At 34.1% G+C, this 57,671-nt stretch carries 58 protein-coding genes, 2 tRNA genes and 1 pseudogene (2 of these 61 only partly in view); 13 read left to right on the top strand and 48 right to left on the bottom strand.

Translation table 11 applies throughout. From position 1 onward, the window contains the following. The 14 genes from NKR20_RS16430 to acpS all read right to left on the bottom strand — a co-directional run. Positions 1–2 (bottom strand) — tRNA-Glu (locus NKR20_RS16430); it reaches 73 nt to the left of the window's first position. A 1-nt stretch (position 3) separates the two neighbouring features. Then, a tRNA-Asn gene (locus NKR20_RS16435) sits at positions 4–78 on the bottom strand. Positions 79–332: 254 nt separating this feature from the next. Continuing rightward, positions 333–791 carry a SprT family protein gene (locus NKR20_RS16440; RefSeq protein WP_121213154.1) on the bottom strand — a complete coding sequence of 153 codons (459 nt, stop codon included), beginning with the start codon at positions 789–791 and terminating at the stop codon, positions 333–335. Positions 792–912: 121 nt separating this feature from the next. Beyond that, on the bottom strand, positions 913–3,087 hold the full coding sequence (locus NKR20_RS16445; RefSeq protein WP_253427659.1) for a Tex family protein: 2,175 nt from the start codon (positions 3,085–3,087) through the stop codon (positions 913–915). 219 nt (positions 3,088–3,306) lie between these two features. Next, the gene (gene sigB, locus NKR20_RS16450; protein ID WP_253427663.1) at positions 3,307–4,089 is read right to left on the bottom strand and encodes an RNA polymerase sigma factor SigB; all 783 of its coding nucleotides are present in this window, start codon (positions 4,087–4,089) and stop codon (positions 3,307–3,309) included. Continuing rightward, positions 4,067–4,537, bottom strand: coding sequence for an anti-sigma B factor RsbW (gene rsbW / locus NKR20_RS16455; RefSeq protein WP_121213151.1), 471 nt, complete (start codon positions 4,535–4,537; stop codon positions 4,067–4,069). The genes sigB and rsbW overlap by 23 nt, the downstream gene beginning before the upstream one ends. Positions 4,538–4,545: 8 nt before the next feature. Continuing rightward, positions 4,546–4,869 carry an STAS domain-containing protein gene (locus tag NKR20_RS16460; protein ID WP_121213150.1) on the bottom strand — a complete coding sequence of 108 codons (324 nt, stop codon included), beginning with the start codon at positions 4,867–4,869 and terminating at the stop codon, positions 4,546–4,548. A 76-nt stretch (positions 4,870–4,945) separates the two neighbouring features. Beyond that, positions 4,946–5,938, bottom strand: coding sequence for a PP2C family protein-serine/threonine phosphatase (locus NKR20_RS16465; RefSeq protein ID WP_121213149.1), 993 nt, complete (start codon positions 5,936–5,938; stop codon positions 4,946–4,948). Between the two features lie 4 nt (positions 5,939–5,942). Further along, complete coding sequence (locus tag NKR20_RS16470) at positions 5,943–6,350, bottom strand: anti-sigma regulatory factor (RefSeq protein WP_121213148.1); 408 nt, start codon at positions 6,348–6,350, stop codon at positions 5,943–5,945. A gap of 275 nt (positions 6,351–6,625) precedes the next feature. Further along, the gene (locus tag NKR20_RS16475; protein WP_097074359.1) at positions 6,626–6,976 is read right to left on the bottom strand and encodes a type II toxin-antitoxin system PemK/MazF family toxin; all 351 of its coding nucleotides are present in this window, start codon (positions 6,974–6,976) and stop codon (positions 6,626–6,628) included. Positions 6,977–6,981: 5 nt separating this feature from the next. Then, entirely contained in the window at positions 6,982–7,209 is a 228-nt protein-coding gene (locus tag NKR20_RS16480; RefSeq protein WP_245987433.1) for a transcriptional regulator, read from the bottom strand. A gap of 200 nt (positions 7,210–7,409) precedes the next feature. Beyond that, entirely contained in the window at positions 7,410–8,528 is a 1,119-nt protein-coding gene (gene alr, locus NKR20_RS16485) for an alanine racemase (protein ID WP_253427665.1), read from the bottom strand. An 84-nt stretch (positions 8,529–8,612) separates the two neighbouring features. After that, on the bottom strand, positions 8,613–9,626 hold the full coding sequence (locus NKR20_RS16490) for a LolA family protein (protein ID WP_121213145.1): 1,014 nt from the start codon (positions 9,624–9,626) through the stop codon (positions 8,613–8,615). A gap of 110 nt (positions 9,627–9,736) precedes the next feature. Beyond that, a complete protein-coding gene (acpS, locus tag NKR20_RS16495; RefSeq protein ID WP_253428178.1) occupies positions 9,737–10,090 on the bottom strand; it encodes a holo-ACP synthase in 354 nt (117 codons plus the stop codon). A gap of 68 nt (positions 10,091–10,158) precedes the next feature. Here acpS and NKR20_RS16500 point away from each other — a divergent pair, with 68 nt between their 5' ends. Beyond that, on the top strand, positions 10,159–10,764 hold the full coding sequence (locus tag NKR20_RS16500; protein ID WP_253427667.1) for a rhomboid family intramembrane serine protease: 606 nt from the start codon (positions 10,159–10,161) through the stop codon (positions 10,762–10,764). 185 nt (positions 10,765–10,949) lie between these two features. Here NKR20_RS16500 and NKR20_RS16505 read toward each other — a convergent pair whose 3' ends face one another. The 7 genes from NKR20_RS16505 to NKR20_RS16535 form a co-directional block, all read right to left on the bottom strand. Continuing rightward, positions 10,950–12,458 (bottom strand): PH domain-containing protein, encoded by a 1,509-nt coding sequence (locus NKR20_RS16505; protein WP_341944248.1) that lies wholly within the window; start codon positions 12,456–12,458, stop codon positions 10,950–10,952. Beyond that, on the bottom strand, positions 12,448–12,912 hold the full coding sequence (locus NKR20_RS16510) for a PH domain-containing protein (protein ID WP_170148370.1): 465 nt from the start codon (positions 12,910–12,912) through the stop codon (positions 12,448–12,450). The genes NKR20_RS16505 and NKR20_RS16510 overlap by 11 nt, the downstream gene beginning before the upstream one ends. Positions 12,913–13,105: 193 nt before the next feature. Continuing rightward, positions 13,106–14,614 (bottom strand): degradosome RNA helicase CshA, encoded by a 1,509-nt coding sequence (gene cshA / locus NKR20_RS16515; RefSeq protein WP_121213141.1) that lies wholly within the window; start codon positions 14,612–14,614, stop codon positions 13,106–13,108. A gap of 361 nt (positions 14,615–14,975) precedes the next feature. Further along, positions 14,976–15,692: an alpha/beta hydrolase gene (locus NKR20_RS16520; RefSeq protein ID WP_121213140.1), complete on the bottom strand. Its 717-nt coding sequence runs from the start codon at positions 15,690–15,692 to the stop codon at positions 14,976–14,978. A 67-nt stretch (positions 15,693–15,759) separates the two neighbouring features. Further along, complete coding sequence (locus tag NKR20_RS16525) at positions 15,760–17,127, bottom strand: UDP-N-acetylmuramoyl-tripeptide--D-alanyl-D-alanine ligase (RefSeq protein ID WP_253427669.1); 1,368 nt, start codon at positions 17,125–17,127, stop codon at positions 15,760–15,762. Positions 17,128–17,139: 12 nt separating this feature from the next. Further along, positions 17,140–18,213 (bottom strand): D-alanine--D-alanine ligase, encoded by a 1,074-nt coding sequence (locus NKR20_RS16530; protein ID WP_121213138.1) that lies wholly within the window; start codon positions 18,211–18,213, stop codon positions 17,140–17,142. Positions 18,214–18,370: 157 nt separating this feature from the next. Continuing rightward, a complete protein-coding gene (locus tag NKR20_RS16535; RefSeq protein ID WP_253427671.1) occupies positions 18,371–19,120 on the bottom strand; it encodes a hypothetical protein in 750 nt (249 codons plus the stop codon). A gap of 197 nt (positions 19,121–19,317) precedes the next feature. Here NKR20_RS16535 and NKR20_RS16540 point away from each other — a divergent pair, with 197 nt between their 5' ends. Beyond that, a complete protein-coding gene (locus tag NKR20_RS16540) occupies positions 19,318–20,508 on the top strand; it encodes an FtsW/RodA/SpoVE family cell cycle protein (RefSeq protein ID WP_121213136.1) in 1,191 nt (396 codons plus the stop codon). A gap of 174 nt (positions 20,509–20,682) precedes the next feature. Here NKR20_RS16540 and NKR20_RS16545 read toward each other — a convergent pair whose 3' ends face one another. After that, positions 20,683–20,814 (bottom strand): Lmo0850 family protein, encoded by a 132-nt coding sequence (locus NKR20_RS16545; RefSeq protein WP_253427679.1) that lies wholly within the window; start codon positions 20,812–20,814, stop codon positions 20,683–20,685. 323 nt (positions 20,815–21,137) lie between these two features. On the opposite strand from NKR20_RS16545, the gene NKR20_RS16550 reads away from it, so the two are divergent. From NKR20_RS16550 to cls, 3 genes are all read left to right on the top strand, one after another. Then, positions 21,138–22,304: an MFS transporter gene (locus NKR20_RS16550; RefSeq protein ID WP_121213135.1), complete on the top strand. Its 1,167-nt coding sequence runs from the start codon at positions 21,138–21,140 to the stop codon at positions 22,302–22,304. A 179-nt stretch (positions 22,305–22,483) separates the two neighbouring features. Further along, positions 22,484–23,287 (top strand): YwqG family protein, encoded by an 804-nt coding sequence (locus NKR20_RS16555; RefSeq protein WP_253427681.1) that lies wholly within the window; start codon positions 22,484–22,486, stop codon positions 23,285–23,287. Positions 23,288–23,361: 74 nt separating this feature from the next. Then, positions 23,362–24,819: a cardiolipin synthase gene (cls, locus tag NKR20_RS16560; RefSeq protein WP_121213133.1), complete on the top strand. Its 1,458-nt coding sequence runs from the start codon at positions 23,362–23,364 to the stop codon at positions 24,817–24,819. A 101-nt stretch (positions 24,820–24,920) separates the two neighbouring features. Here cls and NKR20_RS16565 read toward each other — a convergent pair whose 3' ends face one another. From NKR20_RS16565 to NKR20_RS16575, 3 genes are all read right to left on the bottom strand, one after another. Continuing rightward, complete coding sequence (locus tag NKR20_RS16565) at positions 24,921–25,742, bottom strand: M15 family metallopeptidase (RefSeq protein WP_253427683.1); 822 nt, start codon at positions 25,740–25,742, stop codon at positions 24,921–24,923. A 103-nt stretch (positions 25,743–25,845) separates the two neighbouring features. Then, positions 25,846–26,613: a membrane protein insertase YidC gene (gene yidC / locus NKR20_RS16570; protein ID WP_121213131.1), complete on the bottom strand. Its 768-nt coding sequence runs from the start codon at positions 26,611–26,613 to the stop codon at positions 25,846–25,848. Between the two features lie 148 nt (positions 26,614–26,761). After that, positions 26,762–27,556, bottom strand: coding sequence for a helix-turn-helix transcriptional regulator (locus NKR20_RS16575; protein WP_097074342.1), 795 nt, complete (start codon positions 27,554–27,556; stop codon positions 26,762–26,764). Between the two features lie 506 nt (positions 27,557–28,062). Here NKR20_RS16575 and NKR20_RS16580 point away from each other — a divergent pair. The 3 genes from NKR20_RS16580 to NKR20_RS16590 all read left to right on the top strand — a co-directional run bounded on the left by NKR20_RS16580 (position 28,063) and on the right by NKR20_RS16590 (position 31,914). Further along, positions 28,063–28,713 carry a LytTR family DNA-binding domain-containing protein gene (locus NKR20_RS16580; protein WP_121213130.1) on the top strand — a complete coding sequence of 217 codons (651 nt, stop codon included), beginning with the start codon at positions 28,063–28,065 and terminating at the stop codon, positions 28,711–28,713. A gap of 329 nt (positions 28,714–29,042) precedes the next feature. After that, a complete protein-coding gene (locus NKR20_RS16585; protein ID WP_121213129.1) occupies positions 29,043–30,563 on the top strand; it encodes an acetyl-CoA hydrolase/transferase family protein in 1,521 nt (506 codons plus the stop codon). Positions 30,564–30,759: 196 nt separating this feature from the next. Then, positions 30,760–31,914, top strand: a complete 1,155-nt coding sequence (locus tag NKR20_RS16590; protein ID WP_253427685.1) for an MFS transporter — start codon at positions 30,760–30,762, stop codon at positions 31,912–31,914. 18 nt (positions 31,915–31,932) lie between these two features. Here NKR20_RS16590 and NKR20_RS16595 read toward each other — a convergent pair whose 3' ends face one another. From NKR20_RS16595 to NKR20_RS16640, 10 genes are all read right to left on the bottom strand, one after another. Further along, positions 31,933–32,229, bottom strand: a complete 297-nt coding sequence (locus tag NKR20_RS16595) for a hypothetical protein (RefSeq protein ID WP_253427687.1) — start codon at positions 32,227–32,229, stop codon at positions 31,933–31,935. A 441-nt stretch (positions 32,230–32,670) separates the two neighbouring features. Continuing rightward, positions 32,671–32,952, bottom strand: coding sequence for a GNAT family N-acetyltransferase (locus tag NKR20_RS16600; protein WP_121213126.1), 282 nt, complete (start codon positions 32,950–32,952; stop codon positions 32,671–32,673). A 72-nt stretch (positions 32,953–33,024) separates the two neighbouring features. Beyond that, complete coding sequence (locus NKR20_RS16605; protein WP_121213125.1) at positions 33,025–33,942, bottom strand: DUF1002 domain-containing protein; 918 nt, start codon at positions 33,940–33,942, stop codon at positions 33,025–33,027. 74 nt (positions 33,943–34,016) lie between these two features. Next, positions 34,017–34,871, bottom strand: coding sequence for a CvfB family protein (locus NKR20_RS16610; RefSeq protein WP_121213124.1), 855 nt, complete (start codon positions 34,869–34,871; stop codon positions 34,017–34,019). A 36-nt stretch (positions 34,872–34,907) separates the two neighbouring features. Beyond that, positions 34,908–35,315 carry a transcriptional regulator MntR gene (gene mntR / locus NKR20_RS16615; RefSeq protein WP_121213123.1) on the bottom strand — a complete coding sequence of 136 codons (408 nt, stop codon included), beginning with the start codon at positions 35,313–35,315 and terminating at the stop codon, positions 34,908–34,910. A 133-nt stretch (positions 35,316–35,448) separates the two neighbouring features. After that, positions 35,449–35,733 carry a late competence development ComFB family protein gene (locus NKR20_RS16620; protein ID WP_121213163.1) on the bottom strand — a complete coding sequence of 95 codons (285 nt, stop codon included), beginning with the start codon at positions 35,731–35,733 and terminating at the stop codon, positions 35,449–35,451. A gap of 198 nt (positions 35,734–35,931) precedes the next feature. Then, positions 35,932–38,355, bottom strand: a complete 2,424-nt coding sequence (locus tag NKR20_RS16625) for a penicillin acylase family protein (RefSeq protein WP_121213122.1) — start codon at positions 38,353–38,355, stop codon at positions 35,932–35,934. A gap of 58 nt (positions 38,356–38,413) precedes the next feature. Then, positions 38,414–39,175 carry an exodeoxyribonuclease III gene (locus NKR20_RS16630; protein ID WP_253427698.1) on the bottom strand — a complete coding sequence of 254 codons (762 nt, stop codon included), beginning with the start codon at positions 39,173–39,175 and terminating at the stop codon, positions 38,414–38,416. Between the two features lie 63 nt (positions 39,176–39,238). Then, a complete protein-coding gene (murB, locus tag NKR20_RS16635) occupies positions 39,239–40,159 on the bottom strand; it encodes a UDP-N-acetylmuramate dehydrogenase (RefSeq protein WP_121213120.1) in 921 nt (306 codons plus the stop codon). A gap of 75 nt (positions 40,160–40,234) precedes the next feature. Further along, positions 40,235–40,543 carry a winged helix-turn-helix transcriptional regulator gene (locus NKR20_RS16640; RefSeq protein ID WP_121213119.1) on the bottom strand — a complete coding sequence of 103 codons (309 nt, stop codon included), beginning with the start codon at positions 40,541–40,543 and terminating at the stop codon, positions 40,235–40,237. Positions 40,544–40,715: 172 nt separating this feature from the next. On the opposite strand from NKR20_RS16640, the pseudogene NKR20_RS16645 reads away from it, so the two are divergent. Next, positions 40,716–41,075: pseudogene (locus tag NKR20_RS16645) on the top strand (YceI family protein). A 356-nt stretch (positions 41,076–41,431) separates the two neighbouring features. Here NKR20_RS16645 and NKR20_RS16650 read toward each other — a convergent pair. Further along, positions 41,432–42,070, bottom strand: a complete 639-nt coding sequence (locus NKR20_RS16650) for an FMN-dependent NADH-azoreductase (RefSeq protein ID WP_121213116.1) — start codon at positions 42,068–42,070, stop codon at positions 41,432–41,434. 149 nt (positions 42,071–42,219) lie between these two features. Next, positions 42,220–42,924: a DsbA family oxidoreductase gene (locus tag NKR20_RS16655; protein WP_253427700.1), complete on the bottom strand. Its 705-nt coding sequence runs from the start codon at positions 42,922–42,924 to the stop codon at positions 42,220–42,222. Positions 42,925–43,054: 130 nt separating this feature from the next. Between NKR20_RS16655 and NKR20_RS16660 the strand changes: the two genes are divergently transcribed. Then, positions 43,055–44,434 carry an FAD-dependent oxidoreductase gene (locus NKR20_RS16660; protein ID WP_121213114.1) on the top strand — a complete coding sequence of 460 codons (1,380 nt, stop codon included), beginning with the start codon at positions 43,055–43,057 and terminating at the stop codon, positions 44,432–44,434. 39 nt (positions 44,435–44,473) lie between these two features. Here NKR20_RS16660 and NKR20_RS16665 read toward each other — a convergent pair whose 3' ends face one another. Both NKR20_RS16665 and NKR20_RS16670 read right to left on the bottom strand, forming a co-directional pair. Then, a complete protein-coding gene (locus NKR20_RS16665; RefSeq protein ID WP_121213113.1) occupies positions 44,474–45,397 on the bottom strand; it encodes a manganese-dependent inorganic pyrophosphatase in 924 nt (307 codons plus the stop codon). 319 nt (positions 45,398–45,716) lie between these two features. Then, on the bottom strand, positions 45,717–46,571 hold the full coding sequence (locus tag NKR20_RS16670) for a MurR/RpiR family transcriptional regulator (protein ID WP_253427703.1): 855 nt from the start codon (positions 46,569–46,571) through the stop codon (positions 45,717–45,719). Positions 46,572–47,443: 872 nt separating this feature from the next. On the opposite strand from NKR20_RS16670, the gene thrC reads away from it, so the two are divergent. The 3 genes from thrC (at position 47,444) to NKR20_RS16685 (ending at position 50,218) form a co-directional block, all read left to right on the top strand. After that, positions 47,444–48,496, top strand: coding sequence for a threonine synthase (gene thrC / locus NKR20_RS16675; protein WP_253427705.1), 1,053 nt, complete (start codon positions 47,444–47,446; stop codon positions 48,494–48,496). Further along, positions 48,493–49,410: a homoserine kinase gene (thrB, locus tag NKR20_RS16680; RefSeq protein ID WP_253427707.1), complete on the top strand. Its 918-nt coding sequence runs from the start codon at positions 48,493–48,495 to the stop codon at positions 49,408–49,410. The genes thrC and thrB overlap by 4 nt, the downstream gene beginning before the upstream one ends. A gap of 160 nt (positions 49,411–49,570) precedes the next feature. Then, positions 49,571–50,218, top strand: a complete 648-nt coding sequence (locus NKR20_RS16685) for an NAD(P)-dependent oxidoreductase (RefSeq protein ID WP_253427709.1) — start codon at positions 49,571–49,573, stop codon at positions 50,216–50,218. Positions 50,219–50,337: 119 nt separating this feature from the next. On the opposite strand, the gene NKR20_RS16690 is transcribed toward NKR20_RS16685, so the two are convergent. The 9 genes from NKR20_RS16690 to NKR20_RS16730 all read right to left on the bottom strand — a co-directional run. Then, the gene (locus NKR20_RS16690) at positions 50,338–51,201 is read right to left on the bottom strand and encodes an IS3 family transposase (RefSeq protein WP_121216063.1); all 864 of its coding nucleotides are present in this window, start codon (positions 51,199–51,201) and stop codon (positions 50,338–50,340) included. 8 nt (positions 51,202–51,209) lie between these two features. After that, complete coding sequence (locus NKR20_RS16695) at positions 51,210–51,530, bottom strand: helix-turn-helix domain-containing protein (protein WP_121216062.1); 321 nt, start codon at positions 51,528–51,530, stop codon at positions 51,210–51,212. A 208-nt stretch (positions 51,531–51,738) separates the two neighbouring features. Further along, positions 51,739–52,560: a zinc transporter ZupT gene (zupT, locus tag NKR20_RS16700; RefSeq protein ID WP_253427711.1), complete on the bottom strand. Its 822-nt coding sequence runs from the start codon at positions 52,558–52,560 to the stop codon at positions 51,739–51,741. Positions 52,561–52,696: 136 nt separating this feature from the next. Beyond that, the gene (locus tag NKR20_RS16705) at positions 52,697–53,308 is read right to left on the bottom strand and encodes a phosphatase PAP2 family protein (protein WP_253427713.1); all 612 of its coding nucleotides are present in this window, start codon (positions 53,306–53,308) and stop codon (positions 52,697–52,699) included. 120 nt (positions 53,309–53,428) lie between these two features. Then, entirely contained in the window at positions 53,429–54,472 is a 1,044-nt protein-coding gene (locus NKR20_RS16710) for a siderophore ABC transporter substrate-binding protein (RefSeq protein WP_253427715.1), read from the bottom strand. Between the two features lie 191 nt (positions 54,473–54,663). Next, complete coding sequence (locus NKR20_RS16715) at positions 54,664–55,431, bottom strand: iron ABC transporter ATP-binding protein (RefSeq protein WP_253427717.1); 768 nt, start codon at positions 55,429–55,431, stop codon at positions 54,664–54,666. Next, positions 55,431–56,384: an iron chelate uptake ABC transporter family permease subunit gene (locus tag NKR20_RS16720; RefSeq protein WP_253427719.1), complete on the bottom strand. Its 954-nt coding sequence runs from the start codon at positions 56,382–56,384 to the stop codon at positions 55,431–55,433. The genes NKR20_RS16715 and NKR20_RS16720 overlap by 1 nt, the downstream gene beginning before the upstream one ends. Continuing rightward, a complete protein-coding gene (locus tag NKR20_RS16725) occupies positions 56,371–57,327 on the bottom strand; it encodes an ABC transporter permease (RefSeq protein WP_253427721.1) in 957 nt (318 codons plus the stop codon). Before NKR20_RS16725 ends, NKR20_RS16720 begins: the two co-directional genes overlap by 14 nt. Positions 57,328–57,522: 195 nt before the next feature. Further along, positions 57,523–57,671 carry the 3' end of a DUF6612 family protein gene (locus NKR20_RS16730; RefSeq protein ID WP_253427723.1) on the bottom strand. The gene runs 715 nt beyond the window's last position, so 149 of the gene's 864 nt are visible here — the last part of the coding sequence; its start codon lies beyond the right edge, outside the window; the stop codon is at positions 57,523–57,525.

Raw genomic sequence — 57,671 nt, forward strand, 5'->3', positions numbered from 1 at the left:
CCATGGCTCCGAAGGTAGGACTCGAACCTACGACCAACCGGTTAACAGCCGGTTGCTCTACCACTGAGCTACTTCGGAATATTGTTATTTCAGCTCATCGACTTTTACTATTTTAAAGTGTTTGTTTTTTAATGTCAACACTTTTTTTAAAGTTTTTTTCAAAGCTGTATCTCAGTACCTTTTATAGAATGTACAAATAAGTTTGTTTCTATTCAATAAAGCACTAAGAACTAGTGACAAAAAATATTCTATAACATCTACATTTAAAATGCAATACTTTTTTCTAATTTATTTTTACAAAAACTATCTTTATTTTGAGTTTAAGTTGATCCTTATTTGCTAATCTTTTTCAATCTTCCATGGCACTTTCCACATCTATATTTCTCAATATTCATCCTTCTTTTTCTTGGATATTGTTGCTTACAATCTAAACACTCATACATATGTATTGCAGTGATTTGTTTCTTTTTAGTTTCTTCAATACTAGAACAAAAGCGAGGAGCCCCAACTTTTTTTAATAAATTACGAAAATCTGCATCTCGATGCTTATATCCCATGCCTCGCAAATGCAAATGGTAATGACATAATTCATGCAATATAATCCCTATCAATTCATCAATCCCAAAAATCTCATAAGACTTCGGATTGAATTCAATATTATGGCTATTCAAAAGATAGCGTCCACCAGTTGTTCTTAGTCGTTTGTTAAAATAGGCTTTATGTAAAAAAGGAACTGCAAACTTTTCTAATGATAATTTTTCTACTAGCCGCTGTAATTCTTGGTCAGACATATTATCCCTCCTAAAAAAGATACAGCCTATTGATACATTAAGAATAAAACAAGTGATAGAGAATGGCTAACTTCCCTTCACTTGTTTTATATAATATGACACTATATAGTTCAATATAATTTTATATTTGTTCTTGTTTTTCAGGAGTAATCATTGTTAATGAGATGCGCCCTTTATCCACTTCCACTTTTTCCACCCATACTGTTACAATGTCACCTAACGATACAACTTCAAGTGGGTGTTTAATTCTGCGTTTTTGTAACTTCGAAATGTGAACAAGACCATCCTGTTTCACTCCAATATCTACAAAAGCACCAAAATCCACTACATTTCGAACAGTACCTTGTAATTCCATTCCTACTTTTAAATCTTCCATTTTTAAAACATCTGTCTTTAATAATGGTTGAGGGAATGCATCACGTGGATCACGAGTTGGTTTCATTAAAGTATCCACAATATCTTTAACTGTAACTTCCCCGATTCCTAATTGTTCACTTAGTGTTTTAATATTTACGTCTTTCAGTGCTTCTTCACATTTATTAGTTCCCACATCTTTTTTTGTTAATCCAGCAGCAGATAAGATATCCTCTGCAATTTTATAACTTTCTGGGTGAATTCCTGTAGCATCTAGTGGATTTTTCGCCTCTGGTATACGTAAGAACCCTATAGCTTGTTCATAAGTTTTTGCACCTAAACGTGGTATTTTTTTCAATTGAGCACGTGAAGTAAATTTTCCACCATCACTACGAGCTTTAACAATATTTTCTGCTACTGTTTTCGATAAGCCCGATACATATTGTAATAACGAGGAGGATGCAGTATTTACATCTACACCTACTTGGTTTACTGCTGTTTCTACAATGAATGTTAAAGATTCTGCTAATTTTTTTTGTGAAACGTCATGCTGGTATTGGCCTACACCAACTGCTTTTGGATCGATTTTTACCAGCTCAGAAAGCGGATCTTGTAACCTTCTAGCTATCGAAACTGCACTACGTTGCTCAACTTGTAAATCTGGAAATTCGTTACGTGCTACCTCAGATGCAGAATAAACAGAAGCACCCGCTTCATTAACAATTACATAAGCAACGTCTCTTTCTACTTCTTTTAAGACATCTGCAATAAATTGCTCTGTTTCTCGTGAGGCAGTACCATTACCAATAGCGATTATACTGATTGGATATTTATCTAATAAAGATTTAATGATCGATTTTGATTTTTCAACATCTGGCTTTGGTGGGTGCGGGTATATAGCTGTTACTTCTAACATTTTTCCTGTTTCGTCTACTACTGCAAGTTTACATCCCGTACGATAGGCCGGGTCCACCCCTAATACCATCTTTCCGCGCATTGGTGGTTGGAGTAGAAGACTACGTAAGTTTTCTGAGAAAATATGAATCGCTTGTTCTTCCGCCTTTTCCGTTAATTCATTACGTATCTCTCGTTCAATAGACGGCTGGATTAAACGTTTATAGCTATCCTCAATCGCTTCTTTCACATGAGTTACAGATGGAGAAGTTGAATTTTGAGGAATCCATTCTTTTTCCATAACTTGTAGCACTTTATCTACAGGTACTTGAATAGAAACTTTTATTATATCTTCTTTTTCACCACGGTTAATAGCAAGTGTACGATGAGGTACAATCTGCTTTACAGGTTCTTCGTATTCATAGTACATTTCGAAAACTTTCTTTTCATCTTTTTCAGCTTCTTTAACAGTCGTTATAATACGACCCTCTCTCCGTGAAAGATTTCGAAGCTTTTCACGTATACTAGCATCATCTGCAAAGGATTCCGCTAAAATATCTTTTGCCCCTGCAATAGCTTCTTCTACATTGTTTACACCTTTTTCTTCATTGACAAACACTAATGCGAACTCTTCAATACTCTCTTTAGAGAACTTTATCAATTCTTCAGCTAATGGTTCTAGTCCTTTTTCTTTTGCTATCGTTGCCTTCGTTCTACGTTTTTGCTTATATGGTCGATATAGATCTTCAACTCGTTGCAATACTGTTGCCGCTTTAATTGCAGCCGCTAATTCTTCTGTTAACTTTCCTTGTTCTTCAATTAATCGAAGAACCTCTTCTTTTCTTTGTTCTAGTTGCTGTATGTAATGATAGCGGTCTTCTATTGATTTTATTTGAACTTCATCTAATGAACCCGTTGCCTCTTTTCGATAACGAGCAATAAATGGAACCGTATTTCCATCATCTAATAGCTTAATTACTGCCTCCGCCTGGGATGGCTTTACCGATGTACTTGATGCAATTAATTGGAGCAATTTTGAATCAATCATTAATCCACTACCTTTCACATATCTTATTATTATTTTACCATCTACATAACATTTTCTACTATCGATGACTATTGTGAGTAGACAAAAGGGGAACTTCTACATGCAAACACTAATCTAACAAGGATTTCTGTCACAAATAAAAAAGCCTACTAAAAAAGCAGACTTCTTTAAATCTTCAGTATTTTGATAATACATTACACACGTTCTGTATAGTGTTAATTATGAAACTCCTGTACTAATTTCGATTGCATCTTGTAATTTTTTGATCGCCTTTCGTTGTATACGAGAAACATGCATTTGAGATATACCTAGTAAATCCCCAGCTTCCTTCTGACTTAATTGGTCCAAATATGTTAATTTTAAAATACTTTTTTCCCTTTCACTTAAAACATCCATTGCTTTAGATACAACTAATCTACGGTTTGCTTTTTCAAAACCATCATCTTCCTTACCGATAATATCGAATAAGGTAATCGTACTTCCGTCAGTATCTGCTTCTATTGAATGGTCCATCGATAATGCATGATAACTTCTCGACATTTCCATCGCTTCTAATACATCTTCTTCATTAACTTCTAAATATGTAGCAATCTCATGAATAGCCGGTGAATGTTGTAATTTATTTGTTAATATTTCAACGGCTTCTTTTATTTTTGGACCAAGCTCTTTAATTCGTCTAGGGACGTGGACATCCCATGTTTTATCTCGTAGAAAACGTTTAATTTCACCAACAATAGTTGGTATTGCAAACGCTTCAAAACTTTTCCCTATAGATAAATCGAATCTTCGTACTGCTCCTAATAAACCAAGCATACCTACTTGTACAATGTCTTCATAATGCGATTTACCATATGAATATTTTTTTGCAATTGACTCTACTAAAGTTTTATAGTGTAAAACAAGATTGGTTAGAACAATATCATCTTGTGTTTCTTGATATTGCTCTATCCACTTGTAAACTTCAGTACTACTTGTCGATTCAAGTTGAGATTTGTTCGACATCTTCTCCCACCTGCTCTCTCGTGACATACTTTGTCATGAAAACAGTAGCTCCGCCTTCGTTATTCACTCTCACTTCATCCATTAACGTCTCCATTAGGAACAACCCTAGTCCACCTTCACGTATGAGCTCGACGTTCTCATAATCACGATATGGTCCTATATTCGATTTAACCTCTTCAAAATTAAAGCTGCTTCCAAAGTCTGAAATCATTACTTCGATTTTATGAGGATACAGTGCGCTCCCAATAACAATTTCACCGTCTTCAATACCTTGATAGGCGTGCTGTACTACATTTGTAACAGCCTCACTAACAGCAATCTTTAAATCTTCAATTTGGTCATACGAAAACCCTATTCTAGTAGCCATTCCAGAAATCGTTAACCTAATAACACTGACATACTGCGGTTTTGCCGGTATTCTAATTTCAATGTAGTCAAATGCTCTCATTAATTTATTCACACCTTCTTAACTGATTCGATCTCCATCAATTCACTTAGGCCTGTAATTTCAAATAATCTCGCAAGTCTACTAGATAATGCTACCAATTTTAAATTAGCCTTTTGTTTCATTACTTTTTTGTAGAAGGCAACAAAAACCCCTAGACCAGTGCTATCCATATAACGAACATTAGAAAGATCAAGTTCAATAGACATTCCTTCAAATAACTGAATAGAATCTAACTCTTCTCGTAACATTGGCGCAGTATAAGTATCAAGCTCACCTTCTACAAAACCTTGTAAAGTATTATCATTTTTTCGAAACTGCACACTTACATTCACTTTGGGTACCTCCCATCAATACCTATAATACATTTCCCTATCAAATAAGATTTAAACCTACTAAAGTTTAAATATATTATTTTTTAATAACAACAATTGTAAAGTCATCTTCTATATTGAAGTTTAGTAGTTCCTGCAATTTTTCATAGATAACTTCACACATTTCTTGTGCAGTTAAATGACTAATTGACAGTGCCAGATCTTTTATATAACCTCTAGAGTCAAATTCCTCCATCTCGCGAAAATCTGTTACCCCATCTGTCATTAATATTAAAAAATCATTATCGTTTAATTTTATATCATGTTGGTTGTACTTTACTTCTTGTAAAATGCCTAATAACAATCCTTTTGTTTCAAGGTCATAAAAAGTTTGCTCTGTTGAATTATAGTAAAGTGCCGGTTCGTGGCCAGCAGAACTCCATGTAAATATATTATTCTCTAAATCAAAACGCCCATAAAATAGAGAAACAAACATACTGTCATCTACACTTTTTTCGATGATATTATTTAACACTTCTAAAACATAGGATGGGTTACTCCGCGCATACTCTAATGTGTCTAACCCGTACTTTACCATGGACATACAAAGTGCTGCAGGGACCCCTTTCCCTACAACATCCGTTACTGCAACACTAAAATAATTTTGATTATGCATAAAATGTACATAATCTCCGTTCAATTTTCGGATAGGTACTGAAACCATTCCGATATCTAAATCTTTTGGGTTAGGAATTGTTGTCTCTAATAATAGATTCTGAATTTTTGCTGCTACATCCATTTCTATTCGAATCTCTTCTTGTTTTATTAAGAGACTCTGGTGTTCTTTAAACATCAAACCAAAATGTACCATCACTTCGATTAAAAAATCATATGCATGTAACATTGATTCTGGTAAATCGTTATAAATTTCTTCTATTGCTTGTTTATGTATATCTATTACATCTTCTGGAGTTAAATTCTTTTGAATTAGTTGTTTAATAAAGTTTTGACCGATATACAAGTTACTTTCATTTTGGCTTTGAATATAGTCAGATAAAATCCTCTTATACTGAGCTTTTAGTTTATTCAAGTTTTCACCCCTGATTAAGCCATTTAACAACTTTAATTTTTGTTCCCAAACCAATTTTAGATTGAATATTAATTGAATCTACTAATCTTTTTACAGCGGGCAAACCTGCTCCCACACTGTCTGGAGTACGATATCGATCCTCTAAAACCTTTCTTACCTCTTGTATCCCCGGACCTCTATCTATTGCAGTTATCCCAATACCAGTTTTTTCGTTTACTTCTATCTTTTCTATTACGATTTTTCCGACATGAGCATATAAAAATATATTTTTTGCTAGTTCGCTAATAGCCGTTGTTATTCTTGCTTGATCGACTTTATTAAATCCAATTTCTCTTGCTTTATCACGACCAAGTCGACGTGCAGCTACGATATCCAATTCTGTTATAATCTCAACTGTCGACTTACTATCCATACTGCACCTCCACTAAATTAGAAATACTGTTTTAACTACTAGCTAGTAAAATTATGTATTTTCAATCTAATATCTCTAATATAGCTTATAAGATAACATTCCATCAATTACAATATTTAACTATCGAGCAAATTTTCTGATAACTGATTAGGTAGACGAAATACTTTAAACTAGATTAGAGCCTCTAAAAATCGCCAAATATGTACTTTTATACAAAGAAAAAAACACTCACCATAATCTAAATTATGGAAAGTGTTTTAATTATTTTTTATGTATTAAAATTTTAATAAGCCTAAACTTATTTCTAAAGCTATATCTACTTTTTCCATCAGTTCATCATCAAGTTGTGTTATGCGATCAGTTAGTCTTGACTTGTCAATTGTGCGCAATTGTTCAAGCAAAATTACAGAGTTCCGTTCGAAACCATATTTTTTCGCATCGATTTCGACATGTGTCGGTAATTTTGCTTTTTGAATTTGCGCAGTAATTGCAGCGATGATTACTGTTGGACTAAATCGATTCCCAATATCGTTTTGAATGATTAATACGGGTCTAGTACCGCCTTGTTCAGATCCCACAACCGGTGAGAGATCTGCAAAAAAAACGTCCCCTCGTTTCACAATCAAAAATGTCATCTCCCGCTTACGAGACGCTCAACCATATGCTGTGCTTCATATTCTACATGTAGGCATTCGCTACATATAGATAGATTGATTTGCGACATTTCCACATAGCCTTTCATTAAAGCTTCCCGTATTTGATTTGGTTGCTTGTGCGTTGATAATCTGCGAGACGAGATATATACAAAATTCTCTTTGCCTCCAGATTTTTGCTCAAGTGAATGATATTCCATTAACATTTCTTGAGGAATGAACTCAACTTCCTTCACATTTTCAACTTTTTTCGCGTACAAAACAAGCACCTCCACAAAAACCGTCCCATTTCTCATATCTCATCTCATTCTATCATTTAAATGACATGTTGAAAAGATAGCTAAATAAAAAATCTAGCAAACTGTGTAATTATAACGGTTTTTGTTGGAGATTTTGTCGAATTTTCTTATTTTGTATGATAGATTCTTGGAACTCTACTAGTAATAATACAAGGAATTTCATAGTTAATCGTATTTACTTTCTGAGCCCATTCATCTATTGTTATTTCTTCGTTCTTTTGACTTCCAATTAAAGTTACTTTTTCACCTATATTATATGCAGTTGGTAATAATATCATACATTGGTCCATACATATTCGCCCAATAATCGGAACTCGAATGCCGTCAATTAATACGTGTTGTCCACTGTGTTGGCGAATTAGCCCATCTGCATATCCAATTGGGAGTGTCCCAATATAAGACGGTTCTGTTGCTGTAAATGTTGCACCATATCCTACAGATTGCCCAGTTTGAATTTGTTTAACTTCAATCAATTCAGTCTCTAATGAGAACGCAGTATGCAAAGGAAACGGTAATTTGTTTTTAACATAGGTAGAAGGTGCAAGACCATACATAGAAATACCAAATCGTACTGCGTCAAATTGAAGACTAGCATCCTTTATCAGCATTGTCGCTGTATTAGCAGCATGTACTAATCGCGGTTTTGGTATTAAAGAGATGTAGTGCTTGAAAAGTTGAGTTTGATGATTAAAATACTCTTCAGCTTCTTCATCAGCAGTAGCAAAATGGGTAAAGACACCATCAACAATTAAGTTGGAAGAAGAGCTAATTACTTCATGAAGCTCTAAAAAATCTTCAACTGAGGTAACACCTATTCTACCCATGCCAGTATCTACTTTAATATGTAGTTTTAATGGCTTTGTAAATGATTGTGTATCCAATTGTTTAACCCAATCTTTTGAGTAAACTGTTAAAGTGATATTTTCATTTGCTGCATATGTTGCAAATGATTCAGGTGCATAACCTAAAATCAATATCTCAGTGTTAGGGAAATGCTTACGAAGATGAAGTGCTTCTTCCGGTGTAGCAACAGCTAGCATTGTCGCACCAGAGTCAAGGGCAACTCGCGCTACCTCTACATCCCCATGCCCGTAAGCATTTGCCTTAACTACTGCTATAATTTGAACATTTGGTTGTAAATGTTCTTTTAATTGACTTACATTTTTTTTAATTGCTCGTAAATCTATAATGGCTTTTGTTGGACGGAAGTGTTGTGTGTTTTGCATTATCTTTTTACCCTCTTTACAATTTTTAAAACTATGATTAATAGTAAATTAATTTATTTTTTTATCGCCGTCCAACAAAATAATTTATTTTAATCCGCCAGATGTAACAGAAGCAGCTACTTCCATCATTTCTTCTTTTGTTAAATTGTTAGACGCGATAAAGAAGGATACTCCATCCCGTTCCCAACTAATTGAATTATCTGTAATAGCACCGATTGTAAATCCTAAATCAGCAGGATCTCCTGGTGCAAATACAGGAAGAGTCGATTCCTCATCATATACAATTGGCTGTTGAACGAGTGTGAAGGATTTGTCCCCTTCAAATGTAAGAATTTTACGTTCGATATCATTTTCTAAAACTGTTTTCTCATCGACTAATTTTGTGCTATCCCAATCTAGAACTGGATAATATGTTTCGAATTCTCTTGGTTCAGCTTCTGCACTTGCTGTACTCTTATCCTCAGAGTCGTCTGTGAACTTCTCTACAGCGTATTCACTTTCTTTATGTTGCATACCTAAATCAATATTTTTGAACGTAATGAGTAATTGTTCTTCTTGTGCCTCATTTAATACAGAGACTGATTTCGGCAATAATGTTTTCTTATCTACTGTAATTTTTTGTGTCGGCATAATGCTCTTATGATTATTTCTTGTTGCTGCAGTAAAGATATAGTTCTTTTCATCTTCTTTCATTTCCACTTTATCATCTGCTAATAAATCCTCTGCAAGTGCGCCAATTAGGTAGGCTTGGCTATTTTGTTTTGGCCATTCACTTTGGAACTTGTACGTTTTTCTTAAAGAAGGTGTGACAACAAATACGCCTTCCTTATTTCGGATGATCATTTGAGTAACGTCTTCACCTTGTTGCGTTACTTTCACGCGGTAGAAATCTGGCTGAGTATGCCAAACGTTTACATCATAAACACGCGGTTCATTACCAGTTTTGATTTCCATTGTGGCATCAAGCTCGTACCCTTTTACATCATTCCATTTGTCATTTAAATTCTTTAAAACTTCCTCCTGTGAATCCTCCCCACAAGCCGCAAGTACTAGAACACTTAACAACATGACAATAAAAGTGATTAATTTGTGTCGCAAAACTCCATCCTTTCTTCTACTTTGAGCTCAGATACGTCAAATATATGAGTGGTTGTCTAACTTTATGCTATCACTTTTGGACAACTTCACAAATAATACTGCAAAAAAATTTATTCAACTAATATAACTTGTGCAGCTGCATAGTCTTTTGAATGTGTGATACTAACATGTCCACTCACTAATTTTTCATTAAAGTATAATACCGGCTTCCCTAAATCATTATTCAGCACTTCTACTTGATGAAATTCACAGTCCTTTCCAATACCTGTCCCATTTGCCTTTGAATACGCTTCTTTTGCAGCAAACCTCCCCGCTAAAAATTCTACTTTACGTTTTTCTGATAATTGGTTAAATATTTTCAACTCCCGTTCAGATAAAATTCGTTGTTGAAACTTTACTGAACGTTCTATTGCTTTTTCAATTCTCCCAATTTCAACTATATCTAAACCTATTCCTTTTATTATCATATGGATGTTCTCCTTTTATTATTATTTAATTAGCATGTATAATTAGATTAAATTGAGGTGGATTTATGTTTATACGTACAGAAAGTTTTAAACAATTTCTAAAACTTTACCCAATAGTATCAACCATTATCGCTATTAATTTCATAGTTTACATTTTAACGATTCTACCTGTTTTTGGGGATTTTATTTTTTATGCAGGGATGAGCGTTAATTATTTAATTAGCGAAGGACAGTGGTGGCGAATCATTACTTCTGTCTTTATACATGGTGGTTTTATTCATGTTTTATTTAACATGTTCTCATTATTTTTATTCGGACCGGAATTAGAAAAAATTGCAGGGAAAGCTCGGTTTATTACAATCTATTTATTAGCAGGAATATTCGGTAACGTGGCGACAGTTGTCACACAAGATCCGCTTTATGCAAGTGTAGGAGCTAGTGGTGCAATTTTTGGTATTTTTGGCGCATTTTCTGCTCTTGTTTATTACACACGTCGAACAATGCCACAGCTAAAACAAATTATTATGCCATTAGTAGTAATCAGTGTAATCATTACCTTTTTATCACCAAACGTTAATATTGCCAGCCACTTAGGTGGATTAGTTACTGGTTTCTTTCTAGGTTTATCCTATTTTTCTCCAAAAAGAATTGTACGTTGGAGAAAAAAGTAATTGTCCCTGTGCTTTCACCGAGATTCGATCGTTCTCTTCACATTTTAACGATGTTGGAAAAGTATAAGTTGCAATAACGAAGAAGGGGCTTCCAAAAAGTAAATTCTTTTGGCTAGCCCCCTTTTTTCTTATAAAATTTCCCTTTAGAAGTAGATTTGCCACTATCCTCGTCTCATTGGCCCGTCTCAAAAAGTCTTTTCAGACACTCCCTTTTCAAACCATAGCAATACCTGTTCAGCATCATGCACATTTAAATGAGCTGCTTTAGCAGTAGCTCCAGTCATGCCTGACATGACGGTAGCCTGGACTGAAGCAATGTTCTTCCTTTTTTGAAAATAACTTTGTTTACTTTGCATAGCTTGAATGCGCTTTTTCTCAACAACGAATGTTACTCTGCTAATACCTCTGTAAACTATCGTTAATTGATTACCTTTTATAGCAAATCCTGTTGTTTTATACTGCCATAAACCTATCAAAATAACGGGAATAATAATTAAAATCGATAATAACCCATACGGGAACCAAATGTAACTACTTAAAGCAATGATAGGTACTAACCAAAGAAAATCGATTCGATAGAAAAATGGTTTTGCTTTCTTTGGTGGTTTTGTAAGGGGTTGCTCCCATTCAAATGCTGGCATCAGGTCGCGTAACGTATTATACACTTCCCTTTTTGAAATGAGTGGAAAAAGAGTCATTTTCTTATCTTTCTCTCCATATCCTGCACTCGCACTCTCAACGACTACAGATGAGTAGCCAAATATTTGTTTTAATGGACTTTCAATAATTTTAATCGCTTGTATCCTATTTAACGGGATTGTGATTCGTTTCTTTTCTAATAACCCTCTTGTGATAGTAATTCGCTCATCTTCTTCGATAACCGTATAATCATAATAATTAATAAATGTAATAATGACAGATATTAACCAAGCAATAAATAAGGCCGCAAAGATTGTTATAGCTACAACAACAACACCAAATTTAATCAATGATGAAACTTCCTCGAATATCCGTTCATATGGGATAAATTCCGAAAACTGAGACAATACTGCCGCTACCCCTGCTAATACAACTCCGATACCATTAGAGGTAGAAGCTAAAATAATGAGATCTTTTACTTTCATCTTTAAGATAATGCGTTGCTGATGATCATTGGAATCTTTTTCTAAAATGTCTACTCCATCTTCATCTTCAAGTACGCCTTCCATTTTCGTTTGCTTAACTTTACGGGTTACTTGTTCAATTTGATTTGCTGCCTCTTTTGTAATTGCGGTTAAAATAACTTCCGGCTTACCGTCTGTGCTCCCAGCTGTTTCCACCATTACTTGCACAAGTCCAAATACTCGATGAAATATCCCTTCTTTATAATTAAAGCTTTGTATTCGATCAAAAGGGATATATCGTTTCTTTTTTACTAACAAGCCATACTTAACTCGTAATTCATCATCCTCAAACCAATAAACAAATGTCCACCATTTAATAATCCCGTTAAATAAATATAAAATTGTTAAAATCGTCATAACTGCTAACGGTATTAATTCAGCCCAAAAACCTTCTTCTTTTGGATTAAAAGATAAATTAAAGCCATTTGCCGCAAAAATAATTAGAAACGGGATAAGTAAATCTTTTAACCCCTTTACAAAATTAATGATTGTCGTCACTGGATGCAATTTAAAACGGTTATCAGACATCATCTTCAGCCACCCTTGCTAAGACTGAAATACGTGCACGTAGTTGATCTGCATCATTCGTTATAAGCATCGGAATGACGTGTGTAGTTGCAGCAGTTGATATTGAAATATTAGATAAATCGTATTTTTTTAATATTGGTCCCTGTGCTGTATCAACATGTTGAACACGGACCATTGGAATTAAAGTAGTAGTTACAACAAACAAACCACTTTGAATTTCAATTTCATGTTCACGCACTTCATAACGCCAATGATTCCAACGAATATTAGGAAATAGCCATATCAATGTAATTGCAGAAAGTACTACAATACCCCCCGCGATAAAATAAATAAATATTGGCCAATCAAACTTATAGGTTAGAAAGCTTGCAACACCTGCTAAGATTAGTAAAAACAACGTGTTAAACAATCCATACAAGCGCCAAACCGTTAGACCCTTTTTAGGAATATGATACATCAACTCATTTCTCAAAGCTCACACCTCTTCTCTTTACATTTTATACGAATCACACAGAAAATTGTTTCAAAGAAAAAAGCTCCGTCTGAAAAAATACATTTTGAGACAGAGCTTTTTTCTTTGCGATTACCTTAGAAGTAATAAGCAGAAAAAGGGGGTGTCACTTTTAGACACCCCTTTTTACTATATAAAATTAATCTTCACGGCGTGTACGAGTTGTGCGTCTGCGGTCTCCTTCACGGCGTCCGCTTTCTCGACGTGCACCTTCGCGACGGCCACCCTCACGGCGACCACCACCAGAACGGCTACCACGTCCAAAGTCACGACGTCCACCTTCACGACGACCTCCACCGCTACGGCTTGAAGAACGTTCTTTACGCATTGGTAATGGACGCTCTTCTGAAATTGTAACAGGCGTATCATCCGGTTCTTTTGTTAATGACTTAATCGCTGCAGCAACTAAATCTATCGCATCATAATCTTCTAATAATTCATTAGCAAGAATACGGTAATCACCTAAATCATTTGCTTGTACAATTTCAACTAACGTTTCCATTGATAGCTGTTGTTGACCAGCTAAAGCTTCTGATTCTGTAGGTGGTCGAAGTGGTGTCATACGCTTCTTAGTTGTTTCTTCAACAATACGTAAGTAACCCATTTCACGTGGTGTTACGAAAGTAACTGCAAGACCTGATTTCCCAGCACGACCTGTACGACCGATACGGTGAACATAACTTTCCGGATCTTGTGGGATGTCAAAGTTATAAACGTGAGTTACTCCTGAAATATCAAGACCACGTGCAGCAACGTCTGTAGCAACTAGGATATCAATTTTATTTTCTTTAAATTGACGTAATACCGACATACGTTTTGCTTGGCTTAAATCACCATGAATTCCTTCTGCTAAATAACCACGAAGACTTAGTGCTTGTGATAATTCATCAACACGACGTTTTGTACGACCAAAAATAATCGCAAGTTCTGGCTGATGTACGTTTAATAAACGAGATAAAATATCGAACTTTTCACGTTCTTGTGATTTCACAAAATATTGATCGATATTTTCAACAGTCATTTCTTTTGATTTAATTTTAACTTCTTCAGGATTTTTCATGAAGTTAGTAGCAATTTTACGGATTGCTGGAGGCATTGTCGCCGAGAAAAGTAATGTTTGTCTTTCTTCTGGTACATATTCTAAAATTGCATTGATATCATCAATGAACCCCATGTTTAACATTTCATCTGCTTCGTCTAAAATAAGCGTTTGAACATTTTCAAGTTTTAATGTTCTTCTGTTAATATGGTCAATAATACGCCCTGGAGTTCCAACAATAATTTGTGGTTTATTTTTTAATGCACGAATTTGGCGGCCAATATCTTGTCCACCGTAAACTGACAAGATTTTTACACGTTTGTCGTATCCAATTTTATAAAGTTCTTCAGACACCTGGATTGCTAATTCACGTGTAGGAGCGATAATTAACCCTTGAATATTTGGATTACTTGGGTCAATTTTTTCAATAAGTGGAATACCAAATGCTGCAGTTTTACCAGTACCTGTTTGTGCTTGCCCAATAATATCGCGGCCTTCTAAAGCAAACTTAACTGTACCTTCTTGGATTGGTGTAGCTTCTTCAAATCCCATACGTTTTAATGAACGTAATGTCGATTCGCTAATATTTAATTCTGAAAAATTTGTCAAACTCTTCAATCTCCTTTTTTCCATTAAGTTGACAAATGGTTACATTTTCAGATGAAATGCGGCAAACTAAGGGCCTAAGTTTGGAACGTTTCCGTTACTTAATAAAACTCTGTATTTTCAGAGAGCGATACTATATGAAAAGGAAAGCCCGGTCTTTGCCGAGCGGTTTGATTCTACATCTTCTGTTATCTACAATACTAAATAGAATAAAACCGTTAAATTCAAAAAAAAGCACTCTTCTTCAGTTATGAGAAGAGCCTCGCACAAAATGTATCCATTGCTTTACATAGTCTATCATGGTTCATAACCGCATTGCAACGATAATGCTCTAGTTGTCAAAAATGTTATTATTATTTTGGATTTATATTCCTATAAAAACATCCCTACCTTCCATAAAGTCCAATATTTTTGGGTACCATACGAGACAATCATCACTATAACAAATATGGTGTTTCCCTTTTTCTGAGTAAAATAAATACTTTTCTTTTGTAGGTAATTCATCATATAAATATTGGGCAGTTGCATAAGGAACAATACCGTCTTCTTGGCCTTGCACGATAAATGTTGGGACATTGATTGTACGAATATAAGGTTCAACTTGCCTTACTATTTTCATAAATTGAACAGTGCTACTTACAGGTACATTTTTTAGTTTGTTCTCGTACCGTTTAAATAATTCATTATCTTTTAGTTGCCCTCTTATGGCATCTTCTGCTATTAAACGTAAATCTTTAAGTAATTGTGCTGGAGCAATATATTTTGCCGCAGCACTTAACAACACTAACTGCTTCACCTTGTAGCGTTTAGCTAAATATAATGCAATGACACCACCCATTGAAAATCCAATAACAATTACCTCATTCACCTTTTTGGATAAATTACGGAAACTAATCTCCGCATCCATTAACCAATGTTCTGCTATATACCCTTTTAAATGTAGTGCATCAGATTCCCCATGCCCTGTAAATGTTGGTGTTTCAACAACCCACCCCGTTTTCTCTTCTATGTATTGGGCTAATGGCGATATTTCATAAGGTCCACCTGAAAACCCATGTAGCATTAAAACTCCAACACTCATTTTCCATACTCCCTTTAAGGCTCATATTAAAAACGAGGTGTCTATGATCCATAGACACCTCACAAAGTTATTGGAATGATTTTAAGATTGTTTCTAGTTTCATCCCTCTTGAACCTTTTAATAAAATTAACGAATTGTTACTCGCATAGTTATTTATAGTTTGAACAATTACATCATAATCATTCTCCGTATAAACTAAGTCATATTTTGTGAACGAATTTAACAATTGTTCATAAAGCCATTTCATTCGAGGGCCAAATAAACATACTTTAGAAATTTCCTTTGCGTCAATGACTTCCGAAAGTTGTTTGTGGAATTGCTCCTCGTTTTCTCCTAGCTCCAACATATCTCCAAGAACTAACCATTTATCATCTCTTATAGTAGTTGCTTGAACAAATTGAATTGCTGCTTTCATTGAAGTAGGAGCAGCATTATAGGCATCATTTATAAACAATGGACCATTTTCTGTAGAAACTAATTGCATGCGCATATCTGTTAGTTTTACTTGGGCTAAACCAGTTCTAATTTGTTCCGTTGTAAGTCCTAAAGCACGACCTAACAACATAGCATTTAAAGCATTTTTCACTTGATGTTTCCCTAATACTGGTATAAAGAATTCACCATTGATTTCGCCACTAACAGTAAACTGACTACCTTTATCTGTTGTTTCGATAGTTGTAGCAAATAAATCATTGTCTTTGCTAAATCCACAAGCTCTGCTATTTAGATTCGTTGTTTTAGCTACCAGACTTTGTAATAATGGCTCATCTCCATCGAAGAATAACGTTCCATCTGATTGAAGGCCTTTAATAATTTCGAACTTCGCTTTTGCAATACCTTCTCGCGAACCTAAATCTTGCATATGGGCTTCACCAATATTTGTGATAATCGCATAGTGAGGTTTTGCCAAATTTGATAAAAACTCAATCTCACCAAAACCACTCATCCCCATTTCCAGAACCGCAACTTCTGTATCTTCATCAAGGGATAAAATTGTAATTGGTAAGCCTAATTGGTTATTAAAATTCCCAATCGTTTTTTGAACTTTATAAAATGGTTCAAGCATACTCGCTAAAATATCTTTGGAGGAAGTTTTTCCGTTTGATCCTGTAACACCAATAAACTTTGCTTTATGTTCATTTCGATATTTACGAGCCATTTGTTGTAATGCGATTTCGGAATCATCAACAAATAATATCGGTTTATCTTTTGGAGGATTCGGTTCATCCTTTAACCAAAGAGCAGCAGCAGCACCCTTTTCAAAGGCTTGCTGTACAAATTTATGACCATTTACCGCTTCACCGCGGAAAGGAATAAATAAATCACCTTTTTTAAGTGTTCTTGTATCAATCGATATTCCGGTAACCACTTTGTCTGAGTACTTACCTGAATCAATGCCTAACCAATCTGCAATTTCCTTTAACGTTTTTTTCATGATTCGCCCACTCTAATCTCGTTTATATTGTAATCGTTGTTTTTCTGAATGACGTTCAATTGCTAATTCAATTAGTGTATCAATTAGCTCTGGATAACTAACACCTGTATGCTGCCATAAAAGAGGATACATACTTACCGGAGTAAACCCTGGCATCGTATTTACTTCGTTAATGTAAATTTCATTTTGATCTGTTACAAAGAAGTCAGAACGTACAATACCCGCGCAATCTAAAATTTTAAAGGCACGAATCGCCATATCTTTCATTGTCGCCTCAACATCTGATGGAATTTCTGCCGGAATCACTAAAGCTGTTGAACCATCTTTATATTTCGAATCATAATCGTAGAATTCTGTCATTGGTTTGATTTCGCCTGCAACCGAAACTTTCGGATCGTTATTTCCTAATACACCCATCTCGATTTCACGCGCTTTAATACCTTGTTCAACAAGCACTTTTCGGTCATATTGGAATGCAAAATTAATTGCTTTTTTTAATTCTTCTATGTTATTTGCTTTGCTAATACCTACACTTGATCCTAAGTTTGCAGGTTTTACAAACATTGGCCAAGTTAACTCTGTTTGACATTGCTCTAATATTTTCTCTTGTTGATTGCTCCATTCATGTTGAATAAAGTATACAAATGGCACTTGTTTTAAACCAGCCACTTCAAATAGCTGTTTCATAACAACTTTATCCATACCAGCAGCAGAAGCCAACACACCATTCCCAACATAAGGGAAGTTTAAAACTTCTAATAACCCTTGAACTGTCCCATCTTCACCATTCGTACCATGAAGTAGAGGGAAGATAACATCAAATTGCGCTTGTTTTCCTTGGTCTAAAATAAACTCAGTTATGTTATTTTCTTGCACATCATTTTTTGTAAATTGTAATTGTTCTGCAGATTCAACTGCTTCTGTTAATTGAGGTCCTCTAAGCCATTGCCCATCTAATGTAATGTAGATTGGGTGCACTTCATACTTATCATAATTTATTGCTTTAGAAACTGCTGTAGCCGTTGAAAGTGATACTTCATGCTCTGCAGATTTCCCTCCATATAATAAACCTATTCGCTTTTTCATTACTTGACCTCCAAAAATTGAGTATTTCTATTTTAACACAGGATGTTATGAAGAATCATAAAACGAGACAAAAACCTATATATGACCTATATTATAGAACTTCTTGCAAAAAAGTGAAAAAAACTCTCTGTCAAAAAGAAAAAGGACAGAAAGTTTTTTAAGAAATTTTAATCAATTCATCATAACTTTGTTTTAAAATAAAATTTAAATCGTCCCATACTTCATCAGCATAATCGTAATCCGATAATGTTCGTATTTCAATTCCATAACAATTATTCGGTTTCTCCATTTTATAAAGGGACAACAAAGCACCTTCTTTTATAAATGGGCGATAAGCTTTTAAAACAAGTGGATCTATTTTAGGAATAGCTTCTTTTGATTTTCTTCGCCAAAAACTACCGTTTCCTTCTTTTTCTTTAATTAATGAATTATATACATTAGAAACTAGGGCTTCATAGTCGTTTAGAAAACGGAAATAAATTTTGGTTGTCTTGTCATTCAAAGAAGAATAATACACATATCGATTTGACAGTTTCGGGAAAAATGGCGAATGAATTGGCTCTTTTTTATGTCCAATATATAGTAACTCAGCTTGTTCAAGCGGTGTTAAATTGTTTAAATCTTTTTCCTTTAAAAAATCGACAAAACATAAATCACTCTTTGTATCGGCCATTTCTTTAACGAACTTTTTCAAATCTTCACCCGGTATAAAATCAAATTGGGTATTCATATTAAATAAGCCATCTTCGTAATCATGTTTTAGTAACAATAAGTTTTGTATTGGATCGACCGCATTAACAAACTGCTTTAAAGATAAACCACTAAAAATAACGAAATGGTCGACATCATTCATATGTATATATAGATGTTGTATAAAGTCTTCAGCAGTTTTTTGTTTCTTCGCCATACGATCACTCTCCAATATTTTGGTCCAAATAATATTATATGTTTTTATTTATTTTTTTGAAACATTTTCGAGACGCTTTTCGTCACAACATAAAACTAATCGATAGTACCCTTTTTCCGCATTTCTATGTTAAAGTAAAATGTGCAATCGTGAAAGAGGAAATTTACGATTTATTAAAAGTTAATAAGGTGAACAAAATGGAAAATCATCGAAATTTTGCCGGTCGTTTTGATTGGAAGCTATTTTTTATATTAGTTATCTTTTTAATTATTAGTTTGTTGGCGATTTCGTCTGCCCAAACTACTGGTCAATACGGTGCTACAAACTTCGTAATAAAGCAACTTCAATGGTATGTGATTGGTGCATTCATAGTAGCTTTTGTTATGTATTTCGAACCCGATCAATATAAAAAAATGTCCTGGTATTTATATGGGTTTGGCGTTTTATTATTACTTCTTCTCATCTTTATGCCGGAAGGTCCAGGTCAACTTGGTGAACCGGTCAATGGCGCGAAAAGTTGGTATCACTTACCAATAGGGAATATTCAACCCTCGGAATTTATGAAGACCTTTTATATACTGGCTGTTTCAAGGGTAATCAGTAAGCACCATGAACAATATGGGATTAAAACAATTAAAACAGATTTTATTCTATTAGGTAAAATAGGTCTGACTTTATTTGTTCCTTTGGCATTTATTATGTCACAACCAGACTTAGGGTCATCGCTTGTATTTTTAGCGATTACCGCTGCAATTATAATCGTTGCTGGTATATCATGGAAAATAATCTTGCCGGTATTTATTAGTGGGGTAGCTGTAGGCGGCACTTTACTTTGGATGGCCATTTATATGCAAACTTTTCTTGAAGAGAAGTTAGGTTTTAGTCATTACCAATTTGCCCGTATCTACTCTTGGTTAGACCCTTATGCTTACTCCTCAGATTGGGGTTATCATTTAATAACCTCACTAAACGCAATTGGCTCTGGTGAAATTTTCGGTAAAGGTTATATGGATCGAGAAGTGTATGTTGCCGAAAATCATACTGACTTTATTTTCACTGTAATCGGTGAAGAATGGGGATTCCTTGGGGCAAGCTTTGTTATCTGTTTATATTTCTTGCTTATTTATCACTTAACAAAAACTACATTAACATTAAAAGATCCGTTTTGTACTTATGTATGTGCTGGTATCATTGCAATGATTACCTTCCACGTTTTTGAAAACATTGGGATGACGATTCAACTATTACCGATTACCGGTATTCCTCTTCCATTCTTAAGTTATGGTGGTAGTTCGTTAATGGGGAATGCCCTTGCAATCGGCTTGGTGTTTAGTATGAAATTCCACTACAGAACATACATGTTCTCTGCAAGTGATGACGAAGATTAACAAAAAGCATATCTTACTTTAAAACTTCCGATAACAAAACTCCCCCTGGTGGACTGGACCAGGGGGAGTTTTAATTATAAAAAACGAGTAAATGAACGAAATATTGTTCATTTACCCGGAAAAGTCTTTCAAAATAGCGTACTAATTATATTTGTTTGAATTTGCTTTGTTTATTTATACTTGTGGAGTTTGAGTTGGTGGTGTTAGTACTTTTAATAATTCTAAACGAGACTTTGTAACCGTTGCAGTAACACCTAACTTCGATAAATTCGAAACAATTTTCTTTATATCTACTTCTTTCGGCATGCTTTCCACCTAACCTTCCGAATATATATATAATTTTTAACGATTTTATAATTGAAAAAGTTTCATCTTACTAGAGGTCAGACAAGTTTATTGACATTATCATAACATGTTTCATAGTAAATGTGTTTACAATTATGTTACAAGTTTATAAATGTCAACCAAAAAGCTTTCAATTTTTCCCTTAAAACCATAATTTCTAATATCTTTTCTTTTTATTCACTCATTTTTAATTTCCTTAATGAAATTGTTCCCTGTTACAACTTGTCTTATTTTCTTTTGCCAATGTAAAATGGTTTTATGTACAGATAGAAAGCAGGGTTTATATGAAAAAACCAATCATTTTGTTAATGTCAGTTCAATTTCTTGTTTATTTAGGATTTGGCATTATCATACCGGTATTACCAGAAGTAATTGTTCAACAAGGTTGGGATGAGGTACATGTTGGAGGATTACTAACAGTCTACGCTCTTGCTAGCTTTTTTACCGCTCCATTTTGGGGACAACTCTCTGATCGTGTAGGGAGAAAGCAACTTATATTAGTAGGACTTGTAGGTTTTTGTTTAAGCTTTATCGTCTTTAGCGTGTTTATAAATAATTTATTTATGCTCTACATATCACGTTTAATAGGTGGACTATTCTCTGGTGCTTTATATACTTCTGTCACTGGATTTATTGCGGATATGTCTACAAACGAAAACAGAAATAAATATATGGGTTTTATGGGTATGTCAATTGGATTAGGATTTATATTTGGTCCAGCCATTGGAGGAGTTCTCGGACATACTAGCTTACAATTACCTTTTAACGCTTCTGCATTACTAATAGGTATTCTCTTTGTTTATGCACTACTCGTGTTAAAAGAACCTGAGCGTATTGGCGAAGCGAATAAACGTAACATCATTCCAAAAGGTGCAAAACATCTACTTCGATACCGTATTCGCTATTTATTATTGTTTTCATTTTTTGTAACGTTTACATTAGCTGGGGTTGAAGCTACGTTTCAATTATTCCAAATACAAAAAATCAACATTACTCCCCTTCAATTAGGATTATTATTTATGTTTAGTGGTTTTGTTGATGCTGGTATTCAAGGCGGTGTTATTCGTCGTATTAAAGATGGAACAGAAACAAAGTGGTTAATGGGTGCGCAAATTGTAACAGCAATCGGACTTCTGTTAATTACCCTAACTACAAATTTAGTACTAGCTGGTCTAGCATTATGTGTATTTACAGCAGGGAACGCTTTAGCGAGAACTTGTGTAGTTTCATTAACTTCTAAAGAGTCTGGTGGTAAGTATGGAACTGCTGCAGGCTTATCCTACTCAATGGATAATTTAGGGAGAATTATTGGTCCCCTATTCTTTACAGCACTATTTACCGTTAATATATCTCTTAATTATTATATATCAATTTTACTAGCTCTTATGTCTATTTTCCTAATTGTTATTTTCAGCAAAGCAAAAAATTCTTTACGAACTGAACAAGATTAATCAATACACTGCGTATACTTATATTACGCAGTGTTTCTTTTATGTTGGAAAATTTTTCTAAAAATATGTTTTATTTTTTTAATTTTGGTGTAAAATTAAGAAAAATGTTCATAAGATAGACAAAGAACTCATTTTCTATTTGTTTATAAAAATCGATCCTATATGGTGGAGGAATTAATTTGAAAACACTAGAGAACTTTGATTTACCTCAACAATTGGAAGGCTTTCGTGAGAACTTAATACCCTCCCTAAAACCATCTTCTTTAATTATCCCTTACAATACTACTACTTCCCTTACAGCTAGCAAATTTGCTGGATACCCCTACTTACCTAAAAATCAATTACACCCAAAAGATTCAGATGGTAATTATATGTACTTGTTAGCTCAGATTAATTTTTCTGAATCAACATTTCCTGCGACTTTTCCTAATCAAGGATTATTACAAATATTTATTTCTAAAAATTTATGTACTCCTGAACATCAAGTAGTTGAATTATTATGGCAACAAGATTATAAAATTCGTTACTATTCAACACTCCTTCCAGAAAGTGACTTAATACACGACTTTTCATATTTAGAAACACTTAATACATTCCCCATCGAAAATGAAAAGGGCATTCTATTTATACCAAATGTAGAACCAGTTTCTGCAACTGATTATCGAGTAGAACGATATTTTAAAAAGCCCCTTTCACAATACGGAATTATTAATGATGACGAACGAACTCTTGAAGATATATATTTTGAAAGATATTTAGGAGCAGATCATAAGATAGGAGGTTATCCATATTTTATTGAATCCGATTCAAGGGAAAATTCGGAGTTCCTACAATCCTACGATACCCTTCTTTTACAAATCGTTACGAATGATGAGCATGGTATCAATTACGGGGATACTGGCGTCCTAAAATTCTTTATTAACCAAGAAAAACTAATGAATCTTGATTTTTCTAATATTTATTTCCATGCTGAACAATACTAAGTCAAGTTAAAAATTACTTTCGTACATTAAATCAGTTATAATAGATTTATTATAATTAAAGTAGGTGCATTTTGATGAGCCTCTTAATCGGTACCATTACTTATATTCCTATCATTCTGCTTATACTAAATTTCATTCTAGCGATTACGGTAATCTTTTTAGAACGTAAAGATCCATCATCAACTTGGGCATGGATACTAGTCCTTTTCTTTATTCCGTTATTTGGTTTCGTTCTTTATTTATTGCTAGGCAGACAAATGCGCAAAAAGCACTTGTTTAGATGGGAAGGACAAAAGGATATAGGAATCGATAAACTAATTACTTATCAAATAGAAGCTTTGGAAAAGAACTGCCTTGATTTCACCACTGACACAGTGGAAAAATATAAAAGCCTTATTCATATGAACTTGAAAACGAGTGATTCTGTACTTACACAAGATAATGATATACAGATTTTTGATGATGGTACTAAGAAATTTGAATCACTAATTAAAGATATACTCAACGCAAAAGACCATATCCATATTCAATATTATATTTTTAAGTTGGATAATCTCGGGAACCGAATTTATTCTGCACTTAAGAGGAAAGCAAAACAAGGTATCAAAGTTCGCATTCTTTATGATGAAATGGGTTCCCGCGGATTACGAAAAAGACATTTCAAAGAATTGCTAGAGCTTGGAGGAGAAGTAGAGGTGTTCTTCCCCTCCATTCTTCCGTTATTAAATCCTCGTTTAAATTTTAGAAACCACCGAAAAATCGTTGTCATTGATGGTCGTATCGGTTACATTGGTGGGTTTAATGTGGGGGATGAATACTTAGGTTTAAACAAGAAATTTGGTTATTGGCGTGATACACATATTCGAATTGAAGGAAGTTCTGTCCACCCTTTACAAACACGTTTTTTACTCGATTGGAATCAAGCTAGCGAGAACAATATCGATTATTCAGAAAGCTACTTCCCCGCTATCCCTAAAAAGGGGAATGTGGCGATGCAAATAGTCTCAAGTGGTCCTGATAATGTATGGCCAACGATTAAAAATGGCTATTTAAAACTTTTAATGGATGCAAAGCGCTATATATATATTCAAACGCCTTACTTTATACCAGACAATAGCTTCTTAACAGCCATCGAAATTGCAGCATTATCAGGTATTGATGTTCGAATTATGGTTCCAAATAAGCCAGACCACATGTTTGTTTACTGGGCGACCTATTCTTATGTAGGACAGCTATTAAAAGCTGGTGCTAAAATATATATATACGAAAAAGGATTTATTCATGCAAAAACCATAGTTGTTGATGATGAAGCTTCAACGGTTGGAACTGCAAATATCGACGTACGTAGCTTCAGTTTAAATTTTGAAGCCAATGCATTTATTTATGATCATATTATTTCACATGAGCTTGCTGAAATATTTGAAAAGGATATACAAGATTGTACAGAATTAACCCTTGAGAAATACGAAAATCGCCCCTTACTTATTAAATTTAAAGAGTCTATATCTAGATTACTTTCACCAATTTTATAATATAAAAAGGGACTCAAAATTATTCCATAACTTTGAGTCCCTTTTATTAGCATATTAACAATTCGCTGATTACATTGAACTACCCTATTTAAAGAAAACCATTACTGAATATTCAAAAATTCCTCTAATGTCAAATTAGATTTTTTCACTTTTTGTGCTAAATCTACCCCAACATATCTAAAATGCCAAGATTCATACATATAGCCTGTAATTGCTTCTTTTCCTTTTGGATATCGTAATATAAATCCATATTTGTCTGCATTTTCAACCAACCACTTACCTGCAGGGGTTTCTCCAAATTCTTCAGTTAGCCATAAATCCTCATTACCCTTTTCTCCAACATCAAAGGCTAGTCCAGTCTGATGTTCAGAATATCCTGGCCTTGCACTATATCGATCGGCATTTTCTTTTCCATCACGTTCGACATATCTGTTATAAAGAGTTTCTTGATATTCGTATGAGCGATATGTACTAAAAGCAACTAATTCAAACCCTGCGCTTTTAGCATCTCCTGCCATTTTTTCAAATGCTGCTCGAGCCTCTTTATTTTCACCTGGTGCAAAATCACTTGGTAGTGGATACTTTTTATTCGCAATAAGTACACCATCTATGTATGTTGGTTCTGTTGGTTCAGGTTGACCTTCAATATACCCACCATTTGTTAAAGTACCTTCATTTTGTTGTTCAGATTCATTGGATGTTTCATCATTTTGTTCTTCTTCTGGTTGATTCTCTTCTACTGGTTGTTCATTTGTATTTTCTTCTGTTTGCTGTTCGGCTACATTATCAGGAGTTTCAGCTTTATTTTGATTTATTATCCAGAAGTAAATACCTACACTAACAGCTAATACAATTAAAATCCCACTGACTATGTATTTCCCTTTATTTGACTTCTTATTATTGCCATAACGATATTCTTTCATGACACCTTGCCTCTTTCCTTTACAATGGTTCTATTTTAGCACTGATTCTCTCAATTTTCTCCATTTAGCACTTATTGTTTTAAAAACATGAAAAACCGAGGTTTTATTTAACCTCGGTTTCCTTAGCAGGATGCTCAGAATAATATTTACGTCCAATATAAGTTTGAGCAATTAATAATAATCCACTAACAGACCAATAAAGCGGAAGAGCTGCCATAGATGTAAATGAAATAAATACAATCATAATTGGTGAGATATAAATCATTAATTTCATTTGGGCTTTTTGTGACTCAGGAACCGTCCACAATGAAACTCTCGCTTGTAAGAAGTAGACAACACCAGCAATAACGGTCATTAATATGTCTGGTGTACCTAAGTTAAACCACAAAAACTCGTGAGTCTGTACATCCTCAGAATATCTTATTGCAAAATAAAGACCCATAATAACAGGCATTTGAATGATGATAGGTAAACATCCCATATTTAATGGATTTATACCATTTTCGCGGTATAAAGTAAGCATTTCTTGCTGAATTGTCATTTGTTCTTCTTTTGTTTTTGCTTCTTTCAATCTTGCCTGAATCTCGTCCAATTTCGGTTTAACGACATCCATTTTCGATTTCATTAATGATTGTTGACGATAGTTTTTTAACATAAACGGCATTAAAATCAATCGAATTACTACTGTAATGGCAATAATAGCTAAACCATAACTACCGTTAAATACATCATTACCTAAAAAATGTAGTATCCAATTCATCGGTCTTACAAAAGTTCCATAAAAGAATCCTTCTTGATTTTCAACTGCTTGACATCCTGTTAGTACAAGTACTACTAAGCCTAGCATTGAAAATAGTGTCAGCTTTTTCATTTTTCCACCTACTAAATATTTTCGCTAAAATGAAGTATACAGTAAAAGAAATGTGAATATCAATTAGCAGGTATACTATACTCACTTAAAAACTGTAAATATGAAGAGAAATACAGCTGGCACTTTTGCCAACTGTATCAAATTGCAGTTATACTCTTTCTAGATCTACTTCAGGAATTTCAAATCGGTAAAACTCATGATGCAATTCATCTCTAAAATGTTTCGGTGTAACCCCAGTATATTTTTTGAAAATCCTAGTGAAATAACTTTGGTTACAGAAGTGGAATTGTTCAGATATTGAAGTAATACTTTTATTGGTATGTCTTAAATAGTATTGAGACTCTTCTACCCGGCGAACATTTAAGTATTCAACTAAAGTAATTCCAACATGTTCTCTAAAGATACGAGATAAATGGCTAGTACTTATATGGAATTTTTGTGCTATACTTTCTACTGTTAGGTCGTTTTCTAATTCGTCATTTATGTACATTATTACTTTATTTACTGTTTGGTGGCGGAATGTAGGTTGTTTACGATCTGCTATGAAATAAACATAAAAATCAATCAAGTCATCAGCAAATTGTAAAAATTCAGCATCCTTCATTTTATTCTCTATCATGTCTACACATGCTAGATTAAAAGCAAACGCTTTCTTTGAAGGTACTTGATTATCTAACAATTTTCTTGCAACAATAGAAGATAAAATAGCGAAGTAATTACGTACTACTTTAATTACCTGTTTTCCAAACCGAATAGAAAGAATATCAATGATTTCATGTAAAGATTTTTTCGCTTTTGTTCCTTCTAAGTGAAAGATTTCAAATAACAGCTTTGATTCAATATTAAAAAATTCCTCAATTCCGTTATATTGATTAATACTATCAATCTCTTGAAAATACCTTTTTGAAATTGTTTCCGATATTGAATGTTGGTGTAGCTGCATAGAATATCCCATCTTTCTTCAGAATGCAATTTGCATAATTGTTTTCAAAAACAATAAGTAAGTAAACATCTAGTATTTTATACTTAAAATAAATATGTATTTGGATTCTTTAATAATTTTTTGCAATATAAACAACCATCTATTGAGTATTTTATGCCAAAAATTCCTATTTTAGTAGTAGATAAATGAGAATAAAGAAGCAATTATTAATAACTAACCTGAATATTACCATAATTTCATTTTTTTTCAACTTAAATTTCCAAATGTGTGTATAATAGGTTATTATTATCTTTTGCACTATGAAAAGGTTATTTACTTTATAATTGTATAATGTTCTACTTATAAGTTAAACTAGTTTTATGAAAGCACTTAAAAGTGACAGAAATAAGAAGATATTTTTTTACTAGCGTAAATTTCCTTAATTATTCCGCAATCTTCTCTATTTCATTTATATAATTATGTAGTAGAATATATGATATATGTATATAAAAAAGAGGTGTAATAAAGTGGATCCAAAGCAAATTGAAGAAATTATGGATGTCATTAAAGATTTCTTCCCTGAAAATACATCAATAGCCATTTCTGACACAAATGAATATTTGTATTATCAGCCAAGTAAAAAAGTTGATCTAAAAATAAAACCAGGTGATCCAATTAAAGAAGGATCTGCTGCACATCAAGCTCTTACATATGGACAAAAAATCAATACGTATATTGAGTCTGATGTTTTTGGAGTTCCATATTACGGGATGAGTATTCCTTTAATTGAAGAAGGTGAAACAAAGGGCTCGGTAACAGCAATTTTCCCACAAAAGCCATCTCCATTTTTAACAAATTACATTACAGTTAAAATTGATGATTGTTGGTACCCAATTAAACATAATCAAGTGATTTACCTTGAAACTCAATTAAGAAAAACATTTGTAAAAACAATGAGTAAAGAAGGATATCACCGCCTCAATTTAAGTGACCTAGAATTATTCTTGGCACCAGATTCTTTCATCCGATGCCATCGTTCGTATATAGTTAATATCGATTACATTGAAGAAATTCAACCAGATTCTCATTCGACATTCTTATTAATTATGAAAGACGGTACGAGAATCCCAGTAAGTCAAAGATATGCAAGTTATTTCCGTAGATCTTTAGGATTTTAACATTCAAAAACGTTGTAGAAAATTTTGTTTTCTACAACGTTTTTTTGTTATCCAAACAATATCTTCCATTTCTTTAGTACTAAAGTCTTCCATAACTTGCATATTTATACACCTTTTAAATTGGCGATTTCTTACCTTTGATTAAAAAACTATCGTTAACACATTATATTTCTCGAAAAAACGTCATTAAAGCACTTTCATGTATTAAGTGAAGATTTTGTGACAATATAGTGTTATTATCATTTTACAAGTTGAAACAATATTCGACTAAAAGACAGAATATTCTACATAATTCTTAGTTTTACATCTATTAGGGGGAGGATTTTAGAATGGATCCAAGAGTTGAAAAACGTTTAGGTTTAAAACAATTAGCAGAAAAAGTTGTATCTGCACAAGAAGCTGCTGCTCTAATTGAAGATGGTTCAGTAGTAGGTATGTCAGGATTTACTCGTGCAGGTGATGCAAAAGTAGTTCCTATGGCATTAGTTGAACGCGCTAAAAATGAAAAATTCAAAATTGATGTATATACAGGAGCATCTTTAGGCCCTGAAGTAGATAAATACTTAGCTGAAGCTGGTGTAATCCGCAAACGTGGACCTTTCCAAGCTGATGCTGGAATCCGTAACTTAATCAATGCTGGTGAAATCACATATGTTGACGCACACCTTTCTCACAACGCTGAGCTTGTACGTCAAGGTATCATCGGTCCAATTAAACACGCTATTATTGAAGCAGTTGCAATCACTGAAGAAGGTTATATTATCCCAACAACTTCAGTTGGTAACTCTCCAATCTTCGTTGAATATGCTGAAAATGTAATTATTGAGTTAAATATTACTCACCCAGAGTCAATGATTGGTATTCACGACATCTATGTTCCAGGTGAACAAGGTAAACGTGAACCAATTCCAATGACAGATCCTGAACAACGTATCGGTACAATCGGTATTAAAGTTGACCCAGCTAAAATCCAAGCAATCGTTGTTTCTGAAGAGCCAGATGCACCTTCAATGATCGTTCCTCCAGATGAGGAAACTCAAAGAATGGCTAACTTATTACTTGATTTCTTCCGTGATGAAATCAAGGCTGGTCGTTTAACAAACGAATTAATGCCTTTACAATCTGGTGTAGGTTCTGTAGCGAACGCTGTTTTAGACGGTTTCGCTGATTCAGAATTCGAAAACTTAGTTGTAGCTTCTGAAGTATTACAAGACGCAGTATTCAACTTAATTGATGCTGGTAAAGTACGTTTTGCAGCTGCAGCTTCGATTACACTTACTAAAGAATTACAAGAAAAAGTATACGGTAACTTAGAAAGATACGCAGACAAAATCTGCTTACGTCCACAAGAAATTTCTAACCATCCAGAACTTATCCGTCGTTTGGGCTTAATCTCAATCAACACAGCTCTAGAGTTAGACATTTATGGTAACGTAAACTCTACACACGTATCAGGTACTCGTATGATGAACGGTATCGGAGGTTCTGGTGACTTTGCTCGTAACGCTCGCCTTGGTATCTTCGTAACGAAATCATATGCTAAAGGTGGCGCGATTTCTTCAATCGTACCAATGGTTTCTCACGTAGACCACACTGAACACGATGTAGATATCATCGTAACTGAACAAGGTCTTGCTGACTTACGTGGATTAGCTCCAAAAGAGCGTGCTAAAGTTATTATCGAAAACTGTGCACATCCAGATTATAAAGAGCAATTATGGGATTACTTCAACCGTGCTGTAGAAGCAACTGGTAATCACCAAACTCCTCACATCTTAGAGGAAGCTTTATCTTGGCACGTAAACCTTGCTAAAAACAAAACAATGAAAAAAGAAACTGCAAACGTTTAATACGCATGCATATATGGCTAGCTCCGAAGTTCTTACTTCCAAGGAGCTAGCCTTTTTTCATTTATGTCCTGGAGCGATTTTGCTTTCAGGTCTTTTTTATTTGAAATACATAATAATTTCAAAAAAGATATAATTCAAATACTTTTTTAAGTGATATAATAATAACTGAGATTGGTTATCAATAGGAGCGATTTTTATGAAGTATTTAATCTATACAATCATTTTCATTTCGTTTTTCGACTTATTTACGCAGTTACCTGTTATGAGCACTTTTGCTGAATCTATCGGAGCTTCTTCGTTTATAACCGGTATTGCAGTTGGATTATATTCTTTTTCAAATACTTTTGGAAATGTCATCTCAGGAATTTGGACAGATAAAAAGGGGCCCTACATTCTATTACCATTAGGTCTTGCTACCACAAGTCTTTCACTACTTTCATATGGAATGATTAATGATTCATTCACTTTATTAATCATCCGATTTATACATGGACTTTTTGCCGGATTAATCGTCCCTGCTGCATTTGCCTACCACTCAAGTATCATGTTAAAAGAAGAAAGAGGTAAAGGCAGTGCTCATTCAGGTGCATTTGTCGGTATAGCAGCAATAGTAGGACCTGCATTTAGTGGCATACTCGCAAGTCGAACGTCCGTCCCCTTTGTATTTAGTGTAACAGCTGTCTTAATGTTAATGCTTGCAATAATTGCATTCTTCTCTTTAAGAAAATTTACAATTATACGGATGAAACAAAACAGAACTAAAGACAAGGAAGCCGGGATGAAACACGATTTATTCCAAAATCCCGGAGTTATTAAGGCATTTACAGGTGCATTTTTCTTAATGTTTGCTCAAGGGGTAATTGCTTATTTATTACCTTTACATGTAGAAACACTGGGATATGACTCAAAAATGAGCGGCATATTATTAAGTACTTTTGGAATAGTAGCCGTTTTAATTTTCATATTACCTACAAATCGTATTTTTGATAGAGTAGCCCCTACATATACTCTTGGTTTAGGAATTAGTCTTATGGGGTGTTCCCTATTTTTATTAAGTATGGGAACAGTAAGCTACATACTTTTTCTGGCCATGGCGAGCTACGGTATAGGATTTGGGTTCTTATTCCCATCTATAAATGCACTATTAATTGATTCCACTAATGAACAAGTGAGAGGAAAAGCATATGGTTACTTCTATGCATTTTTCTCTTTAGGTGTAGTTGTTGGTTCCTCTGTACTAGGTTGGTTACAGTTGAGCATTTCACATGGTTTTCTCGTTACAGGAGCAATATTAATATTATTTGCGGTTGTTGTTTTGTTTAATAATAGAAGTCAACAATTCTCGATGTAGAGAATTGTTGACTTCTTTTTAATGCAAGTGTGTCGTCTCTTGATTGCTTTCATTGTAATAAGCTAAAGTAGTTTGTGCTCCACCCTCACCAACAAAGTTGTTTTCACGAATTCGTTGGTTTGTTGTGCTTGCTGGCGTTTCAGCTATTTCTTTTAAGGAATTATTATCATAGTTGGGATCATTTTTATCTTTCCCAGCAAAAATGTTACTAATCATCTGCATTGTTTTTTCTCTATTTTCTTTTTTGCTTAAGTAAGATGCAGCACCAGCAACTAGAGCAGATATTACAAATCCTTTACCTTTCATCTTCGCCATTTATCATCCCTCCAATCATCTTCTATCAATTACTTTTCCCCATTTTCAGCTGATTATCTGAGGATAAATATTGAAATCTAGTCTTATTGGAGGATATTTGGAGTTTTTAGTAATACTTTCATGATTCCATGAATAACCTTATATAACCGCACTATTTTTATAACAAATATTACATATTAACACAAATTATCACAAATAAGATACCATTTTTCTTAATAATTCCCCAATTTTCTACATTTATAATAGCCAAAAGCAGCTAAAAGGAGGCACAAAACAATGAATGAAAATGATTTCACTTATAATTGGAAAGATATTACTTCAATAATCGTTGCATCATCTGTTTTAACTTCTGTTATTTTTGGTTTTACACTTTTCTTTTATTAGCATAAAGTTTAAAGTAAAAGGCAATCAAGTTGGAAAACCAACATGATTGCCTCGTTTTTACGCTTTCACATCATCGTAGGATTTACTTTTTTCAAAGGCAGCTACAACATAAGAACAGATTGGGTTCATTTTGTAATGATTTTCTCTTGCATAATCTGCTGCTTGATCTAAAAGCTTCTTTGCCACCCCTTGGCCGCGCAATACGTCAGATACATAAGTATGCGTCATATCCATAATTCCATTACGTAAGTTCCATTCAATTTCAGCTAACTTTTTTCCGTCTTGTTCATATTCATATGCAAAATGATTCGGACTTTTTTCAGCTAATTTAAAATCCATGTTCATCCCTCCCATTTGCATCAATATAACATAGTTTCTGTTACTTTTTAATTGAATTGCTCGTTTAGTTCATTATTTAAACCAAGAAGAGATTGTTTCAATTAAGTTATTAAAGAAGTTTTTCACACTATTCCAGAAGCCTTCATCTTTCAAAACATCACCGAATTTTTCTTCAAAAGCTGTAGTTAGGTCTGTTAATTGTTCAGAAAGCTTGCTAAAATCAATATCTAATTTACTAATACGATCCATTAAATCCACTAATAATTGACGATCTTGTTCACTTAATTGAATATTTAATGCAGCTAGTTGGTCCTTAACAATTTGCTCTACTTCTTCTTTTGTTGCTGGGTCTAGCTCTGCAATTTGTTTTTTAATGCCTGTTAATAATTCTGCGATTTTTTCATCACTAATATTAGCATTTTGTGCAATTTGAGTAGCAACAGATAATTCATCATTTGCCACGTCAGTACGTTCGATATCTAGTGTTTCCCCTGTTTTTACTTCATATGCTTTGTAAATACCTACTAAAGCCGAGTGTCCCGTTACAGGTTTTGGTGCTGCAATTTCTACTACTGCATCTTCAATACCAGCTGTTAACATTGCATTCGCATATACTTCAGATGTAACTTCCGTAATGTTATCTGGTGTAACGATACTAATAATTAGTCCTTTACCCGCGTCTTGACGAGTTATTTTTGCTGAAGAATACATTCTTGAACTTGCATTACTATTTTTTATATATTTTACTAAATCTTCACCAGATACAGTGATTTCATCGACTTCTGCTTCTTTATCTACTTGCAATGCAACTTTTACAGTTTCTTTTTCTTGTTCAGATAAATTTGCTCCATAAACTACAATCGGAACACCTAACTTTTCATTGATTGCTTTTACATCAGTTTCGTTAGTAGCTGCAAATGAGCTTGCTGGGATAATAACTGAGAACAGCAAAGCAAATACAGCAACTAGGGAAAGCCATCTTTGTTTCATTTTCTTAACCCCTTTCGTAAATTAGTACGATAAAAAAAGTAAAAGGTTTCAACATTCACCTTTTACTTTTTCCATTAAATGATTTCGGTCCAACCGTCTTGTTGTTTGATTTTTCCTGCTTTCATTAATGTGCCAAGTGCTCGTTTAAAGGCGCCTTTACTCATTTTAAACATTTCAGAAATCTCTTCTGGTGAGGACTTGTCTCCAAATGGCATTTTCCCGCCAACACTTTGTAAATAGTCTAAAATTTGTTCAGCATCTTTTCCGAGCCTCTCATGTTTACGTGGCAACATCGATCCATTTAATGACCCATCTTCTTTTACATCAATTACCCGAATCGAAACATCTTGACCAAGTCTTGGTTCAGCTTCCATTTCTGAGTTATGCACGAATATTCGGTATGGCGTCTCCACACCTAGTAAAAATGCACCCACCGGTAATAGACGATAAGGACGAGCAATGATATTTTTGTTGTGCATTTCTTCCATTGCACCTTCATAAAGCTCATTCACTTTTTCTTCAGTTACTAAACGACCAAATAAATCTCCATTACGATCTGTACGTAGTGTAATATATAGGTGATCACCTACTTGTGGCCAAAGCTCTGTAAGTGGTGGTAGATCTTCACCTTTTACAAGTACCTCTCTAGTTGATCCAATATCAACTATTACTCCTTCTTTCGATACTTTAATTACCCTTGCCCAACCATATTCACCTTGTAGGATTTTAGGAATAACAGTTGTAGCTTGTAAGTTACCTCGTCGATCGGCAAAGAGGAAAACTTTTAGCCTTTCACCAAGTTCTAAAGGTTTTTGTAGTTCTGAACTGTTTAAAGGAATCTCTAGGTCTCCATTTGTTAAGAGCCACTTTGAGCCTTGTTCTTCAAGTACTGTAAGTTCCACGACTTGGCCTGATTTTAGTTCGTTCAATTTAGTCTTTCCTTTCCAATCAATTGCAAATTTTTATTATTCTTTCATAGCTTCAAGTTTTTTTAATATCGCCTGATTTTCTTCTAGTAACTGTACTAAATCGGCAATACGGTCGATTGAATTCCAACTTAAGTGGTGTTCAATCCCTTCTACATCTTCATATATTCGCTCTTCATCTACTCCAATAAGACGCAAGAATTGCTCCAGTAACTCATGTCTTTTTACAAGACGTTTCCCTAGTTTTTCACCTTTTGATGTTAGTGTTAGCCCACGATATTTTTCATATACTAAATATCCGTCTTTATCTAATTTTTGAACCATTTTAGTTACTGAGGAAGGAAGAACTGATAACGCTTCAGCTATGTCAGACACCCTCGCATATCCTTTGTTTTCAATTAATAAATAAATTTGTTCGATATGGTCCTCCATACTAGGTGTTGGCATAACAAGTCTCCTCACTTTCGAAATGTCATTTTCAATTTTACTACAACAATCCTAAAAAGGTAACTTAAAACAGTGACGACTTTTCAATATAGAAAAATGTCCAATAAGTCAGTATTTGACAAATTGGACAAAATTAATCTGTATGATTTGGATGTTTACCCATTTTATAAATAGATAAGATAATTTGTTTATTAATTTGTTGGATATTTTCTGAAGTTTTTAACTGATTGAAAGCATCTTCACGGTTAGCACTTGTAGTTACGTAGTAAGGGGGCAAGTGATTTAATGCATGTGCAGCAATTTCTAATTCGCAGGACTCACAGTGACAAAAGGTTTGATACTCTAACCCATGGAGTAAAAATTTAATTAAACCAAATACAATTTCTTCTGTAACGTTTACTAAACTCGGCATATTCATATTTTTCACCATTCCTTCATATTATACATCGATAATTTCCTCCTATATTTCTCCTATTTTTTTCATTACGTTCTACCTAATACACTAAGCATAAATTCCCCCTTTTTAAGTGTCAAGATATTAAATGAGGCTAAATTACTACAAATTTTAAAAGGCAGAATTCCCTTTATATAAACGAACTCTGCCTCTATACTTATTTTATTCTCCGTGTAGATTCAAAATATATGATTTATGAATATCACCATTAATAACTGTTTTATGGTAGCGTCCAAATACCCAATTCGAAAGTTGGTTGTCGTACCATTTTGATTTCACATGGCCACTTTGACCAGGTGCAACAAGGTGATATGCAACAGATGGATCATACATATCAACAATAAATCTCCATGAAGCGCCGTGATCCACATTACCCTCACCATCTTCTGCAGCAGCTTGGACAGTTACACGAGAACCTCCAACTGATTGTTTATCAGGGTTTAGATAAGGCGCAAGGAAATCAGAAGCACTTGCTAATGGATGGTCAAATGTTAGTTTATTATAACTACCCCACTTCCATTTTGAAACGGTACCACCAAACTTAGCAGTGATTTTTTCTATTGTTTTTTCAAATGAAGAGTAAACTACTTTATCTACCCCACCAGCCTCACTTAACCAAACGCCTTCATTACCTGCATAAGCATCACGTAAAAGTTGATCTGTAATTTGGAATTTACCAGGCATCATTTCATAAACATCTTCAGGCATTTTTCCTTCAAATAACGTATTTTGGATTTCCGTCATAAGTAAATTAAATACTAATGGAGCGCCTTCATCTTTACCATCAAAAAGTTCCCACTCTTCAAGTAAAGTAATGATGTCTGCATATTTGCCCTCTGTGTCCATCTTTTTAATCGTTGAAAGAATATGTGGTAAAAACTCTTCAGCATATAAATTTTTCTTATCTGATTGCATTGCTTGCATATCTGATACAGTTAATCCCTTAATTTCCTTACCAGTCTTTTCATCAATACTTCCAATTTCAATTGATTCAATCATCTCTACAATTCGTTCATAACGATACGGTGGTGCCCAATAATTTGTAATATGATATGGATAGTCGTCACCAATAATTTTATTGTTCGCTGTAGCGATATAGCCTTCTTCAGGGTTGATTACAGTTGGTAATTCATCAAATGGAATATATCCTTCCCAACCATATTCTGATGAATCTCCCGGTACAGGGAATTGGCCATCTCCCGCTTTACGGATTGGAATATTTCCGTTTGCTTTATACGCAATTGTTCCATCTGTAGAAGCAAAGACAAAGTTTTGTGCAGGCGCTTTAAAGTCTTCTAAAGCCGCTTTAAACTCTTCCCAATTACTCGATTTGTTAAATCCAATGATAGCTTCTAGTTCTTGTGTTGATTCCAGCGCAGTCCATTGCATTGAAAACAGAGCAGTAGGTTGTTCTTCTTCAAAGATAAAATCTGAAATAATTGGTCCATGACGAGTTACAACTACTTCATAATCAATTGTTTTTCCATCTTTCACCTTGATAGGCTCTTGGCGTACTTCCGCTTGTTCCCAATTGCCATCGTATTTAAATTCTGTTGGATTTTCCGGATTTGGCTTTTCAATATAAAGATCTTGCACATCAGGGTTCACATTTGTAACACCCCAAGCGATTTTTTCATTGTGTCCTAAAATAATACCTGGAACGCCAGGGAAAATAACTCCACTTACATTTTGCTCTGGAGACTGTAGGTGCATTTGATACCAAACTGAAGGCGTGCCCAACCCTAAATGTGGGTCATTTGCAAGTAATGGTTTGCCATTTTCCGTCAATTCTCCCGAGATAACCCAGTTATTACTGCCGTTAAATTCATGCGGTAGTAAGTCAGCATTTATTTTTCCTGCCACTTGTACAGGGTTTTCTAAGTTTGCTTGAATGATAGTTCCAGCGTCTTCTGGATATTCAATCACTAGTTCTTCTACTTGCTCTTTTGTAAAGTTTTGAAGTGCCCAATGATTAAAAGCTTGTACAGCAAAATTTCCACCTAAGTCATAGGCCATGTACTTACCAATTGTTAAAGAATCAATAGGTGTCCATTGCTCAGGTTCATAGCCAAGAATCTTAAATTCATACGAAAGCTTGCTCGTACCATTTACTTCATCGATAAATGCATTAACACCTTCTGCATACCAATTTAAGATTTGTTTCATTTCTTCGCTATATCCGTCATAGGACTTTTCGGCAGCGTTTCGTAAACTAAACGTACGGAAAAATTTATCTGATTCTACTGCCGATTTCCCTACTACTTCTGCTAGAGTTCCACTTGCTTGGCGACGTGCCAAATCCATTTGGAAGAGGCGGTCTTGAGCTTGTACATAACCTTGTGCGCGGTATAAATCCGCTTCATTAGATGCTTCAATATGCGGTACCCCCGCTCCATCGCGAGTCACTTTGACATCTTCATCTAAAATTGAAACAGTTAAATCCCCTTCAATCGTAGGTAAAGAGTTTTTCACGTAGAGATGAATACCGATTACGACTAATCCACCTGCTACAATGACTAATCCTATTATCCAAATAATCCAGTCGATTATCTTTTTATACTTTTTCTGTGCGACCGCTGTAGCCATTTATACTTTCCACCTCTCTATTCAAAACCCCTTTTTCCAAAACTACTGGATAATTCTATCATTTTACGTTATTTAATTCTAATACGATAGGACAATGATCGCTACCTAAAACTTGTGAATGAATATCCACAGCAGTAATAGAATCTACTAGTCGGTTTGATACAATAAAATAATCGATTCTCCAGCCAATATTTCGCTCACGAACTTTATTCATATAAGACCACCAAGTATAGGCATCCGTTTTCGTTGGATTTAAAAAACGAAAAGAATCCGTAAATCCGGATTGAAGTAATTTCGTCATTTTTTCCCGTTCTTCATATGTGAATCCAGAGTTGCCTATATTTGATTTCGCATTTTTTAAATCAATCTCTTCATGAGCTACGTTTAAGTCACCACAGTAAATGACGGGTTTATGCTCATCAAGTTTCTTTAAATAATCAAATAAATTATCTTCCCATTGTAGTCTTTTTGGTAATCGAGCTAAATCCCGTTGAGAATTCGGTGTATATACGTTAACTAAATAGAAATTTCCGTATTCTAGTGTGATAATACGCCCTTCTGATTCATCCTCTTCTTCTCCTACACCATAGGAAACTTTAAGAGGTTCATATTTCGTAAAAATCGCAGTACCAGAATACCCTTTTTTCTCAGCATAGTTCCAGTATTGAAAATATCCATCAAGGGACAAATCTACTTGTCCTTCCTGGCATTTCGTTTCTTGAATACAGAAAAAGTCAGCATTCACTTCTAGAAAGTAATCTAAAAATCCCTTCTTTACACAAGCCCGAATCCCATTCACGTTCCATGATACAAATTTCATTTAAGATAAATCCTTCCTATGTATATATAAAGCGCCTTTCAAATTGAGAGGCGCTTTGAGAAATTATTCTTTTAAGTCTTCCCCAACAATTTTAACTTCTAATTCCAGTTCAACACCAAACTTATCTTTTACTACATTTTGGACCATTTTAATTGTTTCGATATAGTCCGTCGCAGTGGCATTACCCTTATTGATGATAAATCCTGCGTGTTTTGTAGACACTTCTGCATCGCCTACACCTTTTCCTTGAAGCCCACTATCTTGTATTAGTTTACCTGCAAAATGTCCAGGAGGTCGTTTAAATACGCTACCTGCTGATGGGTACTCTAACGGTTGCTTCGACTCACGTTGATAAGTTAAATCCGCTATTTTCGCATCTATTTCTTCTTGGTTTCCTTTTTCAAGTTGGAATCTTGATGAAAGAACAAAATAACCTTTTTTAGCAATTATGCTTTTACGGTACTCTAATTCGAGTTCGTCTTTTGTTAAAACTAATTTTTCGCCTTCTTTAGTTAATACAGTGGATTCTACGATAATGTCTTTAATTTCGCCACCGTATGCTCCTGCATTCATTGCCATTGCTCCACCAACAGATCCAGGTATCCCACAAGCAAATTCAAATCCAGTTAAAGAATGACTTGCAGCTAATTTCGAAACATCTTTAATAAGTGCGCCACTTTGTGCATAAATTTGAGTACCATCTATGCGGATTTCATCTAATTTTTGAAAACAGATAACAATTCCACGCACACCGCCATCACGAACTACCATATTAGACCCGTTACCAAGCATTAATAACGGTACATTGTGATTATAAGCATACTTCACAACATTCGTTGCTTCCTCTTCTGTTTCTGGTAAAACGAACACATCAGCATTTCCACCAAGTTTCGTCATTGTATATGTTTTAAGAGATTCATTAATTTTAATATTTTTGGGATTAACAATTTTCTCTAAGTCTTGAGCCCATTTTTGTATTGTCATAAAAGCAATTCCTTTCTAACGTCGTACTTCTTAGTATGGGTAATTTAAAGCTTTTTGACAAGTAATTAAAAGGTGCTATTTTAGCCAAGCTTGTGACCATTGTTCAATTTCACGAATAGCACCCTCTAGTGCAACACCCTTTTCAGTAAGAGAATACTCAACTCTAACAGGAACCTCTGAATACACTTTACGTTCGACAATCCCTTCCCTTTCCAATTCTTTTAATCGTTCAGAAAGAATTCGACCACTAACAGGTAATGCAGATTCTATTTCGTTAAATCGGTGGGGACCCTCTAACAATTGGTATAAAATCAACGTAGTCCATCGTTTCCCTAATAACTCCATAGCTTTAGAAAGACGTGGACATAATTTTGTTTCTTTCATTATAATTAATCCCCCTGTACTCGCTTCAAATAAGTATATAAATTCGTCTCTTTCAATAGTGTATCATTTTCAGCAAGTTACAAAAAGTAACTTTTCTTAGTTTTATTATTGACAAATATTGTATCGTTATTCATCTTAGTCTATCATTTTAGTAATAATAGAAAATAGTTGGGTGTTACCATGCAAAGTACGCAATCATTTCTCTCACTCAGCAATTACTTTTTCTGTTAAACATATCATAATCTCAAATGTGAAAGGATCCTTTGATTCCTATTCAGCTCTAGTTAATGCCGAAACACTAGAAGATTTGACTACCGCTAAAATCTCGGTAGCAATTGATGTAGCAAGCATTTTCACAAAAGATTAACACTTAACATCATCTGATTTTTTTCATGCTGACAAATATCCAAAAATATTTTTTACCTCAAACGAAATTATTTCAATAGATGAATGTACATATAATCTTAATGGAGATTTAACAATAAAAGAAGTGACAAATCCAATTACATTTACAACTATTCAATGGTCATGAAAAGTCCTTGGGGTTAAAAAAGTACGGATTACTGCGAAAAAAGGTAAATCGAAGTAATTTCAATCTGTTATATTATGCAGTACTCGAATCTGGAGGCTTATTGATCGGTGAAGATATGGATGTAAATATTGATTTTCAACTTTATCAAATTTAATAAAAATTAAGAGATGCATTTTTTTATAGAGATATATCCCCTACTTCAAAGATTTTATGAAGTTACAAAGATATCTATTCATTATGGTAAAACGTCTTAATAATCGCCATATAAAACGGATATCGAACAATAATATATTTTCAAAACATAGAAAAAGGATGTGTAGAAACTTTCTGCACATCCTTTTATTTAGTATATGTTGTTATGCATTTACTGTTGCTAACTTTTCTACTGAAGCTTTCACACGTTGCAGACCTTCTGCTATGATTTCTTCTGCTTGATTTCGATTAGCATTATGACCTTCTATAATTACTTCATCAAGAAGCTGCATACCACCTACGCCACCAAATACATTTTTAATGAAGTTAACTGCCATTTCTAATGGCTGTGCTTCTGGTGTTGAGTAAATACCACCTCGAGCATTTAAAACAACATACTTTTTATCTGTTAGTAATTGCAACGCTTTACCTTCTGGTGTGTATTTAAACATAAAGCCAGATTGATAAATGTAATCAATGAAAGTGTGTAGTTTTGCAGGAATTGTTAAGTTCCACATTGGAAATGCAATTACTACTACATCTGCTGCAGTAATAGCGTCCATTGCTTTTTGTTTCGCTGCTAGTAAACGCGATTCAAGGTCTGTTAATTCTTCCCCGTTTTGTACTTTTCCAAAAGCGTTGAATAAATCTTGCCCGAAATAAGGTGTATCTTCTTCATACACATCATAAGTGGTAACATTTAATCCTTCAACTTTTTTTGCTTCCTCAACATAAGTTTCAAACATTTTTGTTGAAACTCCATCTGGTCTATTATTTGCTTTAATTACTAGTATATTAGTCATCTATTTTACTCTCCTTTAATCTCTAATTCATAAATCTTGAAATCAAGATACACAAATATCATAAAGGAGGATTAATAATATATCAACAAAACAAGGCTCATACTTTTGACCGAAATCACGATTTTACCTAGTAATATCAAAGAAATTCATTATAAATTACATTGTCCATCAGAACACGAATCTCCCTGGTCCCCAACCATTTTCAGTTTTGGTTTTAACCCAGCTTCACTTGCAGCCTTTTCAATTGTTTGTTCAAATAGTTTTTGAGGTTGTGCCCCTGAAATACCGTATTTATTGTTAAATACAAAGAATGGCACCCCTCGCACTCCAATTTGTTGTGCATCGTATATATCACGTTCAATATCTTCTGCAAACTGATTGCTATTTAACACCTGTTGTGCCTCTGTCTTATCAAGCCCTAACTCATCTACTAAACTTAGAAGGATATCATGTTGACCAATTGCCTTCCCTTCTAAGAAATAGGCTTTTAGTACTCTTTCACTAAATTCTGCACCATTTTGTTTTGTTGCTGCCCATTTTGCTAAACGATGTGCTGCTACTGTATTTGCTTCTTTCATATTATCGAAATCATATTCTAGTCCAACTTCTTTTGCTCGTTCGGCTACACCTTTTGTCATATTTTTTGCTTGCTCTACCGAAATGTTGTATTTTCTCGCTAAAGAAGAATATACCGAATCCTTTGCATCAAGAGGAGTTGTAGGGTCTAGTAAAAAACTTTTATATTCAACCTCTATTTGATCTCCGTAACCCGTATCCTTAATCGCCATTTCTAACTGACGTTTCCCAATATAACAAAATGGGCAAACATAATCAGACCACACTTCAATTTTCATGTTTTCTTCCTCCTCCTTCTAATATTTATTTTACGGTGGCATCAATATTCCTACAATAATTGTGCTCAATTGTATATTTATTTGAAAAGTTCCAATACTGGATAAAAATATTACTTTACTGGGGGCCCTTATGCAAAATTCATTGTGGCTATCAAATATTAACAATATTTCTTCATCTAAGGTTGCCAATAATATAGATAGTGATGTTTGTATTATTGGTGGTGGTTTATCTGGGGTTTACACGGCTTATTTACTTGCTAAAAAAGGCATTAATGTTGCACTTATTGAAGCAAAAGATGCAGTTGGAATTGGTACAACAGGGCATTCTACTGGAAAATTAACACCACAACACGGTCTCGTTTTTAGTAAAATGTTAAAAACTTTTTCTAAAGAGGAAGTAAGAACATATTTTGATGCGAATTGGAAGGCAATTAATCAAGCCCTTCAAGATGCACCTGTTGATTTGTATCAAAATGTTGATTCATTTATTTATTCAACAACAGATGAAGGGAAACAAACATTACAGGATGAATTTAACGCCTATAAAACATTGGACTTACCTGGTATAGAAACTACAGAAACCGAATTGCCATTTTCAGTAACTGGTTCAATAAAAATGCCAGATACTTATCAAATTCACCCTACGAATTTTGCAATCCATTTTGCAAAACATGCTTTAAAAGAAGGTGCACAAATATTCGTTCGAAGTCGCGTAACGAAAATAGTTATGGATGAGAATTATGTGTTAACTGAAGATGATCATCGCGTATCTTATAAACATTTAGTTCTTTGTTCACATTACCCAATTGAATCCATAAAAGGATTATATACAACAAAACTTTCTGTAGAACGTTCTTATTTACTTGCAACAAAAACTTCTGAATTATTAAAAGGACAGTATCTATCTGTTGATAGTGCATCAAGAACGATTCGTACAGCTTTAATTTCTAACACCCCATATTTTATTTATGGTGGCACGAGTCATACTGCTGGTACGAAGAAAAATACGCAAAACTATTATGACACGTTAAAATCTGAAATGACTTCTGTTTTCGATTTAACAGATCCAACTTATTGCTGGAGTGCACAAGATCCAGATACTCCAGACTTAATGCCATATATTGGGCAAATTACTGAAAATGAATCTAATATTTTTGTAGCGACTGGTTATCGAAAATGGGGACTTTCCAATTCACTTGTTGCAGGTGAAATTATTTCAAGTGCCATTACGAGGGAAAAACATAGAGCTGCTGATATTTATAGTCCTTCAAGAGGTAATTTTGGACTAAAATTTATAAGAGCACTAAAAATTCTAGGTCTCGTTACAACAAATCTCGCTGGTGGATATATAACAAGAATTGAAGCTCCAAAATGCACTCATCTCGGCTGTAAAACAAAATGGAATGAAGGAGACGAAACATGGGATTGTCCATGTCACGGTTCTCGTTTTGACAAAAACGGAAATGTAATTGAAGGCCCAGCAGTATACCCTTTAAAATTAAAGAAATAAAAAGAATCCCCGACCAAAAATCGTCGGGGATTTTAGTTTTTATAGTCCTTCTGTTAAAACTGGTACGATTTGTTTTTTACGAGATACAACACCTGGTAAATCCACTAAATCATTTACTAGTTCTTTTCCGAAGCTCGCTGCTGCTGCTTGAGCTGCGCTACCTACTACTACAGCAGTTGAATCATTATTTAAAATATCTGTTACAACGAAGAAGAATAAGTTTAAATTGTTATCTTCTACGTTTTTATTTAATAAACTTACTAACTCTTCTTTACGATTTAATACATCATTTACATCAACAGCGTTTACTTGAGCAACAACCGCTTTTACATCGCCAAATGTAAATTCTTTCGCATCTAATGATAATAAATCTTCTAATGATTTATCAGAAAGGTCTGCACCAGCTTTTAACATTGCTAAACCATAGTCAGCTGCGTCAACTCCAGCTTTTTCAGCTAATTCGTTACCAGCTTGTACATCTTGCTCTGTGCAAGTTGGTGATTTAAATAATAAAGTATCAGAAACGATCGCTGATAACATTAATCCAGCAATGTTTGCAGGGATTTCAATATTATTTTCTTTAAAGATTTTATTTAAAATAGTTGCAGTACAGCCAACTGGTTCTGCACGGTAGTATAGTGGGTCAGAAGTTTCGAAGTTCGCAATACGGTGATGGTCAATTACTTCAGTTACTTTTACTTGTTCTACTCCATCAGCAGATTGTTGACGTTCGTTGTGGTCAACTAAAATAACTTCATTTGCTTCTTCTGCCACATTACCAATTAATCTTGGTGCTTCAAAACCGAATTTATCTAGTGCATATTGTGTTTCATTATTTACTTCGCCAAGGCGAACTGCTTCAGCATCAACACCTAATTGTTGTTTTAAGTATGCATAAACAATTGCAGACGTGATTGTGTCTGTATCTGGGTTTTTATGTCCAAAAACTAATACTTTGCTCATGAATGAGGCCTCCTATAATCAGTGGTTATATATTTCGTGTATATTTTAACATACCTATTGATAATTAGAAAAATAGAACTTCATTTCCAAACTTATAATAATCCAATTATCGGACAAAACTCGACAGCAATATTCGCTAATTTTCAAGCATTCAAAATTTAAAAAATTAAAGTTTTTCTACTTTTTGAATGGTTTTTAGGGTAATTATTGCACTTTTTGCACTGTATAAAGAATGCAAATTTATGCATAAGACGTATTTTTAATGATCCTAGAAAAAAGTGAATTCGCACTTTTTTAACGAATTCACTCATAAGGATTCTTAAATTATTTTTGTTTTTTCTAAGAATAGAAAGTTACTCTCAATTTGCGCATTCGATTTTTGGAATGTAGTATATTGTCTCTTATTTTGAGCTACCATTCCTTCCACTAATGAATGGATTAAAGAATGGGAGGCAATTATCGTTTCTGCAGAAGCTTGTTTTTGTGCCCCAACAGTAAATACGATATCTGCATATTCTCGAATAGGAGATAAACCTGAATTTGTTATAGCAACGATCTTCACATTTTTATTTCTTGCTATTTTAGTAATTGTTAAGACATCCTCGAGAACTGCATCCAATGCTAATACAAATAGTAAGGATTGCTCGTCCATCCCGCTAATTTGTTGAACAATATCTTCTACATCATGTTGAATTTGTTTTACGTGTCTTCTGTAATTACCTAAAGTATTGCTTAAAAAACTTGCTGAAGGAGAAGAATGTCTAAAGCCTAGTACATATATAAAATTCGATTCGTGCATCCACTTTACAGTTTGCTCAAACTGATTTTCTTCGACTAACTGAATTGTATTTAAAATGCTTGTAATATCTCGATTCATTACGTTACTAAAAAGAGGTTCTTGTTTTTTTGTAATAAGTGGGTGATCACCAATATCTGTATTTTTCGCCCCAATTAAATCTTCTTTAATTCGTTCCTGCAGTTCAGAGAAACCAGATAATTCCATAGCATAACAAAATCTTATTACCGTTGATTCACTTACCCCGATAAGCTTTCCAACATCAGAAGCAATATGAGTTGCGATAATATTTGGGTTATCAATAACAAACTGTGCAACCTTTCGCTGCCCTCTAGATAATCGGATGAAACGTTTTTTAATTTCATTACAAAAGCTCATGTCAACTTCCACTTCCTTCCTACCCCGTTGTATATATATACATATATTTTAATAAAAGCTAGATTAACATCATTAAAAATGGAATACAATAAGTTTTCAGAAAAAACTTTAACTTACTAAATTTTTAACTAAAAAAGACATCATTTTGTCAAATTTTCTGACTTTATTGCGATAAAATTCGACAAAAAACCCAACACTCCCCTGGACAAGAGTGTTGGGCTTTTCTGCACCGAAAGCGAAGCGTCAGGTGCATTAATTCGTACATTGCATTATTTTAGGTGGGGATTCCAATTACTACGCAAGAGTGTCTCGTTTTTCCGCACCGAAAGCGAAACGTCAGGGACAAAAACATATTTCTAGAACCATTATTTTCTAAAAAAGGTGGTCTTTTTTCTAATTTTGAAAGCTAGGCATTTCTGTACCCAAAGCTAAGAGGCAAATGCTAATACATTCAAGTACACCCTTTTACCTTGTTATGTATCCTAATCCCTGCTTCTAATTGTTTGGTTTATCGGCTTCGATAGCAAAGGGACAGATTCAAAAATATTCTTATTAGGACAACTAATTTCTAGAAAATTGTCTTTTATCTTATATATTGAATTCTGTTTCTTCCCCGAAAACTGAGTAGTAGATGCAGCAATGTTTACTTTACTACTTTACCTAGTTGTGTATCCTACAATATTTTAGGATTTCCTGATTTAAAGAACATATAATTATTCTATTTCTACTCATCTTAATAAAGTTACTTAAATTAATAAGAGTATTTTGTTAATTTCTTAAATACTATTGATAAATACCACTATTTTGCGTTAAAATGTCTTTTATATACAAACAACTGTTCATCCAGTGAGAACAAAAGGAGCTAACTCGTTATGTGGAAAGGTCTAATCGAAGAATATAAAGAATTTTTACCCGTTACTGAAAATACGCCATCTTTAACTTTAAATGAAGGTAATACACCACTTATTCATTTAGTAAATTTATCAAAAGAACTTGGCGTTGAATTATATGGAAAAATTGAGGGAGCAAACCCAACAGGATCGTTTAAAGATCGCGGTATGGTTTTTGCTGTTGCGAAAGCAATTGAAGATGGGGCTAAATGTGTAATCTGTGCTTCTACTGGTAATACATCAGCTGCTGCATCTGCTTATGCAACTCGCGCTGGTATTCAATCTATCGTTGTTATTCCTAAAGGTAAAGTAGCTCTTGGTAAACTAGCACAAGCATGTATGTATGGTGCAAAAATTATTGAAATCGACGGTAACTTTGACGATGCATTATCAATCGTTCGTCAAGTTAGTGAAACAACACCTGTAAAATTAGTAAACTCAGTTAATCCATATCGTATTGAAGGACAAAAAACTGCCGCATTTGAAATTGTAGACAGCCTTGGACATGCTCCAGACTACTTATGTATTCCAGTTGGTAACGCTGGTAATATTACTGCTTACTGGAAAGGTTTCAAAGAATATAATGAAGCAAAAAATACTGGCCTACCAAAAATGTATGGTTTTGAAGCAGAAGGTGCTGCTGCAATCGTAAAAGGTGAGCCAATTGCAAACCCAGAAACTGTTGCAACTGCAATTCGTATCGGTAACCCAGCTAGCTGGAAATTAGCAGAAGCTGCTCGTGACGAATCAGGCGGTATTATTGATTCAGTTACAGATGATGAAATCTTAGCTGCTTACAAACTAATCGCTGGTACAGAAGGAATCTTTGTTGAGCCAGGTTCTGCTGCTTCTCTTGCAGGTGTCATTAAGTCTGTAAATAGCGGTAAAATTGAAAAAGGTAGCCGTGTCGTAACTGTTTTCACAGGAAACGGTTTAAAAGACCCAGATACAGCGATGAATGTATCGAAAGTTGATTTAGTATCACTTAAAAATGATGAAGAAGAAATTCGTAAATATATTGAGGGAATTCTATGAGTAAAAAATGGCAAATCACTGTCCCTGGAAGCACTGCTAACTTAGGACCTGGGTTTGATTCCATTGGACTTAGTTTGTCCTTATATTTAGAATTAACAGTGTCAATTTCAGACAAATGGGAAATTATCCATCTTTCTGATCACCTACCAAAAGAGTTCGTATTAGAAGAACATTTAATATACACAATTGCAAAAGACGTTGCGGATCGTTACGGTAAAAAACTACCTGCATGCAGAATTGAAATGAAAAGTGAATTACCTTTCGCACGTGGCTTAGGTAGTAGTGCTGCCGCAATAGTCGCTGCTATTGAATTAGCGAACCTTGTATGTGAGCTGAACCTTACAACACAAGATAAATTAAACATCTCATCACAAATCGAAGGACACCCTGATAATGCATCCGCATCTGTTTTAGGTGGTCTTACAATTTCAATGCTTGATGAAGATGGTGTAGTAGATACAATCCATGTAAAAAATTTAGATGCAGCTTTTGTAGTATTCGTACCAAATGTTGAATTAAAAACTTCAGAAGCTCGCAAAGTATTACCTGAACAGTTCGACCGTGGTTATGCAGTTCGTGCAAGTGCAAATGCTAATATGTTAGCCGCTTCATTAATTAACAAAGATTATGAACGAATTGGTCGTTATATGGAATCTGATTTATTCCATGAACCATTCCGTGCAAAACTAATTCCTAACTTTGATGAAATTCATAAAGCTGCTAAAGAAGCTGGAGCATATGGTACTGCCCTAAGTGGTGCTGGCCCTACTGTAATTTCGATCATACCCCCTGCTATTTCTGAGCAGTTTGTAAACAAAATGAAACAACAATTCCCTGAGCATGAAATTTTGCTTACAAGAGCAGATCATCAAGGCATTTCAGTAATTGAAGTTGTAAATGATGTTTTAGCATAATCATAAAAATTTCTAAAATCATTAATAAAGATGTCCAATGAATCATATATATGAATTATTGGGCATCTTTTTTTATTTTCCACTAACCCTCTAAAGATGCTTCAATCTATTCACGCATCCTTTAACACTTCCAAAAAACGTTCGAAAGGGGTAATTCATTATGAAAATTGGCATTATTGGCGCGTCAAGTAAAGCCGGTAGAAATATTATAATGGAGGCTAAAATGCGGAATCATGAAATTACCGCATTCGTACGTGAAAAAGAAAGATTAATTGACCGAAATATTAAAGTTGTTAAGAAGGAAGGATTCCAACTAACTAAGAGGGATTTAATGCACTTTGATGTGTTAATTAATGCGTATAATGCCTTACCAGGTGAAAAATTCTCACTTGTAGAGTTAGGAAGACATTTAATTAATCAACTAGAAGGTACAAATACACGTTTATTCGTTGTTGGTGGACCTGGTAGTCTATTTATCGATCGGGAATGTAAAACGCGTTTAATCGATATTCCCGAGTTTCCTCAAGAGTCTCGCAAAATAGCTCTACAACAATTACAAAACTTAACTGACTTAAAGAAATCATCTATTAAATGGACATTCTTAAGTCCATCTCCTTTATTCGATTCTGATGGTCCTCGAACTGGCCACTACATTTTAGGTAAAAATCGCCTTCTTCTTAATTCACAACAAATTAGCTATGTAAGCTATGCAGATTATGCAGTTGCTGTTTTAGACGAAATCGAAAGACCTAAGCATGTAAATGAACAGTTTACTGTCGCATCTGAAAACGCGACATCTGCATCTTAAAAGAACCGTATGATTGTTTCTATTATTATGTGTTCATAATACAATAGAATAAAAATTAAGGGGCTGTGTTAAAAGTCAAATTGGACTTACCCCAGTCAAGTAGACAGCTTTAAAAGAGACTAAGCAGCCATCTGGTGTCGATATTCTATCGGTGCCAGGTGGTTGAGTCGTTTTTGGAAGCGTTGGTAGTTATAAAAGTAAATGTATTCCTCCACAGCCTGTCTCACTTCATCTGCTGAATGATCATGTAATAAATACAAACACTCACTTTTAAAGTGCGAGAAGAATGACTCGATACATGCGTTATCATGGCAGTTTCCCTTGCGAGAATGACTACCAATCATGCCAAGTTGTTCAACTGTCTGATGATATTTAATGGATGTGTATTGGAAGCCTTGATCTGAGTGAATAATGCTTCGATACACATTTCTTTTTGCCGTCAATTCCTGTAGCGTATCCATCACTAATTCTAAATCGTTACGTTCGCTAATCTTCCAAGCGACAATTTCGTTGTTATATAAATCTTGCACAGCCGATAAGTAGAGGAATCCACTTTTCGTTGGTAAATATGTGATATCAGTGACGAATACTTCATTTTCTGTTCGCTCGTTAAATTGGCGCTTTAGTACATTATCAAATACACGTGACATCTGATTTTTCCATACACGACGCTTTTTACGGATAATCGAGTGAATGCCGAGTTCACACATTAATCGATAAACTTTCTTATGATTCACATGGAATCCTTTCTCCCGTAAAGCAATTTTCATGCGTGGATAACCATACATTTTATATTTCTGATGAATCGATAAAATGTGTTCCTTTAACACGATATCAGCTTGTTTACGGGATGATGTCTTACCGTTTTTAATCCACTTATAATAGCCTGAACGTTCTACTTTTGCCATTTCAGTCAGCCACGTAATAGGATAGCGATCTTTCATTTCCTCTATAATTTGATAACGATCTGGATAAGTTGGCATTCCTCCATTTACAGATTTGGATACTGCTTTTTTAAATATTCAACCTGAGCTTTATAGTAATCACGTTCTTCTTCTACACTATTAAAGTGAACACGTTTTCCTTTTAAGGGATTCTTCACACCTTTTGCGCCAGATCCTGAAGAAGGTAGGCGGTTAAAAGCTTCAATCGAACCTACTTCTTTATATTTTTGAACCCATCTTTCCACCTGAGTTTTACTTCGGAGGTTAAACTTTTTTGCAGTTGTTACATAGCTATCTTCACTATTTAAGTAAGATAAAACAACTTGTAATTTGAAATCATTTGAATAAGTATTGTTTTTTCTGGACATAGAAAAATCCCCTCTAAATAGACTGTTAGCTACAGATTACCGTAGCCTTTTTTACATTGTCTACTTAAAGGGGATAATATCAAATTGACTTTTTAACACAGCCTTTCATATTTATAAATATCCACAATAAAATAATGGTCCTGCGATTATAATGATAACAATAATCGTAAAGCTGTCGTCTCAGAAGGATATTTCAGACGGCACCTTTTTATGCCAATAACAATAAACTCACTGCCATCACAGCCATACCAGCTACTAACCCATAAATTGATAAATGCGTCTCGTCATATTTCTGAGCTGCTGGTAGTAACTCATCTAGGGATATGAAGACCATTATCCCTGCAACACCAGCAAAAATAATACCGAACATGGCCTCTGTTAAAAATGGCATTAAGATGATATAAGCAACGATTGCTCCAACAGGTTCTGCTAAACCTGAAAAGAAGGATAATTTAAAGGCTTTTTTCCGTATCCCTGTTGCGAAATATATCGGTACAGCAACAGCTATCCCCTCTGGAATATTATGAATTGCTACTGCAATTGCGATAGCGATACCTACATTTGGATCTTGTATCGCAGACATAAACGTTGCAATACCTTCTGGAAAATTATGAATCCCTATTGCTAAAGCGGTAAAGACCCCCATCTTCATCAACTTTTCTTCATCTATACCAACACTCTTTTGTAACTTAACTGCGTTTACATCTTCAACGGTTTTCACTTCATGTGGATTGCTTTTCTTTGGAATAAAGCGGTCAATTAGAGCAATAAGTAGCATCCCCCCAAAAAAGCCAATAACCGTCATCCAATAGCCTTGCGTATCCCCTAAAGCCGTTGTAAGGGAATCCTTTGCCTTTACAAAGATTTCGATTAAGGAAACATAAATCATGACACCTGCAGAAAAACCTAATGCAGCTGAAAGAAACTTTTTATTTGTTCTTGTGGTAAAAAAAGCAATTAAAGCTCCAACCCCGGTGGCTAACCCTGCAAACAACGTCAAACCTAAAGCAAAAATAACGTTTCCTTCCATACGGTATCCAGTCTCCTTTTTTATAATACTAGTATTATATACAGAAAAGTTTCCTTTGTGCAACTTTTTTTAACTCATCAACATATTATGCTCATAGACAACATTTCATTAAAAAAATAACACCTAAAATTAGGTGTTATTTTTTCATTTTATTAAACTTTGTCTTTCTTTGTTCATACCAAAACACACAAATTATGAACCAGAAATAGGCAATTGTCCAACCAGCAAAGACATCTGTAGGATAATGATGATTGTCTGCAATCCTAGACAAGCCTATTAATATAGTAAGTAGTATCGCCACTACCCAAACAAATACCATATTCTTTTTGCTTACAACAACTTCTGATAGTAAATAAGCAATTGTAAACAATAATAATAAGGAAAGCATTGCATGACCCGATGGAAAACTAAATGACGTAAGCTGATCCACCATTTCTGGTCTTGGACGATCGACTACATTTTTTATAATTTGATTTAATACTCTCCCACCTGCAATCGACAACAATACAAAAAGCATTCCTCGAAAATTTCTTTGCCTTAACCATAAAACGATTAACAGTATTAAAGAAGTGGCAACAATCACTTTTGTGTTTCCTATGTAATGAAAAGCTGAAATAAACTTGTTACCATAGAAAAAATTAGTTACTGATTGATCCATTTTTACAAACATTGGCTTCTCAAAACTAGTAAAGATAATAATGAAAATACAAAGTGAAATGAAAGCCAGTATGTACGAAACTTTTTTCATAAAAACCTCACCATCTAAATTTACTAACCTAGTAAAATTTATTATTCAAAATAATAAAATAACACAAAAAACGCCCTAGGAATAGGACGTTTTTTTACAATAACAGCTGTTTCTATATTCTTATTTTAATTCGTTTAAGATTTCATCAATTTTACTTGTTTCAGTTGTGATACCGCCTGAAGAGAAGTACCAAGTAGTACCATCAAGGTAAACGATTTTTCCATCTTTGTATGCACGAGTTTGTTTAATAATATCGTTTTCAACATCCGCTTTAGCTACTTCTTCATTAGCACCACGGTCAACTACTAATAATACTTCTGGGTCAACTTTTAATACAGATTCAAATGAGAAGTCAGAACCATGAGATGAAGTTTCGATACCTGTTACAGCAGGATTGAAGCCAAAGTCATTATATACGTATGCAAAACGAGATTTTTCACCGTTATCGAAACCAGAAAGTTTTTTCTCATTGTACATTGTTACTAATGCATTTTCATAACCAGATGCTTTTTCTTTTAATGCATCAACTTTTTCTTGGAATGCAGCTTTTAACTCTTCAGCTTTATCTTCTTTACCAAAGATTTTAGCAGCTAAGTCAACAGATTCATAAATACCTTGTACATAATCTTCATTGTCAGAAGCAATATAGATTACATTTGGTGTAATTTCTGTTAATTCTTCATAGTAACCAGCTTGACGACCAGAGATGAAAATTACATCTGGTTCAGCAGCAGCAACTGCTTCTAAGTTAAGTTCTTTTAAAGATCCAGCGTCTGCGATATCACTTGTAAAGTATTTCTCTTTTAAGTTTTCTGGTAAGAAACCTTTACCACCGTTTTGTGCTACACCTACAACACCTTCAACACCTAATGCATCAAGAGTATCTAAGAAACCATAGTCTAAAACAACAAGACGTTCAGGTTGTTGTTCTAATGTTACATCTTCAAATACTGTTTTAGTACCTGATTCTTCATCTTCACTTTCAGCAGTTAATGGTGCAACAGTCATTGGAAATGCAGAATTTTCAGTTGCTGATGTGTCAGCAGATTGTTCTGTAGCAGTATCCTCCGTCGCTGTATCAGTTGTTGATTCCTCTTCAGCACCACATGCAGCTAGAGCAAGTGTTAATAACGCTGTGGCAGTTATATACTTCCATTTTTTCATTTTTATTTCTCTCCTGTTCTCTTTTACTTATCGATAATGATAATCATTATCAGCTAATTGAAATTATAGCACTTGAAAAATTAACGTCAATACTTTTTTAAATATTTTTTCTATAACGCTTTAATAAATTTTTAAAAACGAAGTTGTGCAGAAAGTATCCTTTCTGCACAACCTCTACTACTAAATCATCACTAAGAATGCGAATTAAAGTATACGCAAATACGACATCCATTCTGTTCTTGTACAGGAATATCCATATCATAGACTTCACGTAAAGCTTCAGAATTTATAATTTCATGTGTTTGACCATCTTTTACAACACGGCCATTTTTAAGGGCAACAATACGATCTGAATAAACAGATGCAAAATTTATATCATGGAGTACAATTACGACCGTCTTACCAAGTTCATCTACTAATTGTCTTAGGATTTTCATAATTTGGACAGAATGCTTCATATCCAAGTTATTTAAAGGCTCATCTAGCAAAATATATTCCGTATCTTGTGCAATAACCATAGAAATAAATGCACGTTGTTTTTGTCCGCCAGATAATTCGTCCAGGAATTTATCTTGCATGTCTGTTAAATTCATATATTCAATTGCTTGATCAATGAACTTTTCATCTTCAGCAGTTAAACGCCCCTTTGAATAAGGATAACGTCCAAAAGAAACTAACTCACGTATTGTTAATCGAACATTTAAATGGTTTGATTGCTTTAAAATTGCTACTCGTTTTGCAAAGTCATCCGACTTCATCTTTTTGACATTATTTTTATCTAGGAACACTTCACCAGTATCTGAATCTAATAATCGACTGACCATTGATAATAACGTCGATTTACCTGCCCCATTAGGTCCGATAAAGGATGTAATTGTTTTTGGTTGAATCGTCACTGTTACATCTTCAACTACAGGCTTTTTACCAAAGTGTTTCGTTACTCCTTTAATCTCGATCATTATGCAGACCTACTTTCTTTTAATAATAAGTAAATGAAGTATATACCACCGACAAAATTAATTATTACACTAATAGTAGTATTTAAATTAAAGACGTGTAGAACAAGGAATTGCCCACCCACTAATGCAATAATACTGATTAAACTTGCAGCAGTAATAAGTACCGAATGTTTATACGTCACCATAAATTGATATGCTAAATTGGAAACAATTAATCCTAAAAATGTGACTGGTCCAACAAGAGCTGTTGATGTTGCGATTAAAATAGAGGATAAAACTAATACTTTTAATACGATTTTATCGTAGTTGACACCTAGGTTAATTGCTGTTTCACGCCCTAAAGACATTACATCTAATTCTCGCATTAATCGAGATCCATATATAAAAGCAATACCTAAAATCACAATACAAATGTATACTAACTCTGATTTAACGTTTGTAAAACTTGCAAATAGTTTATTTTGTAAACTTATATATTCTATCGGATCAATCAATACTTGAAGGAAATTTACGAAATTACCTAGTAATACACCTAAAATCATCCCTACAAGTAATAATAAATAAATTGGGTGTTTATCTGCTCTAAATAAAAATCGATAAAGGATTAAAGCAAATGCAACCATAACAATGATTGCTACCCCAAAGTTTAAATAACGATTTACAACAAAAATTGAAGATGCTCCTAATGAAAAGAAAATAATCGTTTGAACCACTTCATACATGGAGTCAATCCCCATAATGGATGGTGTTAAAATTCGATTTTGAGTAATCGTCTGGAACATAATCGTTGAATAGGCAATTGCAATACCAGTGATCACCATTGCACATACACGGATTAAGCGTCGCGGGAAAGCATAACTAAATCCACCTTGAATGTTATAAAATGAAAAAAGTAAAATGCATACAATTGCTAAACCAAATAAAATAAGAAGTTTCGTACTATTTTTTCGCATATGCTTTCCCCCTAAATAACATTACTAAGAAGATCGCACTGCCTATTACTGCGACTGTAATATTAACCGGAACTTCATAAGGGTATACAATAATTCGGCTGAAAATGTCACAAACTAATAAGAAGACAACCCCTAAGAAAATTGTGTGAGGAATCGTTTTACGTAAATTGTCACCTAAATAAAGAGATACGATATTTGGTACAATTAACCCTAAGAAAGGAATAACCCCAACAGTTAGAATTACAGTTGTTGAAATAACTGCTACGATTACTAAACCTAAATTTAATACTGTTTTGTAGCTAAGTCCTAGGTTTTTAGCAAAATCCTCACCCATCCCAGCTACAGTAAATTTATTTGCAAATATGTAAGCTAAAATAATAGCAGGAACCGCTAAATACAATAACTCATAGCGACCTGATACAACTAACGTGAAGCTTCCTATAAAGAAAGATTGTACATTTTGTAAAATATCTGACTCATAACCTATAAATGTACCAATGGAAGATAATATATTCCCATACATAATCCCAATTAATGGTACGAAAATAACATCTTTAAACTTTATACGATCAAGTATTTGCATAAAAAGAATTGTTCCAATTAATCCAAAAGCAAAACTAAAAATAATTTTTTCCATATATGTCACATTGGTGAAAAACACCATTGCAACAATAACTCCTAATTTTGCAGCATCTAATGTACCTGCTGTCGAAGGTGATACGAACTTATTGCGACTTAAACTTTGCATAATTAAGCCGGCAATACTCATTCCTGCCCCCGCTAAAATAATGGCCATTAATCTTGGAACACGACTCATTAAGAAAATTTGCGTTTTATCTGATTCCCAATCGAGAAGGTCACTCGGCCTAATATCAATTGCACCAACAAATAGCGAGATAAGTGACAGGATGATTGAAGCGGTTATTAACATCCATAGTCTCATTTTTAATCCCCATATTCTCTATAATTATCAAGTATGTATAATGAAAATGATTCTCATCTTCGAACTCTTCCTCATTATAATAACAAAATATTAAAAAATCAATAATAGATTGTGAACAGGTCGAGTATAGATGCACTCATATTAATAAACATACAAAAAATCTCCCAATGAGTTTATTCATTGAGAGATTTTTGATTATTGTTCAATTTCTACTGCTTTATCAATTACTTCTTGAGGAACGACAATATTTTTTACGCCATTAACGTTATCAAAAGTAATATTTGTATTCATCTCCATAGATATTTCTTGTCCTTCAACACCAATACCCATATTGACAACCATAT

Source organism: Ureibacillus endophyticus, from assembly GCF_024159215.1.
In the GTDB taxonomy this organism is placed as follows: Bacteria; Bacillota; Bacilli; order Bacillales_A; family Planococcaceae; genus Ureibacillus; species Ureibacillus endophyticus.

Bases quoted from the DNA above. Each gene is read 5' to 3' on its own strand.
- alr (WP_253427665.1), bottom strand. From the start codon at position 8,528: ATGCAAAACACACAACACTTCCGTCCAACAAAAGCCATTATAGATTTA.
- NKR20_RS16445 (WP_253427659.1), bottom strand. From the start codon at position 3,087: ATGATTGATTCAAAATTGCTCCAATTAATTGCATCAAGTACATCGGTA.
- thrC (WP_253427705.1), top strand. From the start codon at position 47,444: ATGTGGAAAGGTCTAATCGAAGAATATAAAGAATTTTTACCCGTTACT.
- NKR20_RS16630 (WP_253427698.1), bottom strand. From the start codon at position 39,175: ATGAAATTTGTATCATGGAACGTGAATGGGATTCGGGCTTGTGTAAAG.
- thrB (WP_253427707.1), top strand. From the start codon at position 48,493: ATGAGTAAAAAATGGCAAATCACTGTCCCTGGAAGCACTGCTAACTTA.
- cls (WP_121213133.1), top strand. From the start codon at position 23,362: ATGAGCCTCTTAATCGGTACCATTACTTATATTCCTATCATTCTGCTT.
- NKR20_RS16665 (WP_121213113.1), bottom strand. From the start codon at position 45,397: ATGAGCAAAGTATTAGTTTTTGGACATAAAAACCCAGATACAGACACA.
- NKR20_RS16625 (WP_121213122.1), bottom strand. From the start codon at position 38,355: ATGGCTACAGCGGTCGCACAGAAAAAGTATAAAAAGATAATCGACTGG.
- NKR20_RS16550 (WP_121213135.1), top strand. From the start codon at position 21,138: ATGAAAAAACCAATCATTTTGTTAATGTCAGTTCAATTTCTTGTTTAT.
- NKR20_RS16480 (WP_245987433.1), bottom strand. From the start codon at position 7,209: ATGTTAATGGAATATCATTCACTTGAGCAAAAATCTGGAGGCAAAGAG.
- mntR (WP_121213123.1), bottom strand. From the start codon at position 35,315: ATGCCAACACCTAGTATGGAGGACCATATCGAACAAATTTATTTATTA.
- NKR20_RS16545 (WP_253427679.1), bottom strand. From the start codon at position 20,814: ATGCCGAAAGAAGTAGATATAAAGAAAATTGTTTCGAATTTATCGAAG.
- NKR20_RS16575 (WP_097074342.1), bottom strand. From the start codon at position 27,556: ATGCAGCTACACCAACATTCAATATCGGAAACAATTTCAAAAAGGTAT.
- NKR20_RS16685 (WP_253427709.1), top strand. From the start codon at position 49,571: ATGAAAATTGGCATTATTGGCGCGTCAAGTAAAGCCGGTAGAAATATT.
- NKR20_RS16520 (WP_121213140.1), bottom strand. From the start codon at position 15,692: ATGAGTGTTGGAGTTTTAATGCTACATGGGTTTTCAGGTGGACCTTAT.
- NKR20_RS16670 (WP_253427703.1), bottom strand. From the start codon at position 46,571: ATGAGCTTTTGTAATGAAATTAAAAAACGTTTCATCCGATTATCTAGA.
- NKR20_RS16590 (WP_253427685.1), top strand. From the start codon at position 30,760: ATGAAGTATTTAATCTATACAATCATTTTCATTTCGTTTTTCGACTTA.
- NKR20_RS16650 (WP_121213116.1), bottom strand. From the start codon at position 42,070: ATGACTAATATACTAGTAATTAAAGCAAATAATAGACCAGATGGAGTT.
- NKR20_RS16595 (WP_253427687.1), bottom strand. From the start codon at position 32,229: ATGGCGAAGATGAAAGGTAAAGGATTTGTAATATCTGCTCTAGTTGCT.
- NKR20_RS16470 (WP_121213148.1), bottom strand. From the start codon at position 6,350: ATGGATAGTAAGTCGACAGTTGAGATTATAACAGAATTGGATATCGTA.
- NKR20_RS16620 (WP_121213163.1), bottom strand. From the start codon at position 35,733: ATGAATATGCCGAGTTTAGTAAACGTTACAGAAGAAATTGTATTTGGT.
- NKR20_RS16585 (WP_121213129.1), top strand. From the start codon at position 29,043: ATGGATCCAAGAGTTGAAAAACGTTTAGGTTTAAAACAATTAGCAGAA.
- NKR20_RS16530 (WP_121213138.1), bottom strand. From the start codon at position 18,213: ATGAAAAAGCGAATAGGTTTATTATATGGAGGGAAATCTGCAGAGCAT.
- NKR20_RS16660 (WP_121213114.1), top strand. From the start codon at position 43,055: ATGCAAAATTCATTGTGGCTATCAAATATTAACAATATTTCTTCATCT.
- NKR20_RS16565 (WP_253427683.1), bottom strand. From the start codon at position 25,742: ATGAAAGAATATCGTTATGGCAATAATAAGAAGTCAAATAAAGGGAAA.
- NKR20_RS16655 (WP_253427700.1), bottom strand. From the start codon at position 42,924: ATGAAAATTGAAGTGTGGTCTGATTATGTTTGCCCATTTTGTTATATT.
- sigB (WP_253427663.1), bottom strand. From the start codon at position 4,089: ATGTCGAACAAATCTCAACTTGAATCGACAAGTAGTACTGAAGTTTAC.
- NKR20_RS16500 (WP_253427667.1), top strand. From the start codon at position 10,159: ATGTTTATACGTACAGAAAGTTTTAAACAATTTCTAAAACTTTACCCA.
- NKR20_RS16690 (WP_121216063.1), bottom strand. From the start codon at position 51,201: ATGCCAACTTATCCAGATCGTTATCAAATTATAGAGGAAATGAAAGAT.
- NKR20_RS16535 (WP_253427671.1), bottom strand. From the start codon at position 19,120: ATGGCGAAGAAACAAAAAACTGCTGAAGACTTTATACAACATCTATAT.
- yidC (WP_121213131.1), bottom strand. From the start codon at position 26,613: ATGAAAAAGCTGACACTATTTTCAATGCTAGGCTTAGTAGTACTTGTA.
- NKR20_RS16695 (WP_121216062.1), bottom strand. From the start codon at position 51,530: ATGTCCAGAAAAAACAATACTTATTCAAATGATTTCAAATTACAAGTT.
- murB (WP_121213120.1), bottom strand. From the start codon at position 40,159: ATGACAATACAAAAATGGGCTCAAGACTTAGAGAAAATTGTTAATCCC.
- NKR20_RS16600 (WP_121213126.1), bottom strand. From the start codon at position 32,952: ATGGATTTTAAATTAGCTGAAAAAAGTCCGAATCATTTTGCATATGAA.
- rsbW (WP_121213151.1), bottom strand. From the start codon at position 4,537: ATGAGAGCATTTGACTACATTGAAATTAGAATACCGGCAAAACCGCAG.
- NKR20_RS16720 (WP_253427719.1), bottom strand. From the start codon at position 56,384: ATGCGAAAAAATAGTACGAAACTTCTTATTTTATTTGGTTTAGCAATT.
- NKR20_RS16605 (WP_121213125.1), bottom strand. From the start codon at position 33,942: ATGAAACAAAGATGGCTTTCCCTAGTTGCTGTATTTGCTTTGCTGTTC.
- NKR20_RS16510 (WP_170148370.1), bottom strand. From the start codon at position 12,912: ATGTATCATATTCCTAAAAAGGGTCTAACGGTTTGGCGCTTGTATGGA.
- NKR20_RS16540 (WP_121213136.1), top strand. From the start codon at position 19,318: ATGGAAAATCATCGAAATTTTGCCGGTCGTTTTGATTGGAAGCTATTT.
- NKR20_RS16715 (WP_253427717.1), bottom strand. From the start codon at position 55,431: ATGATCGAGATTAAAGGAGTAACGAAACACTTTGGTAAAAAGCCTGTA.
- NKR20_RS16710 (WP_253427715.1), bottom strand. From the start codon at position 54,472: ATGAAAAAATGGAAGTATATAACTGCCACAGCGTTATTAACACTTGCT.
- NKR20_RS16705 (WP_253427713.1), bottom strand. From the start codon at position 53,308: ATGAAAAAAGTTTCGTACATACTGGCTTTCATTTCACTTTGTATTTTC.
- NKR20_RS16440 (WP_121213154.1), bottom strand. From the start codon at position 791: ATGTCTGACCAAGAATTACAGCGGCTAGTAGAAAAATTATCATTAGAA.
- NKR20_RS16640 (WP_121213119.1), bottom strand. From the start codon at position 40,543: ATGAAAGAAACAAAATTATGTCCACGTCTTTCTAAAGCTATGGAGTTA.
- NKR20_RS16505 (WP_341944248.1), bottom strand. From the start codon at position 12,458: ATGATGTCTGATAACCGTTTTAAATTGCATCCAGTGACGACAATCATT.
- NKR20_RS16725 (WP_253427721.1), bottom strand. From the start codon at position 57,327: ATGAGACTATGGATGTTAATAACCGCTTCAATCATCCTGTCACTTATC.
- zupT (WP_253427711.1), bottom strand. From the start codon at position 52,560: ATGGAAGGAAACGTTATTTTTGCTTTAGGTTTGACGTTGTTTGCAGGG.
- NKR20_RS16525 (WP_253427669.1), bottom strand. From the start codon at position 17,127: ATGAAAAAAACGTTAAAGGAAATTGCAGATTGGTTAGGCATTGATTCA.